Source organism: Vibrio sp. R11-SG3-ISO3-SZ (assembly GCF_059834345.1).
The window spans coordinates 1-43,307 of sequence record NZ_JCBDGX010000140.1 but is presented as its reverse complement, the minus strand read 5'-3'; the positions used below and the strand labels follow the sequence as shown (position 1 = coordinate 43,307).

Sequence of the window (43,307 nt, the reverse complement as noted above, 5' to 3'; positions counted from 1 at the left end):
TTTTGAGGTGAGAGAGCAGAAGGGTACGCGTACCCTCACGGCTTACATTGATGGTGAAAATACCCACCCTAGTGATTGGAGCCATAGCGAACTCGAATCGGTTGTTGTGCTGAAAGGCTCTTCACTTTCCGGACTGTATGAAACCTTCAGTGACTGCATTGCCAAACATCATCCATCGCGTGCAGGTGTTGATGGTGTCGCGCCGCTGGGCTGGTGCTCTTGGTATGCCTATTATGCGCAAGTCAAAGAGCAGCAGATTCGCGACAATGTGCGCTGTATGAAAGAGAACATTAAGCCGCTCGAGTACGTGTTAATTGATGACGGCTATCAAGCGTTTATGGGCGATTGGCTCTCGCCTTCTGCGCAGTTTCCGTCTGGGCTTGCGTCCTTGATTGAGGAGATAAAGCGCAGCGGCAAAAAGCCTGCGATTTGGGTCGCGCCTTTTATTGCCGAGGGCAACTCAACCATTTTTCGCCAGCATCCAGATTGGTTTGTCACCCATGACAATGGCCAGATCATGAAAGCAGAAGACGTCACCTATGCGGGCTGGCGATGTACGCCTTGGTATCTGCTCGATACGACTCACTCGGATGTGCAAGATCATCTCACCCAAGTGTTTAAGACCATGTGTGAAGAGTGGGGGATTGAGCTGTTTAAGCTTGATGCTAACTATTGGGGAGCGTTAAAAGGCCGTCGTTGGCAGTCGGGCATTACGGGGGTGGAAGCCTACCGAATGGGGATGGATGCCATTGCTCAAGGGGCAGGCGATGCGTGGCTACTGGGCTGCAATGCCCCAATGTGGCCGTCGCTAGGCATGGTAGATGCGATGCGCGTATCCGATGATGTCGAGCGAGACCCAAGGCGATTTGAACAAATCGCCAAAGAGACCTTCTACCGCAGTTGGCAGCATCGCAAACTGTGGCAAATCGACCCCGATTGCGCGACGTTGGTCTCGTTGCCCAATCAGGCAGCGGAACGTCAAGCGTATGAATTCCATCGTGATGTGTTATTAGCCAGTGGCGGATTACTGCTCTCTGGCGACCCTCTACCGGATCTCACCACATTCGCGAAAAAGACCCTAGCGAAACTGGTGATGCGACACAACCACAATCAAGACGCCGCCAAGTTTACCGCGTTTAACCTGCATCATGGGTTTTTGAAACTGACTGAGCGTAACGACTTACACTGCTTATTTAACTACCACCAAACCGGCCGAGAAGTCACGCTGACCTCCGATTACCCAGTGTATTGGTTTGATTATTGGAGTGGCGAGAAGCTGACCGCTGAGCCTGAGCAAGTGATTGAAGTGACGCTTGAGGCGGGCTTATCGAGCCGCGCGATCATTACCGCCCCGTCTTGATGCTTTACGCTACATATTCCCCCATCGATTGGGTAGAATGACGTTTTTTGCCAATCTAGGATCTCAATGTCGATAATTTTAGGAATCGATCCGGGCTCAAGAATTACCGGATATGGCGTGATTCGCCAAACAGGTCGACATCTTCACTACCTCGGCAGCGGTTGTATCCGCACGTCAGAATCGGAATTGCCCGGCAGGCTCAAGCAAATTTACGCGGGCGTTTCGGAGATCATCACCCAGTTTCAGCCCGATGTGTTTGCTATTGAACAGGTCTTTATGGCGCGCAATGCCGATTCCGCACTTAAATTAGGTCAAGCCCGGGGCAGCGCTATTGTGGCGGCGGTGAATGCTGAGTTGCCGGTGTACGAATACGCTGCGCGTCTGATTAAACAAGCTGTGGTGGGTAATGGCGGCGCGGATAAAGAGCAAGTGCAGCACATGGTTCAGTCGATGCTCAAACTGCCAGCCAAACCACAGGCGGACGCCGCCGATGCGCTGGGTGTGGCGATTTGTCATGCCAACACCAACAAAACCTTGGTGGCGCTCGCGGGAAAAGCGACCAGCGCACGACGAGGACGCTACCGCTAGTTTTTTACTGGCTATATATCCAGTTCTTTATTATCATCAAACCACTTTTATACAGCGAATAGGACGAACCAGTGATTGGACGATTACGCGGCATTTTAATTGAAAAACAACCCCCAGAGCTGCTGATTGAAGTTAGCGGGATAGGCTATGAAGTTCAAATGCCCATGAGCTGCTTCTATGAATTGCCCAACATTGGTGAAGAAGCGATCATCTACACGCACTTTGTGGTTCGTGAAGATGCGCAGTTGTTGTACGGCTTTAATACCGTCAAAGAGAGAGCGCTGTTTCGTGAAGTGATCAAAGCCAATGGCGTAGGGCCAAAACTGGGTCTCGGCATTTTATCGGGTATGACGGCGAGTCAGTTTGTCGCCTGTGTCGAGCGAGAAGATGTCTCTACCCTGGTCAAGCTGCCTGGAGTAGGCAAAAAAACCGCAGAACGATTGGTGGTTGAGATGAAGGATCGCCTCAAAGGCTGGGGAGCGGGCGACTTGTTCACGCCACATACTGATGCCGCGCCGATGGATTCGGCGACACAATCAAGCCAATCGAACGCGGAAGAAGAGGCGATCAGTGCGCTGCTTGCGCTTGGCTACAAGCCAACCCAGGCGTCTAAAGTGGTATCGCAGGTGAAAACGTCAGAGATGAGCAGCGAAGAATTGATTCGTGAAGCGCTCAAATCTATGGTCTAGCCCATTGAAAGGTAAACAGTCATGATTGAAGCGGATCGCCTGATTGCCCCAGACAATGCTGTCTACAAAGAAGAAGACGTCATTGACCGTGCAATACGCCCGAAAAAGCTCGAAGATTACCAAGGCCAGGATCATGTCCGTGATCAAATGGAAATTTTCATCAAAGCCGCCAATTTGCGCAGCGAAGCACTCGATCACTTGTTGATCTTTGGTCCTCCGGGTCTGGGTAAAACCACGCTGGCGAACATTGTGGCTAACGAGATGGGCGTTAACATTCGTACCACCTCGGGGCCAGTACTTGAAAAAGCGGGCGATCTGGCCGCCTTGTTAACCAATCTCGAAGAAAATGATGTGTTGTTTATTGATGAGATACACCGCTTGAGCCCAATGGTTGAAGAGGTGCTCTATCCTGCAATGGAAGACTATCAGCTTGATATCATGATTGGTGAAGGCCCGGCGGCGCGGTCGATTAAAATTGATTTGCCGCCGTTCACCTTGATTGGCGCTACCACGAGAGCCGGGTCGTTGACGTCGCCACTGCGCGATCGTTTTGGTATTACTCAGCGTTTGGAGTATTACAAAATCGCCGATTTGCAGCACATTGTCCAGCGAAGTGCCGATTGTCTAGGGCTGTCGATGGATGCGGAAGGGGCGCTTGAAGTCGCGCGCCGTGCGCGAGGCACGCCTCGTATCGCCAACCGACTGCTACGCCGCGTACGTGACTACGCTGAAGTAAAAGGCAATGGCCATATTTGCGCTGACACCGCAGACAAAGCGCTCAATATGCTTGATGTTGATGCCAAAGGCTTCGATTACATGGATAGGAAATTACTGCTCGCCATTATGGAGAAATTTGGTGGCGGACCGGTTGGCCTCGACAACATGGCGGCAGCGATAGGTGAAGAGAAAGACACCATCGAAGACGTTCTTGAACCTTACCTCATTCAACAGGGGTATCTGCAACGCACACCAAGAGGTCGTATTGCGACCGATCGAGCTTATCTCCATTTTGGTATCGACAAGTCTTAGCGAGTCAATGCCCAATCGTGAATGAAAACTAAGTTTGCATAACCAGCTCCGATGAGCTGGTTTTCTATTTTTTGGTGATCAATGTCACAAATGTAAATTCTTTGCTACCCCTTTATGGTTAATGAAATAAGGTGTTTTGTTAATCGCTTGTTCTGCATAAAAATGAATTCGACCCGTCTAATTACGCCCCATTAACATCCGCGCTGATTTTCTTTTGATACAGATCAATTTGATGGAAAATTAATCAAAAATGCGGCACTAAAGTTGATACAAATCAAAGCGGACAGTTTCTATAAACCTTTTGAAACGCAGAATTTTTAGCAGTAATATTAGTTCCAGCTATATTAGCTGATGCTTAACAATTAACTAACTGTTACGGTACATTTTTGCAACAGTAAGCCGTTATCTGATAACAACCTTTAAGATTGGGTAACGAATAATCATGCTGCATCAATGGAAGTAAAGTGTCTTCAGCCGGCACAAAAGGAGTAATCAATGTTCGATATTGACGTAGTGGATCTGTCGCGGTTGCAGTTTGCATTAACCGCGATGTATCACTTCCTCTTCGTACCGTTGACTCTCGGAATGGCGTTCTTACTCGCCATCATGGAGTCTCTGTACGTGATGACCGATAAGCAAATCTACAAGGACATGACCAAGTTCTGGGGTAAGCTGTTTGGTATTAACTTCGCCCTAGGTGTAGCAACGGGCCTGACCATGGAATTCCAATTCGGAACCAACTGGTCTTACTATTCTCACTACGTAGGTGACATCTTTGGTGCGCCTTTGGCCATCGAAGCACTGGTTGCCTTTTTCCTCGAATCCACCTTTGTCGGCTTATTCTTCTTTGGCTGGGACAGGCTCTCTAAGCGTCAACACTTAGCCGTCACTTGGCTCGTTGCGCTTGGCTCCAACTTTTCGGCGTTGTGGATCTTGGTGGCCAACGGTTGGATGCAAAACCCAGTTGGCGCAGAGTTCAACTTCGAAACCATGCGTATGGAAATGGTGAGCTTTGCCGAAGTGGTGCTCAACCCAGTGGCACAAGTTAAATTCGTTCACACGGTCGCTTCAGGTTACACGACGGGCGCTATGTTCGTGCTAGGCATCAGCTCTTACTACTTATTGAAAGGTCGTGACATTGCGTTTGCGCGTCGTTCGTTTGCGATTGCGGCTTCTTTCGGTATGGCGGCGATTTTGTCGACTATCGTCCTTGGCGATGAGTCAGGTTACGAATTGGGTGAAGTGCAGAAAGTGAAACTTGCGGCAGTTGAAGCTGAGTGGCACACAGAGCCAGCCCCAGCGGCCTTTACTCTGTTTGGTGTCCCTAACCAAGAGACCATGCACACCGATTACGCGATTAAGATCCCTTACGTTATGGGTATTATCGCGACACGTTCGTTTGATGAGGAAGTGACGGGCCTTCGTGATTTGCGTGATCAGCACGTCGAGCGTATCCGCACTGGTATGCTTGCTTATGAGCTGTTAGAGAAGCTGCGCGCTGGTGACCAATCTGCTGAAAACGTTGCGGCGTTTGACGAAGTGAAGGGCGACCTTGGCTACGGCTTGCTGCTCAAGCGTTACACCGACAACGTTGTCGATGCGTCAGAAGAGCAAATTCAAGCGGCGGCGGATGACTCCATTCCTACTGTTTGGCCTCTATTCTGGTCGTTCCGTATTATGGTGGCGTGTGGTTTCATCATGCTGTTTGTCTTTGGCGCGGCGTTTATCCAGACCTGTCGTCAGAAAATCGAACAGAAAGCGTGGATCCACAAAGCGGCGCTATTTAGTATCCCATTGCCTTGGATTGCGGTTGAAGCGGGGTGGTTTGTCGCCGAGTTTGGTCGTCAGCCTTGGGCTGTGGGTGAAATCCTACCAGTTCACGTTGCTGCATCAGCGTTGACTGCGGGTGAAATCTGGACGTCGCTGTTTGCCATTTTGGCGCTTTACACCGTGTTCTTGATTGCAGAGGTCTACCTGATGGTGAAATTTGCACGCAAGGGACCGAGCAGCCTGAAAACAGGTCGCTACCACTTCGAGCAAGATGCTAACTCTGTTGAAGACAAAGTTAGTCGCCAAGTAGAAGCTTAAGGCAAGGAGAAACACAGATGTTTGAATACGAAATCTTGCGATTGATTTGGTGGGTACTGATTGGTGTTCTACTAATAGGCTTCGCCATTACTGACGGTTTCGATATGGGGGTTGGTGCGCTGGTCCCTGTTATCGGCAAAAATGACAACGAACGTCGTGTCATGATCAACTCTATCGCCCCGCACTGGGACGGTAACCAAGTGTGGTTGATTACCGCGGGTGGCGCGCTGTTTGCCGCTTGGCCACTGGTGTACGCGACCTCGTTCTCCGGTTTCTATCTGGCGATGATCGTGACATTGGCAGCACTCTGGTTGCGTCCGATTGGTCTCGATTACCGCTCTAAGATTGAAGATCCTAAATGGCGTAACACTTGGGATATCTGTATCTCAATCAGCGGTTTTGTCCCACCGATTATCTTTGGTGTGGCGTTTGGTAACTTGCTGCAAGGGGTTCCGTTCCAACTCAATGAGTTCTTGATGCCGACCTATCACGGTTCCTTCTTTGGCTTGTTGAACCCATTTGCTCTGCTGTGTGGCATAGTGAGCTTGTTTATGATCATCATGCAAGGCGCAACCTGGCTACAGATGAAAACCACCGATGACGTGCACGCTCGTGCTCGTGGCGTGGCTCAACTGATGGGTCTACTGACAGCGGCTGCCTTTGTGGGCGCGGGTTTTTGGGTACAAAGCATTGATGGTTATGTGATCACTAGCGTGATTGATGGCAATGCGGCGTCAAACCCACTCAATAAAGAAGTGGTGCGTGAAGCTGGCGCATGGATGAGCAACTTTGAATCCTACCCACTGATGTGGCTAGCACCTGCACTGGGTGTGGCGATGCCTCTGTTGGCGGTAGTGGCGTCTCGATTTGAAAAAGGCGGCTTTGCCTTCTTGGCATCGAGCCTTGGTAATGCGGGCGTCATTTTGACCGCAGGTTTTGCGATGTTCCCATTCGTAATGCCATCGGATTTGATGCCAAGTCACAGCCTAACCATGTGGGATGCGACGTCATCTGAGCTCACACTGAACCTAATGACCGCGGTTGCGGCCGTGATGGTACCTGTGATTTTGGGTTACACATCGTGGACCTACTACAAAATGTTTGGCCGTCTCGATAATAAATACATCGAAGACAACAAAAACTCACTCTACTAAGGAGCAACAATTATGTGGTATTTCGCATGGATTCTGGGTGTACTCTTAGCGTGTGCGTTCGGCATCATTAACGCGCTTTGGTTAGAGCACTCAGAAATGATGGACAAAGACAGTGAGTAATCTCACTGCGCGTGTCACTAAGTGGCATGCGCCAATGGATAAGACCCTATTTCGGGTCTTATCTTTGGTGTTGGGTTTTTACCATGTCGCTATGGTGATGTGGGATCCAGAACGCTACGCTGCATCCATTGGCGGTTTTAATGCCGTGATCTCACCGCTGATGATTTGGGCCATTTGCTCAAGCATGGTGTATGGCATCGGCTTTAAGCCGCAGAAATGGGTTTGGCAGTGCCTGTTTAGCCCCTATTTCTGTTTGAGTGTTTTGGGCTACCTCACCGTAGTGAGATTGCTCTAAACGCGATCCCCTCACCGCCGGCGAACCCGTCCGCTCATTCCATGAGCGAAATAGCACTACTGATTGAAAGGTAGTGCTATTTTTTTGTTTCAATCTTTGAAAAGCGCCGATAAGCCCTTGCGTAAACCCCAATGAGTTGCGTTATAGTAACAAACCGTTTGTGATGGGCTTGCGTCCTTTCTCCGGTGGGACCGATAGGCACAAGGAGCCGAGATGACATTTGAATGGCCAGTGACGGTCTACTACGAAGATACCGATGCCGGTGGCGTGGTATATCACTCCAACTACTTAAAGTACTTTGAACGCGCGCGAACCGAGCTACTTCGCACTATCGGCGTATCGCAACAGCGTTTACTGGAACAAAAGTTGGGTTTTGTAGTCCGACACATGGATATCGACTTTTTACACGGAGCGCGTCTAGACGACCATCTCAAAGTGCTGACGCGCGTCGAAGAAATCAAAAAAGCATCGCTCACATTCTGTCAGGAAATCGTTAATCCTGAAGGAAGGTCATTGTGTAAAACAATGGTTAAGGTAGCATGTATTGATAATGAGAAAATGAGGCCAACGGCGATACCTCAGTCAATAATTACGGAGTTTACACACGGTGACCGCTGATATTTCCATGCTGGATCTGTTCCTGCAAGCAAGCTTGCTGGTAAAAATGGTCATGCTGATTCTTTTGGGCATGTCGATAGCCTCTTGGGCGATGATCATCAAGCGCAGTAAAGTGCTCTCACAAGCCGCGAAAGAAGCGGAGACGTTTGAAGATAAGTTCTGGTCGGGCACCGATCTTTCTGTCCTTTATCAAGCGGCCAATAAGCGCAAAGATGAACTGGCCGGTACGGAAGAGATTTTCTACTCGGGCTTCACAGAGTTTGCTCGCCTACGTAAATCCAACGCTGATTCGCCAGACTACATTATGGAAGGCACGGGACGCTCGATGCGCGTCGCAGTCGCTCGCGAAGTCGATGAGTTAGAAACACATCTGCCGTTTCTTGCGACCGTTGGCTCCATCAGCCCTTATATTGGTTTATTTGGCACGGTTTGGGGCATCATGCACGCCTTCATTGCACTGGGTGAAGTGAAGCAAGCGACGTTAGCTATGGTGGCGCCAGGTATCGCCGAAGCATTGGTAGCGACTGCGATGGGTCTGTTTGCTGCTATTCCTGCGGTAATGGCGTACAACCGCCTGAGCAACAAAGTGGGCAAGCTTGAGCACAATTACGCCACCTTCTCCGAAGAATTCCACAGTATCTTGCATCGTCAAGCGATGGCCGGAAGAGACAAAGCGTCCAAGGAATAAGCGCGATGGCAGGCTATCAACCGAAAAAGCGTAAGATGACCGCAGAGATCAACGTCGTGCCTTACATTGACGTGATGTTGGTACTGCTGATCATCTTTATGGTGACTTCACCGTTTGTCACGCAAGGGGTCGATGTTGAGCTACCTAAGACCTCCACCGCCAAACCCGCCTCAGAAATGGCGGGAGACAGCGACGCGAGCTTCATCATTGTCGAAATCGACCGAGATGGAAACTTGGGGCTAAGTGTCAACGACGAAGACGTGGTGCGCGGCTTATCACTGCAAGACATTATCGTGCGAGTTAAAGCGGAGCTCTCGCTTAAGCCAGACTCACCGGTAGCGGTGGGCGGCGACGCGGCCACCCCTTATGCCGAAGTTGTCTTGGTGCTGGATGAGCTCAGCCGTGCGGGCATTCCTAAAGTCGGCCTCCTGACAGACATCAAAGAGTAAGTGCTCCCAATCTATGAAAGAAAAGAAGTCTCTATTTCGTGAATACAAAAAGCCCATACTGATTTCAGTTGGGCTTCATGCGGCTTTGGTGGTGGCACTGATTTTGGGAACGGATTTCACCATGTCGACGCCAAAACCAACGGGCCAGCTCGTGCAAGCGGTGGTCATAGACCCCAGTGCGGTGCGCGCGCAAGCACAGCAAATTCGCAGCCAGCGTGAAGAGGCCGCGAAAAAAGAGCAAGAGCGTCTCGATAAGCTGCGCCGAGAAAGTGAAAAGCTCGAGCAGAACCGTAAAGCGGAAGAAGAGCGCATTCGCAAGCTAAAAGAGCAGCAAGCGCAAGAAGCCAAAGCGGCGCGCGAAGCAGAAAAACGCCGTGTTGAGAAAGAAAAGCAGCGCGAAGCGGAAGAGCAGCGTGTAGCCAAACTTGAGGCGGAGCGCAAAGCGAAAGAAGAAGCGGTGAAGAAAGCAGAGCAAGAACGCCTAGCCAAAGAGGCGGCGATTGCTAAAGCAGAACAAGAGCGTGTCGCTCGTGAGAAAGCCGCGCAAGAGGCGCAAGAAAAGGCGCGTCGTGAGCGTGAAGCGGCGGAAAAAGCGGAACAAGAACGCATAGCGAAACAAGAAGCAGCGAAGAAGGCTGAGCAAGAGCGGATTGAAAAAGAGCGTGCAGCCAAAGAAGCCGCAGAAAAAGCGCGTCAAGAGCAGGAGCGTTTGCAGCGACTGGAACGTGAGCGCAAAGAGCAAGAGGCGGCGCTTAACGATATCTTCGCTGGCCTAGAGTCAGAGTCACAGAGTAACAGCAGTGCGCGTTCACGCCATGTAGCCAGTGAAGCGGACCGCTACGGAGCGATTTACACCCAGCTGATCCAGCAGAATTTATTGCTTGAGGACAGTTTTCGGGGAAAGTCTTGTTTGGTTAACCTGCGCTTGATACCCACGGGATCGGGCGCGATTGTTGGTAATTTGAGCGTTCGAGAGGGTGACAGCCGTTTGTGCGCCGCGACCAAGAGTGCGGTTGCCAAAGTCGGCACCTTTCCGCTGCCAACCGACCAAGACATAGTGAACAAGTTAAAAGACATCAACTTACGAGTAATTCCTGAGTAATTCAGGATTGAGTAAAAGGAAATGCTTGTGTTAAAGCGATTAGTATTAGGATGGGTGCTCACCACTATGAGCCTGTTTCAAGTAGCCAACGCGGCCTTGGAACTTGTTATTACCGACGGTATTGATTCTGCGCGTCCCATCGCGATTGTGCCTTTCCAATGGGAAGGTGCAGGCAAGTTACCTGAAGATGTGTCTAACGTGATTGCATCTGACTTGCAGCGCAGCGGTAAATTTAGCCCAGTTGCCACCAGTAAAATGCCACAAACGCCGTATAACGAATCTGACGTCAACTTTGATGCTTGGACGAGCATCGGTGTGGATGCTCTCGTCACCGGTAGCATTAGCCAAAATGCGGAAGGCAACTACGTGATCAACTACCAGCTAGTGGATGTGGTACGTGGTCAGTTGACGCAAGGGCAGAGCAAAGCGCTCAGCGACGATGGTCAATTGGTCCTATCAAAAGATCACGTGCTGTTTAACAAGCGTGCCACCGTACCGGGCGATCGCATGCGTGAGTACGCGCACCGCATTGCCGACCTTGTCTACCAAGAGCTAACCGGTGAACGCGGCGCCTTTCTGACCCGTATTGCCTATGTGGTTGTCAATGACAAAGAGACGTTCCCTTATCAGCTTCGCGTCGCCGATTATGATGGCTACAACGAGCGTTTAGTGCTGCGTTCTAAACAACCATTGATGTCACCAGCTTGGTCACCGGACGGTCAGCAGCTTGCCTATGTGAGCTTCCAAAACGGCCAAGCAGAAATCTACATCATGAACATTTACACCGGCAAGCGTGAAAAAGTGACCTCTTATCCGCGTCACAATGGGGCGCCACGATTCTCACCAGACGGCAGTAAGTTGGCGTTGGTGCTGTCAAAAACCGGTAACTTGCATGTGTATACTCTGGACCTAAACAGTCGCAAGTTAACTCAGGTGACGACGGGCCGCTCTAATAATACGGAGCCGTTTTGGCACCCAGATGGTAAATCTCTGATCTTTACCTCGGATCGGGGTGGAAAACCTCAGATTTATCAAGTAGATTTGGCAAACGGGTCATCCAGTCGAATCACTTGGCAAGGAAGTCAAAATTTAGGTGGACAAATCACGCCTGATGGTCGTTTTCTTGTGATGGTTAACCAAAGCAACACCGGTTTTAACCTTGCAAAACAAGACCTAGAAACAGGGGCGGTACAAATCCTAACGAAAACACTGCTCGATGAATCTCCGAGCATAGCGCCAAACGGTGGCATGGTGATTTATAGTTCGATCTATAACAAAGCCAATGTGCTGTCCATGGTCTCCATCGATGGGCGTTTTAAAGCGAGATTACCAGCGACAAACGGACGTGTTCGTGCACCTGCATGGTCACCATTTTTGTAGCAAGTAAATACCTAAAATAAGGAAAATCAACAATGCAACTTAATAAAGTGTTTAAGGGGCTTCTAATTGCGCTTCCTGTCCTTGCAGTTACAGCATGTAGCTCAAGCGACGACGCAGCTAACGCTTCTGGTTCTGAAACTAACCAATCAGTTCAAGGTTCAGCGAACGGTACAGATACCACTATGGTCTCTCCTATCGATCAAAACGCTCAACTTTCTGAGCAAGAACTAAAAGAGCAAGCGCTACGTGAAACGCAAACTATCTACTTTGCTTTCGACAATGCAACTATCGCAGCAGATTACGAAGAGATGCTAGCAGCACACGCGGCATACCTAAGCAAAGATCCTGCGCTTAAAGTGACTATCGAAGGCCACGCGGATGAGCGTGGTACGCCTGAGTATAACATTGCCCTAGGTGAGCGTCGTGCGGAAGCCGTAGCGAAATACCTACAAGCACTTGGTGTTCAAGCTGATCAAATCGCTATCGTAAGCTACGGTGAAGAGAAACCTCTTCTTCTTGGTCAGTCAGAAGATGTTTACGCTAAGAACCGCCGCGCTGTTCTAGTGTACTAATTCGAGGATTGCCTCATGTTCAGTAACTTAAAGCGAGCGTTTACGCTGACGTTACTGGCAAGTGCAGCGAGCTCTGTGCTCGCTGCACCAGCCCCAGTATCTGATCTCGGCAGTAGTGGCAACGGCGCTGCGTCGACATCCGTTGTGCGTAGTAACGAGTCAGACGTAGAGCGTCTTGAACGCTTATTAGAAAACCGCAACCGTGTGCAGCTACAAATGCAGCAGCAACTTGATGGTATGGCGCTAGAAATCAGCGACCTTCGCGGACAAATCGAAAAGAATAATTACGACATGCAGCAAATGCTGCAACGTCAACGTGAGCTGTTTATCGAGCTCGATAAGCTGCGCGCTCAAGCCAGCGCCGCGCCTGCTGTGGTCCCTGCGGATGCAGCAGACAACCAGCCGACCGGCACCTTCAGCTCCGATGCGAGCGAGCAAGAAGCCTATCAAAACGCCGCCGATCTCGTGCTGAAAAAGCGCGATTACACCGGCGCTATCGCTGCATTTAAACAGTTCCAGCAAGACTACCCAGATTCTAGCTTTGCGCCTAATGCCCACTACTGGTTAGGACAGCTCTATTTCGCGAAGAAAGAAGACAAAGAAGCCGTGAACAGCTTTGCCGCTGTGATTGCCTACCCAGAGTCCAATAAGCGTGCAGACGCACTGCTCAAATTGGGTGACATTGCTAAGCGCAACAACAATGAAGCTCAGGCGAATAAGTACTACCAACAGGTGGTAGATGAGTACCCTACCAGCGCATCCGCCAATATGGCAAAGGAACGCATGTAGACTCTGTCTCGTTGCGTGTCTCGTCGCCCTGGGGCAACACATCATCAACAAGAAGGAGCGCATGTCGCTCCTTCTTCATTTTGGGTTCGATAGCCTTTGTCTCTTACGCATAAGCAGCGGTTCTAAGGATGAGGTGGAATCTACAACACACTTGGGGTTACAATATTCGGACTACTGGAAGTTGCGTAGAGCAAGAGCAATGAGCCACATACTCGATAAAATTGAAACCGTTTACCCATTCCCTCCTAAGCCCGTTCCGCTGACGGATGCAGAAAAGCAGGCCCACGTGGCCAATATTAAAGCGCTGCTGAAAGAAAAAGATGCGGTACTGATTGCCCACTACTACACCGATCCTGAAATTCAGGCGTTGGCAGAAGAAACCGGCGGCTTCGTGGGTGATTCGCTTGAGATGGCGAAATTTGGTAACCGTCACCCAGCCAGCACTTTGATCATTGCGGGCGTTCGCTTTATGGGTGAATCTGCAAAAATCCTCACACCTGAAAAGCGCATCTTGATGCCAACCCTAGAGGCGGAGTGTTCTCTTGATTTAGGCTGCCCAGCGGATAAGTTCAGTGAGTTCTGTGATGCACACCCTGATCATACTGTGGTGGTGTACGCCAACACGTCTGCAGCGGTAAAAGCGCGCGCTGATTGGGTGGTGACATCGAGTATTGCACTCGAAATCGTCGAACACTTAGACGCGCAAGATAAGCCGATCATCTGGGGCCCAGATCGTCACTTAGGTTCTTACATTGCCAACAAAACAGGCGCAGAGATGTTGCTTTGGCAAGGGGAGTGCGTAGTTCATGACGAATTCTCCGCAGATGCACTGCGTAAGATGAAAGCCGTCTACCCTGATGCGGCGATTTTGGTCCACCCGGAATCTCCCGCTAGTGTGGTTGAATTGGCCGATGCGGTTGGCTCGACCAGCCAGCTGATCAAAGCCGCTAAGGCTCTGCCGCATAAGCAGATGATCGTCGCGACGGATAAAGGTATCTTCTTCAAAATGCAGCAATTGGTGCCAGAGAAAGAGTTGATTGAAGCCCCAACCGCTGGCGCGGGTGCAACGTGTCGCAGCTGTGCACACTGCCCTTGGATGGCGATGAATGGGCTTAAAGCGATTGAAACCGCCCTGCGTGATGGCGGCAAAGAGCACGAAATCTTTGTGGACGAAGCGCTACGAGTGAAATCACTCATTCCGCTTAACCGCATGCTTGATTTTGCGGAGCAGCTTAACCTGCAAGTGAAAGGCAACGCCTAATCTTTGATGCGTTAAACGCCTATTGAGAGAACCAGCCATTGTGTTAGCGCATTGGCTGGTTTTTTTCGTTCTAGGGATCCGCTAGTATGAAAGCCATAGACGCCAATATCACAACAGTAGAGACTCAGCATGACATTGTGGCTCACCTTTAGAAAGTGGATGATGACGCACTTGTTCAAACTCAGTGCACGCAATGTGCTGATTTTGTTTTTTCTCTACGTGTTGATTGCATGGGTCTTGCTTGATGCCAGTGGTGAGCAAGCGCTCACACAAGATATTTCAACCTATTTTTATTTTTTGATGGTGACCGCCTCGACCGTGGGTTATGGCGATCACTCACCGCAGACTGCCGTAGGAAAATGGGTTGTGATGTTGTTTGTCATCCCTGGCGGGTTAACCTTGTTCGCGGCCTTAATTGGACGACTGGCGGGCAGTGCGGTGGACTATTGGCGAGCTGGTGTATTAGGAAAACGGAGAGTGGGTGTGGAGAATCATATACTACTGTTGGGGTGGAACGGGCAGCGCACGATGCATTTGATTCGGATGCTACAGCATGAGGAAGCGGGCAAGCGCCCGATTGTACTGTGTAGCCGCTCAGACATCGAAAACCCATTGCCTGGTGAAATTGGCTTTGTGCGAGTCACCAGTTATACCGACCAGCAAGAGATGGCGAAAGCGTCTATCACCGATGCGAGCTGTATCGTGGTCGACAATCTAGAAGATGACATCACGCTCTCTGCGGCTCTCTACGCGGCGAACGTGAACCCCAAGGCTCATTTACTCGCGTACTTTAAAGATGAGGCGCTCAGCCAGCTTCTTAGCCAGCATTGCCCGAATGCCGAGTGCATACCCGCAGTAGGCGCAGAAATGCTCGCCAAAGCGGCTGTTGACCCGGGCTCTAGCGCTTTGCATCAAGAGTTGCTTGCTTCGACGCGGGGTATGACGCAGTACTCCACCACGTTACCAACGGGCTTTATTCAGCGCGACATCGCGCCTATTTTTGATTACATGAAGCGAACTCAACAAGCGACATTGATCGCGATTGATGTTGGTGAGGGGATTGAGCTGAACCCGGATTTAGATCGGCAAGTCAAAGCGGGCGATAAGCTGTTCTATATTTCAGATGAACGAATCGAGTCGTTCCGGTGGCAAAAGTTGGATTAAAAAACGCGGCGTGATGCCGCGTTGTTCGTTTCCATTCAGGGATTAATCTTGCTCCGCCAGCATTGAGCCACGCATGGTAAGGCCGCATAGCATGGTTGGCACAGCGTTGAAAATCTCTTCAAACTGCTCTAAACCCTCAATACCTTGATCGGCCAAGGTGGCGATGGAGGTCTCGGGATCGTACAACATGCTGATAGAAAGCAGTACCCCACCCAATAGCGCGTTATCTTCGCTCTCTTCTGGCATGATGGTTTCCCAATCATCGCGCGCGAGTTGCCAGCCTTGCAGTAAGCCTTCGCAGAAATCGCGAGTCGCTTCGTTGACGATCTCTTCTTCATCAATCTGACAGCTCTCTGGCCATTGCCATTCATTGTTTAACAGGGCAGGACGGTAGTCATTCCACATCGCGATCACCGCTTCAATGTAGGACTCAAGCTGCTCACCATCGGAAAACGGAGCGACGTCTTCACCGCCCCATAAGAATGGAAGCCACTCTTCCGGTGCCAGCACGTTGGGTGCCGCGGCCATGGAAGTCACAAAACCGCGAGTTTTGTTTTCGTTAATAAGTCGGCCTTCTAGTTCTGGCAGAGCTAGGATCTCTTGTAGCGTCAAAATGGGTTCCATTGAGTGTTTGAGTTGTGATGGAGCAATGTTAACAGTCTCTTTCTGAGAGAAAAAGGTTGAACCCTAGTGATATCCGCTATAATTTTTTAGAAACAGTAAAAATTCAGACGTTTATGAAAATTCGTTCTTCCCTCAAGCGCAAAAGTAGTTATGCGCTGGCGCTCTATTTGGCGCTGGCGGTGACGCTCATTGGTACCGTGAGCTACTTGGTGGTTGAGCCACCGATACGCGATCAGTTGGAAGCGAATTTGGATCTGCGCACTGAGCTCCTCTCGGCGCAAATCGAAGAACCGATCAATAGCTCGCTGGGCATTTTGCAAAGCATTGTCGCCATCGGCAGCAACAACGAGCCGCAAGATCATCAAGAACGGATTTTGTACAAACTGTTTGAAACGCTGCAGGGCATCACTGTCAGTGGTGGACTGTGGCCGGCCTCGAACCAAGAGGGCGCTCAAGACGCGCGTGAGACACAACTCCAAAGCCTGTTCTTTACCCGAGCCAGTGATGGCCTGATAGACAGAATACGCTCATGGGATAATCCTGCTTTAGGGGGTTATCAGCAAGAACCATGGTTTACAGCGGCGGTGGAAAAGCCCGCCGGTTATGTCGCATGGTCTGAAGTCTATATTGATCCGTTCACCCACATTCAGATGATTACCGCTTCCTCGCCATACTATGTTGACGGGCGATTTGCCGGTGTCGCTACCGTCGATATTTCATTGTCCAGCTTGGTGAAATTTGTTCGCCAACATGCTGAGCAGTACGATCTCGGCGTCATCTTGCGCGATGCCTACGGGGACTTGGTGACCGAGCACAATTTTCAAGTCGTGAGAGGGATGTACATCAGTCGCTTCCAATTTGGTGAGTTTAATTGGAGCGTGGATGTCATCAACGCCAAGCGCCTCGTGACCGAACAAGTCTATGAAGTCGTCTACAAGGTGGAGGCGGGTATTGTCCCCATCATGCTGATCTGTGTACTGATTGGGTACTTTTTGATTAACCGCTACCTCATTTCTCCCATTGTCTATATCGCCAAAAAAGTGGATGATTCTCGTGAAGGTGGGGTGATAGACATTACCTACAACAGCCAAGATGAAATTCGTCACCTTATCGACACGTTTAACCAAAAGACCGTGTATCTTGATGCGGAAAAACGCAAGGCGCAGGCCTCGACCGAAGCGAAAAGCGCGTTTTTAGCCTCGCTGTCTCACGAAATACGCACACCGATGAATGGCGTCTTAGGTACGGCGCAGATTCTACTCAAAACCGATTTAGATGATGAGCAGCGCAAACACATGAAAACCCTCTATGACTCTGGGGATCACATGATGACGCTGCTCAATGAAATCCTCGATTTCTCCAAAATTGAGCAAGGTCGTCTAGAGCTCTCAAATCATCCTTTCCCGCTTGAATCGATCATCGGCAGCGTAAACAGCGTCTATTACACCCTGTGTAATGAAAAAGGACTCAAGTTAACCGTGCACAGTGACGTACCGGATGGGCGTTGGTACTGCGCCGACAAAGCGCGTCTAAGGCAGATCCTATTTAACTTGCTCAATAACGCGGTGAAGTTTACATCTCGCGGCTACGTGGAAGTGCATTTGAGTGAACAAAAGCGTGATGGGAAGAACTACCTCAACGTCGAGGTCAGAGACTCGGGAATCGGCATCGCCAAAGAAGCGCAAGGGAAGATCTTTAATCCTTTTGAGCAAGCAGAGTCTTCAACGACACGACGTTACGGTGGAACAGGGCTTGGCCTCTCTATTGTTAAACAGATTTGTGAACTGATGAACGGCGAAGTAAGCGTAACCAGTGAGGTAGGGATCGGCTCGAGCTTTCACATCAGCATCGAAATGGCCATCAGTGACATTCAACCTGTCGAAATGGCTCAGCGGTGCAAAGTGGACTACAAAGGGCTCAAAGCGCTGATTGTGGAAGATAACCGCACCAACTCCGTGATCATGAGCACGTTTTTGGCCAATAAAGGCTTTACGTGTGATTGTGTCGATAATGGTCAAAAAGCCATTGATGCGATTGGCTCAACCCACTATGACCTAGTGTTGATGGACAACCACATGCCCGTAATGGATGGGATCGAGTCCACCACAGCGATTCGAGCGCTCCCCGATGGCCATGCCAGCACCTTGATTTTTGGCTGTACGGCCGACCTGTTCAAAGAGACACAAGACAAAATGTACGCCGCAGGTGTGGACGCCATTATCTCCAAACCCATCGATGAAACCGAGCTTGACGACACACTGTTCCAGTTTACTCATCGTCTGTATGGTTCAATGAGCGCAGTCATTTCAAACGAAGAAGAGTTAGAGAAAGCACTGGTGAGTTTGTTCGTAGCGATTGAAAATCAACAGTTTGAAGAAGCACTGACCTGCGTTGAAGCGATTCAAGCAAGTGTCGACTCGTCGAAAAGTGCCAACTTACGTCAAGCCATCGACAACCTTCACGGTGACATAGAAGCCAAGCGTACGCCAAGCCAAATCGATTTGGATACTCTCGCCGTTGAAGCGAGTCGGAACATCTAGAATTGGCTGCCACATTCACCTCAATACTACCTGAATGCTCGTTTTGCTCAGAAAACACACAAAGGTCAGAAAGGTAGTGAAAAATGCTGCCTTGCTCACACTATTTGGTGGGTTATTGACCAAGCTTACTTAAATTCGAGATCAAAGACTGCAAATTTACTGTTCTAATAGCGCCATCAACTGGGTGATATTTTTATCTTAGTTGTATGTGTTGTTGTTTGTGTGTTGTATTAGTTTATTGTTTGGTGAGTGAAATGAGGCCTAGAGCGCCGTTTTGTATTCGTCATGCCGCTGCAGATACCTTTGCAATGGTCGTGTTTTGCTTTATTTCCGGAATGATCATTGAGATCTTTATCTCTGGTATGACATTCGAGCAGTCTCTTGCATCAAGAACGCTGTCTATTCCCGTCAACATCGCTATCGCATGGCCTTATGGCGTGTTTCGTGACTTTGTGTTGCGTCAAGGGCGACGACTATCGCCATCAGGTGCAATGAAAAGCGTCTCAGACTTGCTGGCTTACGTGCTGTTTCAATCCCCAGTCTATGCCGGCATTCTTCTGGCCGTGGGGGCATCCACCGATCAGATCATGACGGCCGTTGCCTCGAACGCTGTCATCTCATGTGGTATGGGTGTGTTGTACGGCTATTTTCTCGACCTATGCCGCAAGTGGTTCCGCGTTCCGGGTTACTACCAACGCGCGTAATTGCATGAACCTTAACCACTTAACCCAATAAGTAGCCAAACAAACCCAATGACTTGGCTTTTTTTGGGAATGGGTCTTGACCTAAGGTAATAGAATCATTAAATTAGCGCCTCGTTGGTGAGCAACACCAACCACAATTTGATTCGGTGAGTTGTCCGAGTGGCTGAAGGAGCACGCCTGGAAAGTGTGTATACGGCAACGTATCGAGAGTTCGAATCTCTCACTCACCGCCACATTCTTAAAGGTCTGATTTATCAGGCCTTTTTTCGTGTTAGGGCTGTGTGCTATCAACCTAAAGGTACAAAATAGCAGACAATGACAGCTACATTACCAAATTATACATCCCGACAATGCACCTATCTTGTTCGCAGCAGAGCAGGCATCTACTCGTTTCGCTGGAATATTCTCGCCAATGGTAAGCACCACCAGCCTAAACTTTCACGGAAAATGAGAGACTTTTTGACGGCTGTTCGGTTTGCCTCCGACCTGGCAAGTCGACTCCTTCAGCTTCCAAATCCTACCATTGATGAAATAAAATCCATCTACAGTGACTTTTCAGGGAAGCAGAAGAAACAGAACTTGTTATTATCTTCCATTGATATAGTGGACTTTCTTAAAGATTTGAGTGCAAAAAGTCAGACAGAATATCGCAACTGTTGGAATGGTTTTGTCCATTGCCTTTCATTTTCAAAGACTCTAGACAGCGTTAGACAGGCTCACATTGAAAAGTGGAAAGAGACCCAGCCAGACGTGTAGCGTAACTACTATGAGGAAAAAGTTACGCTTTCTCTCTAGTTGTTCTTACTTGTGAAAAGCCGGGCCCAAGCGTCTGTATAGATTCAATTTCTTCAACCTCATGCCTGTTCATAAGCTGTAACCCAAACACCTTAGGAGGGAGGAGTGCGTCGTTCGAACAGTCTACTCTTAGCTCGTTGAGCACATAGCCAGCTAAGGCTGCGTTAGTCTCGATGTTTCGGATCGGTTTTCCTTCCATCTCTAGCTCCCATGCTAGGTTCTTGATGTTTCCATGCCGGGTATGAGGAGCAACACTTAGGGTGACAATAGTTTGCCACTCTTTGTCTTTTTCTGGGGGAATATACTCAGAGGTATGAGCTGGTTCTGCAGAGACAAATCGACTGACTCGAAATGAGCGCCCACCACCTTTGCTGTCATTCGCTTCAGAGTCCCACCCTCTGACATGCCATGCACCTAAGCCGAAAAAAACAGAGTGTGGAGAATAGATGCGAGGTTTCTTGCCCTTTGAGGAGTTGTATTCAACTGCTAAGGGTTGTTTAGCTACAATCGCCCTGGTTATGTGGGACAGAATTTCGTCTGATATGTTTTCAATTATTCTGGCAGAGTTCTGCACTCCATATGTAGCGGTTTCGAGCAGAGTTTCTTCTATACCCCAAGCAAATAACCTCAAGGCCGCAAAAGCATCATGTTTGAACTTGGGTTGAAAATTAGGCGTTCGGACATAGCAGCGTCTCCCCACGTCAAATTGAATATTATCTTCAAACTTTTCCCGGTACTGATTGAATGCACGGCTAGAGGTAGCAATAGAGATTTCTCCATGCTTCATTAAGTCAGCACGATTTACCTTGCCATAGAACATCAGATAGAAGTCTATTAGTCGGAGTCGTTTTTCTTGAACTGTATCCATATCATTTTGCACCTGAGTATCAAAATTTACTGTACTAATTTACTCTAACGATGCAAATGATTCTAGTGTAGGATCGAATTATGTAGAGAATTGCTTGAAAGTTCAGTAATGGTAATTGTCGTGAAATATAACTGATTCAATTGCTTAGAGGTGATTATGAGTGCGTTGCTTAAAACCTATTTAGAGATAGCCGGACCAGAGGCTTGTATGTTTGATGAAGGCTTCCTGGCTTTAGTTGATGCACAAACCGGGCTAGGAAAAACCTATCAAGCAACGGAATTGCAACTGCAACACCTCGTTATCGATTCAGGAAAAACACTAATTTATGCGACGAACTTGCGCGTTAATGTTAAAGAGGCATACGAAGATCTGCTGAATCGAATACAAAGCAATAGCTCTATTTCCGAGCTGCAAAAAAAGCAGCTCAAAGAGAATGTAATTCTGATACCAGCACAAGATACCTGTATCACCGAGTTATCTGATAGTGATTGGGCGTTAATCTATGAAGCTTTGGAAGTGCGTGAACGTCGGGAGATAAAAACAGCTTTAGATAGGATCAACCTGTTGGAGCAAGCTAAGGCGGGTACAAACTCAAATACGTTTGATGAAGAACTACGTAGCCGTTATGGCGCCATTTTCTCTCTGGTAAGAGAGTATCTGAGAAAGAAAGGGAATTGGAGCTATGAGCTAGAAACAGTACTAGACAAAATATTCCCGGCCAGAAGAATACGAAAAGGTACAACGCAAGTGCTGTTTATGACTACGTCTAAGCTACTTTATCCCTGGCATGGCATCCACAGTACTTACCGAGTCAGTGACTTCCTGGACAGCTCTTTGCTCATCTTGGACGAGTTTGATCGACAGCAGGGTGAGTTTTTGACGCATCTCATCAATACTGTATCTGATTATGACATTATCGCCTTGACACGAAAATTTTATGCAAGCTTTGATAGCTTTAAAGTCCGTGGGGCTCCTGAATTTATGGGCGTAGATAAAAGCTTTGATAAATTCCGTGCTGCTTTAAAGGACTTCAAAAGCAAATGGAAGGTTCAATATAGACCGTATATCTCCAACGCTACGATTCTAGAAGGTAGTGAAAACCAAAGCAGAATATTTACCCTACTGTCTGACAGGATGTCCATTCATGCCATCAACTTCAAGCATGAAGATCTTAGGTCTAAAACTAACCATTTAGAAGGTAGCCATGAAATTGGTCCCGGAGGTGATGAGAGTGCGATTCAGTTTGTAAACAATGGTGCTCAACTTGTGCGAACATTCTGCAATGGAATGCTGGGCGCTATTCTCAAGCTAAAAAACAACCTGGAAGGTCTCGGGGATTTAACCACCTATACAACGGAAAACCTGGTAGAAAAGATCCTCAATAACCTTGGGCTTGCGGAGCTCACGAAAAGTATCATGTCACTAATTTCTGCAAGGTTAAGCTTCAAGGTAGAAAGTGAATATAAATCTTATAGTTTTCACGACAGTGGGTATGAGATAGCTAATATCTCTAGGTACAGTGAGACCGATGATACCGTAGTTGCATCAACCTTCGATTTAGCTTTGACATCATCAGGCTTGTTGGCTCACTGGGTTTTAGCTGGAGCAAAGGTTCTGGGTATCAGTGCAACTGCGACCAGTGCGACTGCGATTCATAATTTCGATCTAAAGTATCTACGAGATGTACTATCAACGCGATTCATTGTGCTTAATGACGAGCAGAAAAAGGCGATACAGGCAGAGTATTACGCAAAGCGTCGTTATAAGGAAAATGGTGTTCAGATAGCGGTACAGAGCATCTCAGAACGAGTTGCTTGGGGCGGTGTTGAGAAGCTTTACCAAGAGTTCAAAGGTAGTGCTCTGATGCCTCAGATTCTGGAAATGCAACTATGCGAGATGTTGGGCATTGATAAACCGGAAAGCCTGCCATTTGGGCTAAAAAGGGTAAATAAGTTACTTGAATCCATCCGACTGTTCTCAGTACACCGAGATAACCGATATCACTTCTGCATGCTTAACAAAAGTTATAAAACGAAAGAGTTTTTTGAATTTATGGCATTTGTCGGAGATAAGTTCGGTGTCAGCATTTTCGAAAACATCAATGCGGCATCGTTCAGAACCGATGAATTTCAGTCTGTGCTTGAACAACTCGAAACTACATCTAATAAGGTGGTTGTCATCACCAACTATCAGGCCACAGGGGCAGGGCTCTCACCTTCGTACGCTATAGCACAAACGCATAACTTGATATACATCGGCTCTGAGGGCAGTAAGCCTATACAGAACAAAACTGATATAGACTCTATCTACCTTGAGCAACCTAAGAGCTTAATTGGTAGTCACATCTACGACTCTATGCTCAGAAATGAGCGAGATCTGGCGATTAAAAAGAACATCCATGATGCGCTAATGTTGCATGAACAGGGCATTGTCGTGGCTAATGATGTAAAAGGCCAACTGAAATGGTTTATCTCCTCAAAGGTCAATGGCAGAGCTGTCGGTAAAATGATTGCGACTTATAAAGGCAGTGAAGACTATCGCTACGCAGTGTACCGTTTTGTTGAGCAAGCATTAGGGCGTATGTGTCGTACTGAGTGGAAGCAGGAAGAGATCTCCATAATGTTTGATGCTCAGGATGACTTTGTTGAAGCTCTGGCAATGGATAGCCGCGACCTCTCGTACTTGTCTATTGAGTATCGAGAGCTGATTGTAGAAGTGAAAAAGCAGCTGCGAGTTGCTGTAGAAGAAAAGCTGCGTTCAGCTTATCACCCGAAAGCTGCAAGAAATTACGCACATATACAGCGATTGATCACCAGTGTCTATGAGCACCAGAACCCTAGTGCAATAGGCCAATATGAAAGGCTGCGGCAGTGGATGATGAGGAAACCAGCGATGGATAGTGCACCTGATGGTGAGGAGATGCGCTATTACATTGAGCTAGATGCAAGCCTGGGCAAGTATCACTATCAGGTTGAGTTCTCGCACGAGAAAGGTATTACGGAAATGTTCATCGACCTGTAGTGGTACGGTGAATTTGGCCACCTGATTAGAGGTGTTAAGATACACCTCATAGCATGACAGGTGAAACTATGACCAAGCGTACCAGACGCACTTTCAGTGCGGAGTTCAAACTCGAAGCAGCGCAACTTGTTCTCGACCAAAACTACACCGTTGTTGAAGCCGCCAAAGCCATGGGGGTGGGTAAATCGACAATGGATAAGTGGGTAAGGCAGCTCAAGCAAGAAAGAAAGGGAGTGGCTCCTCAAGCCTCACCTATGACACCAGAGCAAATTGAGATACGAGAGCTGAAGAAGAAACTTGCTCGCCTTGAAGAGCACAATGAAATATTAAAAAAGGCTACAGCTCTCTTGATGTCGGACTCACTGAACAACTCTCGATAATCGAGAAACTCAGGCAGAGCTTTAGCGTTACCACCTTATGTCATGTGTTCAGTGTCCACCGCAGCAGTTACAAATACTGGCGTTGTCGCCCTAAACATGTTTCTCCAGAGTTGGTGAAACTCAAGAGTCTTATTAAAGAAGTTCATACGGCAAGCAACGGCTCTGCGGGTGCGAGAAGCATTGCCGACATGGTGACGGCTCAAGGTGTAAAACTGACACGTTATCGAGCTTCTAAGATGATGAAATTATTAGGGCTGGTAAGCTGCCAAACACCGAAGCACCGATATCGAAAGGCATCACAAGAACACGTAGAGATCCCAAACCATCTGTCTCGACAATTTGCTGTTACCGCTCCCAACCAAGTCTGGGTCGGTGATGTGACGTATGTCTGGACGGGACAGCGCTGGATGTATGTTGCTGTTGTCATCGACCTGTTCGCGAGAAAGCCAATTGGTTGGGCGATGTCAGTATCGCCTGATAGTACGTTGACAGGTAAGGCACTCTCTATGGCGTTTGAATCTCGAGATAAGCCCAAAGGCGTGATGTTCCACAGCGACCAAGGAAGTCATTACACCAGTCGTTCTTATCGGCAAATGTTGTGGCGTTATCAAATCAAGCAAAGCTTATCCAGGCGAGGTAATTGTTGGGACAATAGCCCGATGGAGCGGTTCTTCAGAAGTCTAAAGATAGAATGGATACCAGTGTCGGGTTATCGGAGTTTTAGCGAAGCAAGACAGCATATAACTCGTTACATCACGGGCTACTACAGCCAACTCAGGCCACATCAATATAATGGTGGCCTAACACCCAATGAGTCAGAGCGACTGTATTGGGAAAACTCTAAAACCGTGGCCAGTTTTAGTTGACCACTACACCCTAAACATGTTTCTCCAGAGTTGGTGAAACTCAAGAGTCTTATTAAAGAAGTTCATACGGCAAGCAACGGCTCTGCGGGTGCGAGAAGCATTGCCGACATGGTGACGGCTCAAGGTGTAAAACTGACACGTTATCGAGCTTCTAAGATGATGAAATTATTAGGGCTGGTAAGCTGCCAAACACCGAAGCACCGATATCGAAAGGCATCACAAGAACACGTAGAGATCCCAAACCATCTGTCTCGACAATTTGCTGTTACCGCTCCCAACCAAGTCTGGGTCGGTGATGTGACGTATGTCTGGACGGGACAGCGCTGGATGTATGTTGCTGTTGTCATCGACCTGTTCGCGAGAAAGCCAATTGGTTGGGCGATGTCAGTATCGCCTGATAGTACGTTGACAGGTAAGGCACTCTCTATGGCGTTTGAATCTCGAGATAAGCCCAAAGGCGTGATGTTCCACAGCGACCAAGGAAGTCATTACACCAGTCGTTCTTATCGGCAAATGTTGTGGCGTTATCAAATCAAGCAAAGCTTATCCAGGCGAGGTAATTGTTGGGACAATAGCCCGATGGAGCGGTTCTTCAGAAGTCTAAAGATAGAATGGATACCAGTGTCGGGTTATCGGAGTTTTAGCGAAGCAAGACAGCATATAACTCGTTACATCACGGGCTACTACAGCCAACTCAGGCCACATCAATATAATGGTGGCCTAACACCCAATGAGTCAGAGCGACTGTATTGGGAAAACTCTAAAACCGTGGCCAGTTTTAGTTGACCACTACAACCCGGTAGATGCATCTGGTACAAGAGAGGTCTCGGAAGTTTCGGCGCGCCTGCCATTGTTGCTGAACAATCCAGCAGTAGCGAAGCATTTTGAAGATGAAGGCTTTGCCTGTTCATTTGTCCAGGGGAAATATGTGCTCGCACCAGCGATGTTTGATCTTTATATGGGAGCGATTGGTGAAGAAGCTATAAAAGCGATTCTCGCTCGTCATGAGTACCAGCTTCAGCCTATGCCTGAGGGTTGTGCGGAATGGTTTGATGGATACCTGGAAGTTGGTGAAAGAATACTGGTGGTGGATGCTAAGCACTGGGATCTAAGCATTGGATGTTTGGTGCACGACAATACTCTGGAAAAATGTCAAAGCAAGCTATCAAAGCTAAGAAAAAACATCCCCGATGCGTTTGGCGATAAACGTATACAGGCGCTGTATATCAACACAATATACGAAGGTGATGGAAGTGTAGTGTCTAGAAGGTTCTCTGTCGATGAAGGGGAGGGCCTGGAGCATGCGAGTTGTTCCGACGCTGATGTAATTGAGGTCCCGGGCATTATTGATAAGAGTACGGGTTCGAGCAATGTACCACCAATGGCACGCTTGCTCGGAATCTTGGAGTCATATAAGGAGACAGAGTGATGAGCCGCAGTTTTACTACCATGATTGACCTAACATTCGATTTCAAAGGTCTTGACAGGAACTATTTGCTGTACAAGGTCTCCTTAGCTAAAACGTCAGAGAAGCAAAACTATTCCGCGCAACTTAGTTTGGTCGATAAAGAAGCTGCTCCTAAAGCACTTATACGTCACTCATACCACCACTGGATACTTGTAGATAAGAAAAATAAGGTTAACTCAACTTCGCCGGACATTTCCTTTGAACAGGTCAGGTTTGAAGACTGCGACGCATTATTGTTGGGACGACTGTTAATTAGAGCCTTGGGTAAGGCTGCATCTGGTGAGTTCTTTTCTGGTTTAGGTGAAACGTATTTGTTCGTTGAACCGGATAAGTTTTATGAACATACCGTATATAAATGTTTGAAATTTGACCTGAGAGAAAGCGTGCGATTTGGCTCTTTGTTTGTAGATATAGACGGGGTGACCTTTTCCCCACTTGAAACAGTTTACAAGCAAAAGCATAAAATAGAGAAAGCACCGAAGTTCGAGTTTGATAACGCTACCGGCATTCTGCGCAGAAATCCAAAGGGTAACCTGATGATTTATAGTCCGGGTAAAAAGAAGTTCACAACTAATGCTATCGACATCACCGGTCAAAAAGCTATCTCACTACAAAAAACGAAAACGGGTGCGATTTATCAATTTGTCGAACTGATGAATCGGTGTTTTGCTGATGTTCTTCGAATAGAGCTCAAGCCTATAGAAGCGGACTGGCGTGAACATTACAAAAAGAAAGATATAGAGAAGATATATCAGAAAATTTATCAGGCAATTGATACAGCTGGTGGAATCCAAGTCATCAATGCTTCAATGAGCAGCAAGGGATATCAAAGGCTTCAAGCAGAGACGTGGCCGGTTATGGTTGAGTTTGTTGAGGCGCAAAATTATGACAAAGCAAAGCCTACATTGGTTGTGCTGGATTCGGCTAAAGAATACGAAGAAGTTGGCCAGGATGATCCTAAGCAGAGCTTCTATTCTGCTGGAACAGTCGTGCAGAGTGTTTACAACTCGACGATCATCTCGCAGCGTGCAAACAAGAATCAAACGGAGCTTCAGCCTTTAATTGATACCTGGGTGAAGGAACTGGCTATTAAACGAGAGTGTGTGCTGGGCCATTTCATGATTCAGGATTTTGTAGAGAACTTTTGGTTTGTTGAGCTCAAGGAAGAGAAGTACCAAGATCCTGTGTACCACATTCTTAAGTGTGAAGGTGGCGAGTTTAAGTACGAAACGCATGACGAGTTTTATTTTGATGAGCTTGGGATTCAGTTACCAGAAAAAAAACGGTGGTTTGAAAAGCTACAGTATGTGATTGATATGTCCAGTGATGAACCTCAGGTGTGCACCATAGTGCACGAAGATATAGCGGTTATTCCTGATGCTGAAAACTTATTCAACGTACTTCGTCACCTGGAAAAGAGTGACCATCAGGGTATGAGTAGAGTGTTCATCGAGGGGTATCTATCTTCTCTTGGCGACTCTGCTGACTCGATTGTAGACAAGCTCAGATTGATGCTGGAAAGGAGCCCTCAAAAGCGGGATTTCTACAAAGAAGATTTAAAGTTGGCCAAGGTCGGCTATCGCTCAAACGCTGAACAAGCACTGATCAATGATTACTTTGAACAAACAGGGATCATGTTCAATTACTCGTTAAAGGGGGAACATAACGAGTACCTGGAAGCCCTCACCGGCCATTTTTATGATGCTGAGCATTCAGCGTACTTTGTGGGTAGCGAGAAAGGTGGTTTTAAGTTTAGCCGTGGTCAGTTCAACCACGTACGCCATCTGGAAGGCCCAGAGTACCTGAAGAGGCGTTGTCTGGAGCTAACCAAGAGCTACTACATTCGCAATAAGCTTGCTACGGTGCGGCCATTTCCATTTAAGTATTTGTCTCAGTGTATAGAGAATTCGACGGAAGCGAGATAATGGTGATCTTTAGTTTTAATATAATTGTCTTTAAAGTCAGGTACATGTTGACATTCTAAGTGTGATTGTATCGAAAGTATGTGTAAGTGGTAGTGTATACTTGATGTGGCTGATACTAAGTGGAAACGAATTGACGAACAGCAAGCCACAGCAAAGCAAAAGTACGGTAGTAGTCAATCTGACATGTATCAAATGCTTGCTTATGGCCAAAATTATTTAGGCGGGGTAAGCGTGGTATATCTGATCTACCCAGCATACGATCACTCTAAAGAGTCTCTACCGCCATTTCGATTTGATGAAAACCTCGCGGTTAAGGTTATCCCTTATGAACTCGTGGATGACGAATGTGAGCTATCGGGTGTTAAGGGTTCTACTGAATGGCGACAATGATTGGAGATGGTACGCCGGATTAAAAGTTTGCTGGATTAATGTGACATAAATCACCAAACCTAACCCATTTCTAAGACTTTATCGCCATATGCAATTGAGCTGTATATCATGATTTCAGAATGATGATCGGCGCCTATTATGTTCCAGACCACCTCTTTTTATGATGCGCACGCAGATGTGCTAGCGAAGCAATACAACTCAGTGTCGTTTGAGTCTGTCCACCAGTCTTGGCGGGCTTATTGGCCGAGTGCGGGCGCGTCTGTGCTTGATGTGGGGGCCGGTTCTGGGCGAGATGCAAAGTGGTGTAGTGCACAAGGGTGTGAGGTGATCGCTGTAGAGCCGAGTGACTTGCTGCGAGATATTGGCAAACACAGCACGGGCCCGAATGTCACTTGGCTGAAAGATTCACTCCCAGGGCTAGGGAACACGCTCACCCTAGGCATGCGTTTTGACCTGATCTTAGTTAGTGCAGTATGGATGCATATACCGAGTAGTAAACGGGAGCGCGCGTTTAGGAAACTCTCATATCTTCTTGCTCCCAATGGCAAGCTTGTGATCAGTTTACGTCATGGTGAGTTCGATGATGGGCGCCACAGCTTTCCCGTTTCGGTGGACGAAATTAAGCGCTACGCAAACGAACGTGCGCTACAAATGGAGTTGGTCACTGATAGCGATGATTCTCTTCAACGCAGCGGTGTGCATTGGCAAACCGTTGTGCTGTCCCTACCCGATGATCGTTCTGGAAGTCTCAACACCGTTCGCCGTATTGTGATCAATGACAGTAAATCGGCCACCTACAAATTGGCTTTGTTGCGCACACTTTTACGCATTGCTGATGCTCATCCCGGCGCAGTGATGGAGAGAGCCGATGGCAAGATAACGCTACCAGCCGGCTTAGTCGCGCTCTACTGGGTCAGGCAGTTTAAGCGACTCATTGATGTCGATATCCAAGGCATGGGGATTCAACAAAACTCCAATAGTAGTAAAGGTCTGGGTTTTGTAAAAGAAGATGGGTGGCACCAACTCAACCATCTAGCGGCGGATGATTTTGCCATTGGTGCGCTCTTTATGGGTGATGACGCCAAAGCCATCCAAAAGCTCTTCTCTCACACACTGGCGACCATCAAATCAGGTCCCGTAACCTTTATTTATCAAGGCAGTAAAGACAATCGCTTGTTTGAGTTATGCTCACCGTCCTCTCGTCGCAAGCGTCAAGACTCAGTGGTATTGGATGGCGCGTTTTTCGCAAGTTACGGTGAGTTTGTGCTTGATGAAAGTTTGTGGGAGTGTTTTCGCTTGTATCACTCATGGATTGAGCCTTTAGTCGTCAATCAATGGGTCAAAGAGATGCAGCGATTCGAGTTAAATCGCCAGCGTGATATAGCGCTACATACCTACCATAATTGTTTGGTCTGGATTGATGCTGCGCATGACACGCGTGATGTACGACAAAGAGTTGAGGAGCTCAAAGGTCAAGGGACGGAGATTGTCAGTGTGTGGAGCGGTAAGCCGCTCGCAGATGCGTATCACGTTGATCATTGCTTGCCTTTTGCGTACTGGCCAAACAATGATAAGTGGAACTTATTGCCGACGACATCAGCGGAAAACCTGAAAAAGAGTGACCGACTGCCAACAGTTAAACGCCTGTATGACTCGAGAGTGCGAATCCTAGATTGGTGGAATGTTGCGTGGGGAAATGATGCACATCGCCAGCGCCGTTTTTTCACTGAAGCCGCATTATCGCTGCCCAATTTACCCGCCGCGTGTACCGACTTTGAGGCGGTATTTGAAGCGATGGGGCTTCAAGTGAGAGGGGTCAAAAGCCGCTTACTTGTCTCTGAGTGGTAACCACCATGACTTACACCGGAATTGATGGCTGCAAAGCAGGCTGGTTGGCTTGGGTAGTGACAGAAAATGCACGGCCTAAAATCGTGATTGAAGAAAGTTTGGACGCGCTGGCGGCGCAGATTGGGGGCACTGGAGTGTGGCTGGTGGATATGCCAATCGGTTTTAGCACCCCAGATCAGCCAGATAGGTTATGTGATAAGGCCGCGAGGGCGTTGCTCAAAGGGCGCCGTGCGTCGGTGTTTTCCGTGCCTTGTCGTGAGGCGGTCTACAGTGAGAGTTACGAGCGCGCCAGCGAGCAAAATGTGGCGCGGTTGGGCAAAAAGTTCTCGAAACAAACCTGGGGCATTGTCCCTAAAATGCGTGAATTGGATGCCTTTGTCCGATCTCGGCACAGTGCGTCACTGTCTGTACGTGAAGCGCATCCTGAGCTGGCCTTTGCGGGGCTATCTGGTCAACCGATGGCGTGGAATAAAAAGTGTATTGAGGGGCATCAAGAGCGGTTAGCGCTGCTAAATCACATAGCCCCAGATTGGATGGCGGTGCTCAATTCAGCGCTGGCGAGCGTACCGCGTAAAGTGGCGGAGAAAGATGACATTCTCGATGCGTTTGTTCTGATGTGTATTGCGATGCGACCAGAAGAGTGGGTGAGCGTACCAAACCCTGCCAGCGATTTAGAATCTGGCTTGCCGCGTGAGATTGTCTATCTACCGAGCGCCGATGTGAGCTGAGTACCCGTTTCACATCGGCGTCATCCGTTTAACGCCAGTTTACTGCGCTTTTTGAGTGTTGGATGGCTTGTTTGGACGGTTACCTGAACGGTTTGGCTTTCTTGCACCGTTGCCGCTTTTTCCCGCGGGTTTACCACCACGGTTTTCACCGTTCGCCGATTTTGGGCCGAAGTGACGCTTGTTTTTGCTGGCCGGTTTGTGGCCACGTGCGTTGTCTGCTGAGCGTTGTCCGTCGGTGTGTTCCGTTTTCGGTTTCTTCGGCTTTTTTGGTTTCTTTGGCTTAATCGGGCGTGTGTCGAGTTTCGATTCTGGCAGCACGTTGACTGGCGCATAGCCTTCTAAGGCAAGGCGTGGCAACAGCTGTTGAATCAATCGCTCGATGGCAAATAGCTCGCTCGCTTCTGCCGCTTCCACCAAAGAGATCGCACGGCCCACTTCGCCAGCTCGACCTGTACGGCCAATTCGGTGAACATAATCTTCGGCCACATGCGGCAGTTCAAAGTTAACCACTTGAGGCAGCTGTGGGATGTCGATGCCGCGCGCCGCAATGTCGGTGGCCACTAGGACGCGAACGTCGCCAGATTTAAAATCCGCTAGTGCTTTGGTGCGCGCACTTTGACTTTTATTACCGTGAATTGGCGCTGCGGTGATCCCTTGGTCATTGAGGTAATACGCTAAGCGGTTAGCACCGTGTTTGGTGCGGCAGAACACCAGAACTTGTTTCCAGTCGCCATCTTGAATCAGTTTGACCAACATCGGCGCTTTCTTGCGCTTGTCGGCCGGGTAGATGCACTGCTCGATGGTGGTTGCGGTCGAGTTAGCAGGCGCGACAGACACTTCAACAGGGTTGTTCACTAAGCCTTTTGCTAAGTCACGAATCTCCGCTGAGAACGTCGCTGAGAAGAGCAGGTTCTGGCGTTTTTCTGGTAGCAGCGCCAAAATCTTGCGGATATCGCGAATAAAGCCCATATCCAGCATGCGGTCTGCTTCATCGAGAACCAGTACTTCCAGTTGATCAAATTTCACCGTATTCTGTTGGTAAAGATCGAGCAAGCGACCCGGCGTGGCGACCAATACGTCCAACCCTTTGCGCAGCTTCATCATCTGCGGGTTGATCTTGACGCCGCCAAATACCACACCCGAAGTCAGGCGTTGGTAACGGCTGTACTTGAAGACGTTTTCTTGCACTTGCGCCGCCAACTCACGAGTCGGTGTAAGGACGAGCGCACGAATGTGATTGCCTTTGACGCGCGTGCCGTTATCGAGGCGCTCTAGAATTGGCAGTGTAAAGCCTGCGGTTTTACCTGTGCCTGTCTGCGCTGCGGCCATGACATCTTGACCAGCAAGCACCGCTGGAATGGCTTGTTGCTGGATTGGTGATGGCTCACGGTAGCCTTGTTCATCAATGGCTTTAAGCAGCGGAGCAGAAAGACCTAAATCGGTAAAACCCATACGTTGTTCTCTGTTGTGATGTAACCACGCCCCAGCGTGTATGCGGGGGGCGAAAAAGTGGGCCATTCTGCGCCCTTTGTCGCTGAACATCAATAAAATTATTGAGACAAAGGGTACAAAGGCCTGGCATCAAGGAGGGCAGTGTAAGACGGCGGATGCGGCCGTGGCTGATTTGAGCGTGACTTATTTTAGCGTGATCGCGTCTTTGTTTTGTTGCGTGAGTAAGTGCATGACAAGCGCCAAGAGCAAGCCGGTACCCGCGCCAAAGAGGTGCGCATCAATGGCGACAGGTGCTTCAATCAGAGCGCTGGTGGATTCTGGCGCGCCCATGCTTTGCTCCCAAGCAATTTTTGCCAGCAAGCCAAGCACTAGCAGCCCGCTACTTTTTCGCCTTGGTAAATGGGTCTTGCTTGGTAAGTATTCACGTAAGGCGAAGTAGCCAAACAGTCCATGTAAAACGCCAGAGAGGCCAACATAGCCTTGCATCGTCGTCGTCAAGTTAAGTAAACCGACGCCAAGGCTACAGAGAAACAGGGCTAAAATAAGATCAAAGGGGCGAGGGCGGAATAGATAGCAAATCACCCATAGACCCGCGAGGTTCATCACAAGGTGGGCAAGGTTGGTATGGGTAAAGTTTCCTGTTACGATCCGCCACCACTGACCTTGTTGGATATCGATCTGGTGCCAAGCGCTCCAAGTCGCGGCGGGTTCAGTTTGTAACACGGCACACACAAGGCTAATGAGCCCCAATAGGATAATTAAGCGGAAATGACGTTTCGGTACTGTACTCAATGTGGGAAATCACTCAAAGCGTGTCTATGCCAATGGATAGTGCCGCTATCCTCTCATGTGGAACTCATCATACTCCAACATAAAGCGGAAACCCACCGACCAATGGGCACCGCGCGCATCTTGACGCTCTCGCTCTCCAACAGTCGCTGTTACGTCGGGGAAGATTTCAGTGAGCATGAGGCGCTCAACGCCTTGCTTAGCGAGCCCAACGTCGAGCATTGGGTGCTGTTTCCCGGTGAAGGTGCGCAGAGCTATGAGCAAGTGAGAACGCGCCTCCAGCAAGCTGAGCCTAAGGTGCGTCTGCGCGTGATTCTATTGGATGGCACATGGAAGAAAGCCTATAAAATGTGGCAACTCTCAACCAACTTACACGCTTTGCCTAAAGTGGCGCTCCCCACAGATCTGGTGGGCAACTATCGCATTCGTAAATCGCCCAGTGCCAACAGTTTATCGACGGTGGAGGCAGGCTATCACATCTTGCGTCTGCTTGAGCCTCGGCAGGATTTTACCCCACTTATTACCGCGTTTGAGAAGATGATCGATTTCCAGATTGCGCAAATGCCGCCAGGCGTGTTCGAGAAAAACTACCAAGGCTAAAGGTTGCCCCGCAGCAAAGGTTGGCAAAGTCTTCTATCTCGGTATATGCTTAACGCAATCGTTTTCACCGTAAAGCCATCATTGGCGCTGCGGTGCTTCGTATAATCCCACTGATACGGTGTGGGAGTCTCTACCTGGAGCCGTAAATTCCAGATTACGAAGAGATAAGTGCAAGTCGCTTTTCTCTTTGTATGTCTGAAATTCGTCAAGGGAAAAGCGTTTGTTGTGAAAGTGTCATTAAGAGGCGACAAACGTGAATCATACTGCTTTTATTCAAAACCTACCTAAAGTTGAACTCCACCTGCACATTGAAGGCACCTTAGAGCCCGAGATGATGTTTGAGCTGGCCAAGCGCAATCAGATAGATCTGCCCTTTGCGACGCCTGAGGCGGTCAAGCAAGCGTACCAGTTTACCAATCTTCAATCGTTTTTAGACATCTACTACCAAGGCGCCAATGTGCTGATTGAAGAGCAAGATTTCTACGATTTGACGTGGGCTTACTTGCTGCGCTGTGAGCAAGATAATGTGCTGCACACTGAGATCTTTTTTGACCCGCAAACGCACACCGCGAGGGGTATTGCCTTCTCTACCGTGATCAACGGCATCACGCGCGCTTTGGATGATGGCCAGCAAAAGCTCGGCATCACTAGCCAAGTGATCATGTGCTTTCTTCGTCATTTGGATGAAGAGAGCGCGATGGACACGCTTGAAGAAGCGATGCCGTTTAAAGAGAAGATCGTTGGCGTAGGACTCGATTCCTCAGAACTTGGCCACCCGCCAGAAAAGTTTGAACGCTTGTTTGCCAAGGCGCGTGAGGCGGGCTTTTTGACCGTGGCACACGCGGGCGAAGAGGGGCCTGTGGCTAACATCACCAACAGTTTAGATAAGCTGCATGTGGCGCGAATCGATCATGGAGTGCGTTGCAGTGACGATCCAAGCTTAGTCGCTTCGCTTGCACAATGGCGCGTGCCGTTGACGGTCTGCCCGCTATCAAACATCAAGTTAAAGGTCTTTGATGAGATGGCGCAGCACAACATTGTGGACCTATTGCGCCAAGGGCTTTGTGTAACGATCAACTCTGACGATCCCAGTTACTTTGGCGGTTACATGAGCGATAACTTTCTTGCGGTTGCCGCCAGCCACGCACTAAGCCGCGATGAACTGGCCATGTTCACTCGCAATGCGATTGAAGCTAGTTTCATTTCACAGCAAGAAAAAGCGCGCCTGAATGCCCAGCTTAGTGCCTATATGGAAGCTGGGCAGCCATAGCGTAGCTAATCGCGTTAATGTGACGAAAACAGCTGTTGGTGCAGGCGCTGAGCGTGGCCATCGGTCATTGAGGAGATGTAGTCGGCTATCACGCGATAGCCGTCTTTGCTCTGTGTCCACTGTTGGCGAACTTCGATCGGCAGCAATCGCTCTGGATCGGCGCTCAGCGCTTCAAAGACATCCATAATGATCTGCTGGCCTTTATATTCGACCACCTGAACGTGGGGCACTTGAATCACATAGTCGCTGACAAAACGTTTGAGAATATCCAGTGCTAGCGCCATTTGTGGCTCTAAATAGGCATTGAAAGCCAATAAGTCACAATCGAATGGCGCATCCACCGGCTTGATAGAGACGCTGGTCAGCAGGGCGTTGACCATACCGCCAATGGCATCTTTGCGCTGAAAGTGCGTGCCGGCAAACAGCATTTCAGTGATGGAGTCGATGTGCTGCTCAAACCAACTCTCACCGCATTCCGACAACTGGCTCGCCGCGCCCTCGATCCATTGATGACGGGTGACCAGACCAAGCACTATGGCGTCTTCCAGATCGTGTACGCCGTAGGCAATATCATCGGCCAGTTCCATAATGGAGCAGTCGAGCGACTTAAAGCGCGTTTTGTGGTGCCCTTGCCCGCTTGGTGCTTCACGCATCTCGCTAAAGCGCGTTTTGTCCGCTTGAGAGAGCGGCTGCAGCATCCAATCAAAGGTGACTTGGTCACAATCGTAATACCCTTTCGCAGGCGACCACTCTTTGGCTTTTAATCGCCGTTGATGAGAGACCGGCGGTGGCGTGTCGGCGGAGCAAGTTTGGCTAAGCGGCGCTGGGTATTTCATCAACCCAAGCAGAGTGCGCCGCGCGAGGTTCATACCAAAATGCTCGGTGTAGGGTTCGAGCTGGGTAACAATACGAAAAGTTTGCGCGTTGCCTTCAAAGCCGCCGTGGTCGCGCATCATATAGTTTAGGGCGACCTCGCCGCCGTGCCCATAAGGCGGGTGGCCAATATCGTGCGCCAAACATAACGAATCAATTAAGCTATCGCTAGGCAGTAGGTCACGAAACTCGGGCTGCTTCTTTTTGATTTGCGCGACAATACCTGTGCCGAGCTGAGCGGCTTCAAGCGAATGAGTGAGACGGGTGCGGTGAAAATCATCAAAGCTGGTGCCATGCACTTGGGTCTTGGCCTGCAAACGACGAAACGCCGCAGAGTGGAGGATTCTTGCTCGATCGCGCTGGTATGGGCTGCGATGATCGTCACGGCGAATTTTATGTTCATCGTCGTGGCGCATCAGCCACGCCGGGTCCAAGTTGAAATCCATCAGCACATCACCTTTCGAACGTTACGTGTTTAAACCTCGAGTATGCCTAGCTTACGATGGATTGCCAATCTGCTTTATCAAATCCTCAATAGACAGAGGTTTAGCATAGAAATACCCCTGACCTAAATTGCAGTCGTACTCGATCAACTGCTGGCTTTGCTCTTGCGTTTCTATCCCTTCGGCGACGACTTTCATCTTATGCGCTTTGCCGATGGCGATGATCGCTTTGACCAGCGCATCACTCTGTTTGTTGACCAGCATTTTATCGACGAAGCTGCGGTCAATCTTGATCTCGTTAATCGGTAGATTGCAGAGGTAACTCAGAGACGAGAACCCAGTACCAAAGTCATCCAACGAGACTGCAAAACCGCTCTCTCTGACTTGATTAAGGATTGGGGTGACCATTTCTAAGTCATCAATCAGGACGTTCTCGGTAATTTCAACCGTGATGCGGCTGCGGTCGATCTGCTGTTCATCAATAATACGAGTGAGCTGTTCGAGGAAGTTTTTCGCCATCAATTGGCTCGGCGAAATGTTAATGGAAAGACCCAGCGCATCCTGCCCATTGGGGAAGTGCGCAATGATGTGCTGACACGCATGGCGAATGACAAACTCGCCAATTTGATGTATAAGACCGATCTCTTCTGCTTTACGTATCAGCTCAATCGGTGACACATGCCCAAGCTCAGGGTTATGCCAACGCAGAAGCGCCTCTACCGATTCAAACTGGCCAGATTGCAGGTTGATCTGCGGTTGGAACACCATATAGAGCTCATTATTCCTGATGGCATTTCTCAGCTCTTTTTCTAAAGTCAGCTCGTACTGGACACGCTTGTTAATTGACTCATCAAAGAACAATACGCGCCCTTTTCGGCGGGCTTTTGAGGTATAGAGCGCTGTGTCGGCGCGAGTGATAAGCTCTTCCGGATTTAAGCCATCTTGCGGATAGATAGCGACACCGATACTACAACTGGTGGAGATCACTTTGCCATCCACCACCATTTCTTGTTTAAAAATATCGCGGATTTGATGGGCGATCTCTTCGGCATCGAGCACTGAGCCCAGTTGTGGGAAGCAGAACACAAATTCATCGCCGCCAAAGCGTGCCACCAGTGAGTGATCATTGAGCATTTCGGTAAACTGATGGCCGACATAGGTCAGCAGTTTATCACCCACAGAATGACCAAAGGCGTCGTTGACCTTTTTAAAGTCATCAATGTCGACAAACATGATCGCCGTGTGCGGTGTTTCTTGATTGGCATTGCGAATCGCCTCTTGAATAAACTCAATCAAGAAGGTGCGGTTGGGCAACTCGGTTAAACTGTCGTGCAGGGCTTGATGTTGCAGCTCACTTTTGGCCTCTTGCAACTGGGTAAAGTCACGAGAAATCTGCTTTTGCATGATGCGATAACGTAGCCCAACACGTTTACCGACCACCCAAGAGAGCAAACCTAAAATGCCACAGACCAGAATGCTCGCCAGCAAGACCTGATTGAGCTCTCGCTGATTGCTCTGTGTGATCTGTTGCTCGCGATCTATGAGAAATTTTTCGACGGGCTTGAGGTAAACGCCTGTCCCGACGATCCAATCCCAGTCTGGCAAGTAGGTGACATAGCTGAGCTTGTAGGAATCTTCGCTACCGAGCGGCGTTTGGCTTGAGTGGTAACGGACAAAGCCACTGCCTTGGTGGGCGGTATCGACAATGGCTTGAATGTACTGAAAGCCGGTTTTATCGGTAGCGTCTAAGCGTTCAACACCGAGCAGCGCTTTGTTGGGGTGAGAGAGCATCGCCCCTTTGCTGTCCATGATGAAAATGTAGTCGTTGTTGCCGTAGCGATAATCTGAGATGCGTTCAATCAAACGTTGTTTGATATCTTGCTCGACATCCACCACGTACTCACCGGTACCAATAAACCAATCGTAGGGCTCAAACAGCGCCACATAGCCAATTTTGTCGAACTTTTGATCCAAAGCGTTGGGCTTGTTCCAGTGCCAGCGGTGGTAGACACGCTGTTGATTGCTGACCATTCGGGAGAGGTCTCGAGTGAGGTACGAACCATTGACATCTTGAAGATCCCACATGTCCGTTCCTTCTAACTGGGGAAGAATCGGATGCATGACATTGGTACCATCGAGCTGATAGACAAAGAAATACCCGCGCCCTTGATTGAATCGAATGGGCCTGAGCGCTTCGGTGATCGCCTTTTTGATGGTCTCTTCGGGTTGGCCTTCATACTGGCGATATAAGTTTTGTGCAATGGCGAGGGCTTCTTCAACGCGCTGTTTAATGTCTCGGCGAAGCAGATCTTCGGTGCGTTTTTTCTCAAACTCAATCTGATCGACAATATTGGTCACGCGATTTTGGATGCTTTTGCGCTGTGTGGTGTAGAAGTTGTCGCGCAGGGAGTTGACGTCTTTTTCGAGCGCAAAGCGATTTTCGTTGACGATTAAGGCCACAATGACAATCGCAAATGTGACCATTAAGGTAAGCGGCACATACTGAATGAACATCAGCAGTTTTTTATCATTAGAGATACCGTCCTGCACTACACACCTCGCCTTAGGGCTTTTTGATTAAGTGTAGACAGAAAGTACTAGCTTGCCAGTTAGCTTATCTCATCGAGAGAGAGCTCAAAACTCGGCGCGAAGGTGTTGAGGAAGTACTCCATTTCGGGGGTATGGCGCTCTTTTAGCGTCACATCAAGGCGCTTTTTGGCCAAGGCGTATTCATGGTTGCCCGCACTGAGTTCTTCCAAACATTTGAGATAGGCACAGATGGTGTCGGCTTGCTTAACGATGGCAGCATCGTCACTGTGCGCTTGATGAGAAACTAAGTAAGGCGCGAAGTCTTCTTGGAACTCTTCCGGCAGCATGGAGAGCAACTTCTTCTCGGCCGCCGCTTCGATTTTTTTGTACTCTTTGGCGATCTCAGGATTGTAGTACTTCACCGGAGTGGGTAAATCGCCCGTCAGTACTTCACTGGTGTCGTGATACATGCCGAGCAGCGCGACACGTTCTGCGTTGACTTGGCCGCCAAACTTCTTGTTTTTGATAAGCGCCAGCGCGTGGGCGACAAAGGCGACTTGCAAACTGTGCTCGGAGATGTTTTCAGTCGACACAGAGCGCATGAGGGGCCAGCGCTGAATGAGTTTCATACGGGCCAAATGGGCAAAAAAGTGGCTTTCTTGGGGCTGATTGGATGACATTTCTCTACCTCCTAGAAATGAAAAAAGGACACGAGGTCGTGTCCTTAGCATAAGAAAATTCGGCGGCGATTACTATTGCCGAATCGCTGATTACACCATGTCGCCGAGACGCGTTACTGGCTGTACCCGGAGAGGAATTTCTCAAAGCGGCCAATGGCCAGTTCCAAGTCTTCAACATGGGGCAATGTCACGATGCGGAAGTGATCCGGTTTGGGCCAGTTGAAGCCAGTGCCTTGTACCAGTAGCACCTTCTCTTGGATCAGAAAATCCAACACCATTTTTTGGTCATCTTTGATCTTGTACATCTTGGTATCAATTTTAGGGAACAGGTACATCGCCCCCTTAGGTTTGACACAAGAGACGCCAGGGATTTGGTTGATCAGCTCCCAAGCGCGGTCGCGCTGCTCCAGCAATCGACCACCCGGTAAGATCAACTCATTGATACTTTGATAGCCACCGAGCGCGGTTTGAATTGCATGCTGCATAGGCACGTTGGCACACAAACGCATCGACGCCAGCATGTCCAGGCCGTTGATGTAGCCCTGCGCCAGGTGTTTTGGCCCGGTCATAAACATCCAGCCGCCACGGAAACCACACACACGGTAGGCTTTAGAGAGACCATTGAAGGTCATCACCAGCACATCTTCAGTCAAGGTCGCAACTGAGGTGTGCGTCGCACCATCGTAGAGCACTTTGTCGTAAATCTCATCGGCGAAAATGATCAACTTGTGTTGGCGCGCAATTTCAATCACTTCCAATAGGAAATCACGGCTGTAGACCGCGCCGGTTGGGTTGTTTGGGTTGATCAAAACAATCCCGCGGGTTTTGGGCGTGATTTTCTTCTTGATGTCATCCAGATCGGGGTACCAATCGGCTTGCTCATCACACAGATAGTGCACCGCTTTACCACCTGACAGTGCGACTGACGCTGTCCATAGTGGGTAGTCCGGTGCTGGCACTAGCATCTCTTCGCCGTTGTTGAGTAGCGCTTGCATCGCCATCACGATCAGTTCCGACACGCCGTTACCGATGTAGACGTCTTCCACATCAAGCGAGCGAATACCTTTACGTTGGTAATGTTGCACGACCGCTTTACGGGCCGAGTAAATGCCTTTGGAATCGCAATAACCTTGTGATGTTGGGAGGTTACGAATCACATCGACCAAGATTTCGTCAGGCGCGTCGAAGCCAAATGGGGCGGGGTTGCCGATATTGAGCTTTAGTATTTTGTGTCCTTCTTCCTCCATGCGCTTAGCATGTTTCAGTACAGGACCCCTAATGTCATAGCAGACATTGTCGAGTTTTGACGACATCCCGATATTTTGCATTGGCAGCAACCTAAAAATAATTGAATTTCTTTATTAAAGTAACTCAATTCAACGTTATTTAGAATAAAAATCTGAATGATTGCGGCTATTTAGTGAGCTTGTAGCACGCGTATTATCACAGGAATTCGCAAAACATTGCTTGCATCCTTGATTTGAGTAGGGTCAATAAATAGAGTAGCGGTATAAAATTGAATAATGATCTCTTTGCATACGAGGCTGATTTGTCCCATTTCCATCAAGCAGTCACTGAACTGATAGAACGCGTCAAGCAAGCAGAAGATGGCACCGCCCGTCTGGTTCAAGCTCTTGAAGACAAACCAGAATGTTCAATGATCGATTGGCTGGATGCTCAGCCGCTTTTCCCTAAATTTTACTGGCAATCCCGCGATACTCGTGAAGAGGTGGTGGCGCTCGGTCAGTTGCATACTTTCGTTGACCCGGCTCCCGCTTACGCAATTTTATCGGCAGATCAGCGCGTATGGGGAGGGCGAGCGTTTGATGGTGACGATGAAAAAAATCGCCGTTGCATGCCGTCGTTTTTCTTCTTACCTCAAGTGGAGTTGATTCGTCTTGATGATCAATGGTCTTTGGCGGTCAACCTCAGCCCAGACAAATCGCGCACCTTGATGGCGCTAAACAAATTGCGTTGCGAGGTGGCCAAGCTTAAGCCTTTAAGTGCCAACGTTCAGAGCATGACCCATAGCCCAGAGCAGCCGCAGTGGCATGATTTGGTCGACAAAGTGTTGCACGGTATCGATAACGATCAGTTTAAAAAAGTGGTGCTCGCAAGGCGCACCGATGTGGCGCTAGACCACGCGATCAGCGCTGCGCAACTGCTTAAATCCAGCCACGAGCAAAATCACCATAGCTTCCATTTTATGTTGGCGCTAGACAGCAAACACAGCTTCGTAGGGTCAACGCCAGAGCGGCTCTATGCCCGCCAAGATAATGAGCTGCACACCGAAGCCTTAGCTGGCACGATTGGTCGTGGGCAAAGTGCGACGCAAGATATGGCGCTCGCCAATTGGCTAGCCAATGACAGCAAGAATCTCAACGAAAACCAGTACGTGGTGGATGACATAGTGCAAAGCCTCGCGCCGTTTTCTTCCCATGTTGAGGTGGAGCAAGAGGCGCGTTTGGTTCGGCTAAGAAAAGTGCAGCACCTTAAGCGCACCATTCACGCCACGCTGCACTCGGGGATTAACGGTGTGCAGTTGCTTGGCGCTTTGCAGCCAACGGCGGCGGTCGCCGGTTTGCCGCGTCAGGCGTCGATCGATTTTATTCGCCAAAACGAGCCGTTTGCGCGCGGTTGGTACGCAGGTTCTATGGGCTTTATTAGCCATCAACGCGCCGAGTTTTGCGTGGCGATCCGCAGCGCTTTGGTCTTGGGGGAGACAGTACAGCTCTTTGCCGGGGCAGGGATTGTGCCCGGCTCTGTGGCTGAGCATGAGTGGCAGGAGCTGGACAAAAAAATGTCGACGCTACTGTCACTGTTTGGCCATCAATCACCGCCTTTTTGTCAACGCTCATCATTAGGAGTGGCTTCGTAAATGCCCCCACAAACCCATACACAAGCGGTGACAAATCGTCTTTGGTCGCGTGTTTTACTGGAAGAATTATCTCGATTTGGCGTGCGTCACGTCTGTGTCGCGCCTGGCTCGCGTTCAACGCCGTTGACCCTAGAAGCCCATGCCAATGCGCATTTTACCCTGCACACCCATTTTGATGAGCGAGGTTTAGGCTTTCTCGCTTTAGGGCTGGCCAAAGCCAGTCAACAACCGGTCGCTATTGTCGTCACCTCTGGGACGGCGGTGGCCAATCTTGTGCCTGCGGTTGCTGA

At 49.0% G+C, this 43,307-nt stretch carries 38 protein-coding genes, 1 tRNA gene, 1 pseudogene and 1 riboswitch; of the genes and pseudogenes, 32 read left to right on the top strand and 8 right to left on the bottom strand.

The annotated features are described in order from the left end of the window. The 17 genes from AC6R1O_RS16405 to AC6R1O_RS16325 form a co-directional block, all read left to right on the top strand. Positions 1–1,360 (top strand): glycoside hydrolase family 36 protein (locus tag AC6R1O_RS16405; protein WP_500657418.1); only part of this gene is annotated, 1,360 nt, incomplete at its 5' end. A gap of 66 nt (positions 1,361–1,426) precedes the next feature. Then, a complete protein-coding gene (gene ruvC, locus AC6R1O_RS16400; protein ID WP_487902666.1) occupies positions 1,427–1,948 on the top strand; it encodes a crossover junction endodeoxyribonuclease RuvC in 522 nt (173 codons plus the stop codon). Between the two features lie 71 nt (positions 1,949–2,019). Further along, the gene (gene ruvA, locus AC6R1O_RS16395) at positions 2,020–2,637 is read left to right on the top strand and encodes a Holliday junction branch migration protein RuvA (protein ID WP_500631932.1); all 618 of its coding nucleotides are present in this window, start codon (positions 2,020–2,022) and stop codon (positions 2,635–2,637) included. 21 nt (positions 2,638–2,658) lie between these two features. Further along, positions 2,659–3,666 carry a Holliday junction branch migration DNA helicase RuvB gene (ruvB, locus tag AC6R1O_RS16390; protein ID WP_334550969.1) on the top strand — a complete coding sequence of 336 codons (1,008 nt, stop codon included), beginning with the start codon at positions 2,659–2,661 and terminating at the stop codon, positions 3,664–3,666. A gap of 495 nt (positions 3,667–4,161) precedes the next feature. Continuing rightward, the gene (cydA, locus tag AC6R1O_RS16385; RefSeq protein WP_500631933.1) at positions 4,162–5,754 is read left to right on the top strand and encodes a cytochrome ubiquinol oxidase subunit I; all 1,593 of its coding nucleotides are present in this window, start codon (positions 4,162–4,164) and stop codon (positions 5,752–5,754) included. A gap of 17 nt (positions 5,755–5,771) precedes the next feature. Beyond that, positions 5,772–6,908, top strand: a complete 1,137-nt coding sequence (cydB, locus tag AC6R1O_RS16380) for a cytochrome d ubiquinol oxidase subunit II (RefSeq protein ID WP_500631934.1) — start codon at positions 5,772–5,774, stop codon at positions 6,906–6,908. Positions 6,909–6,920: 12 nt separating this feature from the next. Beyond that, the gene (gene cydX, locus AC6R1O_RS16375; protein WP_000270284.1) at positions 6,921–7,028 is read left to right on the top strand and encodes a cytochrome bd-I oxidase subunit CydX; all 108 of its coding nucleotides are present in this window, start codon (positions 6,921–6,923) and stop codon (positions 7,026–7,028) included. Further along, the gene (gene ybgE, locus AC6R1O_RS16370; RefSeq protein WP_500631935.1) at positions 7,021–7,323 is read left to right on the top strand and encodes a cyd operon protein YbgE; all 303 of its coding nucleotides are present in this window, start codon (positions 7,021–7,023) and stop codon (positions 7,321–7,323) included. Before cydX ends, ybgE begins: the two co-directional genes overlap by 8 nt. Positions 7,324–7,536: 213 nt before the next feature. Next, positions 7,537–7,941: a tol-pal system-associated acyl-CoA thioesterase gene (gene ybgC / locus AC6R1O_RS16365; RefSeq protein ID WP_334550962.1), complete on the top strand. Its 405-nt coding sequence runs from the start codon at positions 7,537–7,539 to the stop codon at positions 7,939–7,941. Further along, positions 7,931–8,629 (top strand): protein TolQ, encoded by a 699-nt coding sequence (gene tolQ / locus AC6R1O_RS16360; RefSeq protein ID WP_500631936.1) that lies wholly within the window; start codon positions 7,931–7,933, stop codon positions 8,627–8,629. The genes ybgC and tolQ overlap by 11 nt, the downstream gene beginning before the upstream one ends. Positions 8,630–8,634: 5 nt before the next feature. After that, complete coding sequence (locus tag AC6R1O_RS16355; RefSeq protein ID WP_487902661.1) at positions 8,635–9,078, top strand: ExbD/TolR family protein; 444 nt, start codon at positions 8,635–8,637, stop codon at positions 9,076–9,078. Between the two features lie 13 nt (positions 9,079–9,091). Continuing rightward, the gene (gene tolA, locus AC6R1O_RS16350) at positions 9,092–10,180 is read left to right on the top strand and encodes a cell envelope integrity protein TolA (protein ID WP_500634134.1); all 1,089 of its coding nucleotides are present in this window, start codon (positions 9,092–9,094) and stop codon (positions 10,178–10,180) included. Positions 10,181–10,207: 27 nt separating this feature from the next. Beyond that, positions 10,208–11,560: a Tol-Pal system beta propeller repeat protein TolB gene (gene tolB / locus AC6R1O_RS16345; RefSeq protein WP_500625849.1), complete on the top strand. Its 1,353-nt coding sequence runs from the start codon at positions 10,208–10,210 to the stop codon at positions 11,558–11,560. A gap of 32 nt (positions 11,561–11,592) precedes the next feature. Further along, positions 11,593–12,132, top strand: coding sequence for a peptidoglycan-associated lipoprotein Pal (gene pal / locus AC6R1O_RS16340; protein ID WP_334550954.1), 540 nt, complete (start codon positions 11,593–11,595; stop codon positions 12,130–12,132). 15 nt (positions 12,133–12,147) lie between these two features. Continuing rightward, the gene (gene ybgF / locus AC6R1O_RS16335) at positions 12,148–12,921 is read left to right on the top strand and encodes a tol-pal system protein YbgF (RefSeq protein WP_500634133.1); all 774 of its coding nucleotides are present in this window, start codon (positions 12,148–12,150) and stop codon (positions 12,919–12,921) included. A 199-nt stretch (positions 12,922–13,120) separates the two neighbouring features. Then, the gene (gene nadA, locus AC6R1O_RS16330; protein WP_500634132.1) at positions 13,121–14,182 is read left to right on the top strand and encodes a quinolinate synthase NadA; all 1,062 of its coding nucleotides are present in this window, start codon (positions 13,121–13,123) and stop codon (positions 14,180–14,182) included. A gap of 129 nt (positions 14,183–14,311) precedes the next feature. After that, positions 14,312–15,346: an ion channel gene (locus AC6R1O_RS16325; RefSeq protein WP_500657417.1), complete on the top strand. Its 1,035-nt coding sequence runs from the start codon at positions 14,312–14,314 to the stop codon at positions 15,344–15,346. A gap of 42 nt (positions 15,347–15,388) precedes the next feature. Here AC6R1O_RS16325 and AC6R1O_RS16320 read toward each other — a convergent pair whose 3' ends face one another. Further along, the gene (locus AC6R1O_RS16320; protein ID WP_500631941.1) at positions 15,389–15,958 is read right to left on the bottom strand and encodes a UPF0149 family protein; all 570 of its coding nucleotides are present in this window, start codon (positions 15,956–15,958) and stop codon (positions 15,389–15,391) included. Positions 15,959–16,083: 125 nt separating this feature from the next. Between AC6R1O_RS16320 and AC6R1O_RS16315 the strand changes: the two genes are divergently transcribed. From AC6R1O_RS16315 to AC6R1O_RS16305, 3 genes are all read left to right on the top strand, one after another. Beyond that, positions 16,084–18,510 (top strand): hybrid sensor histidine kinase/response regulator, encoded by a 2,427-nt coding sequence (locus tag AC6R1O_RS16315; protein ID WP_500634130.1) that lies wholly within the window; start codon positions 16,084–16,086, stop codon positions 18,508–18,510. 254 nt (positions 18,511–18,764) lie between these two features. Beyond that, on the top strand, positions 18,765–19,214 hold the full coding sequence (locus tag AC6R1O_RS16310; protein ID WP_487902653.1) for an L-alanine exporter AlaE: 450 nt from the start codon (positions 18,765–18,767) through the stop codon (positions 19,212–19,214). Positions 19,215–19,359: 145 nt separating this feature from the next. Next, positions 19,360–19,447 (top strand) — tRNA-Ser (locus tag AC6R1O_RS16305). Between the two features lie 545 nt (positions 19,448–19,992). On the opposite strand, the gene AC6R1O_RS16300 is transcribed toward AC6R1O_RS16305, so the two are convergent. Next, on the bottom strand, positions 19,993–20,877 hold the full coding sequence (locus AC6R1O_RS16300; RefSeq protein WP_500634109.1) for a BrxR family helix-turn-helix transcriptional regulator: 885 nt from the start codon (positions 20,875–20,877) through the stop codon (positions 19,993–19,995). Between the two features lie 156 nt (positions 20,878–21,033). On the opposite strand from AC6R1O_RS16300, the gene AC6R1O_RS16295 reads away from it, so the two are divergent. The 8 genes and pseudogenes from AC6R1O_RS16295 to AC6R1O_RS16260 all read left to right on the top strand — a co-directional run bounded on the left by AC6R1O_RS16295 (position 21,034) and on the right by AC6R1O_RS16260 (position 31,503). Next, positions 21,034–23,898 (top strand): hypothetical protein, encoded by a 2,865-nt coding sequence (locus tag AC6R1O_RS16295; protein ID WP_500657416.1) that lies wholly within the window; start codon positions 21,034–21,036, stop codon positions 23,896–23,898. A gap of 68 nt (positions 23,899–23,966) precedes the next feature. Further along, positions 23,967–25,144, top strand: a protein-coding gene (locus AC6R1O_RS16290; protein ID WP_500657373.1) for an IS3 family transposase whose coding sequence is annotated in 2 segments (ribosomal slippage) — positions 23,967–24,234 and positions 24,234–25,144 — 1,179 coding nt in all. Because the reading frame shifts where the segments join, the coding sequence is not laid out codon by codon here. A 39-nt stretch (positions 25,145–25,183) separates the two neighbouring features. Then, a pseudogene (locus tag AC6R1O_RS16285) lies at positions 25,184–25,930 on the top strand (IS3 family transposase); the annotation flags it as partial. Further along, positions 25,875–26,573 carry a hypothetical protein gene (locus tag AC6R1O_RS16280; RefSeq protein ID WP_500657415.1) on the top strand — a complete coding sequence of 233 codons (699 nt, stop codon included), beginning with the start codon at positions 25,875–25,877 and terminating at the stop codon, positions 26,571–26,573. The pseudogene AC6R1O_RS16285 and the gene AC6R1O_RS16280, both read left to right, overlap by 56 nt. Then, positions 26,573–28,537 (top strand): hypothetical protein, encoded by a 1,965-nt coding sequence (locus AC6R1O_RS16275; protein WP_500634107.1) that lies wholly within the window; start codon positions 26,573–26,575, stop codon positions 28,535–28,537. The genes AC6R1O_RS16280 and AC6R1O_RS16275 overlap by 1 nt, the downstream gene beginning before the upstream one ends. A gap of 105 nt (positions 28,538–28,642) precedes the next feature. Continuing rightward, positions 28,643–28,927: a 5-methylcytosine restriction system specificity protein McrC gene (locus AC6R1O_RS16270; protein ID WP_500634106.1), complete on the top strand. Its 285-nt coding sequence runs from the start codon at positions 28,643–28,645 to the stop codon at positions 28,925–28,927. 138 nt (positions 28,928–29,065) lie between these two features. Continuing rightward, on the top strand, positions 29,066–30,775 hold the full coding sequence (locus AC6R1O_RS16265) for a class I SAM-dependent methyltransferase (protein WP_500657414.1): 1,710 nt from the start codon (positions 29,066–29,068) through the stop codon (positions 30,773–30,775). A 5-nt stretch (positions 30,776–30,780) separates the two neighbouring features. Beyond that, positions 30,781–31,503 carry a DUF429 domain-containing protein gene (locus tag AC6R1O_RS16260; RefSeq protein ID WP_500657413.1) on the top strand — a complete coding sequence of 241 codons (723 nt, stop codon included), beginning with the start codon at positions 30,781–30,783 and terminating at the stop codon, positions 31,501–31,503. Between the two features lie 39 nt (positions 31,504–31,542). On the opposite strand, the gene AC6R1O_RS16255 is transcribed toward AC6R1O_RS16260, so the two are convergent. Next, positions 31,543–32,955, bottom strand: a complete 1,413-nt coding sequence (locus AC6R1O_RS16255) for a DEAD/DEAH box helicase (protein WP_500657412.1) — start codon at positions 32,953–32,955, stop codon at positions 31,543–31,545. 183 nt (positions 32,956–33,138) lie between these two features. Beyond that, positions 33,139–33,747, bottom strand: a complete 609-nt coding sequence (gene rrtA / locus AC6R1O_RS16250; RefSeq protein WP_500657411.1) for a rhombosortase — start codon at positions 33,745–33,747, stop codon at positions 33,139–33,141. On the opposite strand from rrtA, the gene AC6R1O_RS16245 reads away from it, so the two are divergent. Both AC6R1O_RS16245 and AC6R1O_RS16240 read left to right on the top strand, forming a co-directional pair. Then, positions 33,724–34,344: a tRNA-uridine aminocarboxypropyltransferase gene (locus tag AC6R1O_RS16245; protein ID WP_500634101.1), complete on the top strand. Its 621-nt coding sequence runs from the start codon at positions 33,724–33,726 to the stop codon at positions 34,342–34,344. The genes rrtA and AC6R1O_RS16245 overlap by 24 nt on opposite strands. A gap of 77 nt (positions 34,345–34,421) precedes the next feature. After that, a riboswitch (purine riboswitch) is annotated at positions 34,422–34,521 on the top strand. Between the two features lie 76 nt (positions 34,522–34,597). Beyond that, a complete protein-coding gene (locus tag AC6R1O_RS16240; protein ID WP_500657410.1) occupies positions 34,598–35,614 on the top strand; it encodes an adenosine deaminase in 1,017 nt (338 codons plus the stop codon). 14 nt (positions 35,615–35,628) lie between these two features. On the opposite strand, the gene AC6R1O_RS16235 is transcribed toward AC6R1O_RS16240, so the two are convergent. The 4 genes from AC6R1O_RS16235 to AC6R1O_RS16220 all read right to left on the bottom strand — a co-directional run bounded on the left by AC6R1O_RS16235 (position 35,629) and on the right by AC6R1O_RS16220 (position 41,467). After that, positions 35,629–36,933, bottom strand: a complete 1,305-nt coding sequence (locus AC6R1O_RS16235) for an anti-phage deoxyguanosine triphosphatase (protein ID WP_500657409.1) — start codon at positions 36,931–36,933, stop codon at positions 35,629–35,631. Between the two features lie 51 nt (positions 36,934–36,984). Continuing rightward, positions 36,985–39,480 carry a bifunctional diguanylate cyclase/phosphodiesterase gene (locus AC6R1O_RS16230; protein ID WP_500657408.1) on the bottom strand — a complete coding sequence of 832 codons (2,496 nt, stop codon included), beginning with the start codon at positions 39,478–39,480 and terminating at the stop codon, positions 36,985–36,987. A 59-nt stretch (positions 39,481–39,539) separates the two neighbouring features. After that, complete coding sequence (yfbR, locus tag AC6R1O_RS16225) at positions 39,540–40,139, bottom strand: 5'-deoxynucleotidase (RefSeq protein WP_334550923.1); 600 nt, start codon at positions 40,137–40,139, stop codon at positions 39,540–39,542. 113 nt (positions 40,140–40,252) lie between these two features. After that, positions 40,253–41,467 (bottom strand): pyridoxal phosphate-dependent aminotransferase, encoded by a 1,215-nt coding sequence (locus tag AC6R1O_RS16220; protein WP_500631687.1) that lies wholly within the window; start codon positions 41,465–41,467, stop codon positions 40,253–40,255. 221 nt (positions 41,468–41,688) lie between these two features. Here AC6R1O_RS16220 and AC6R1O_RS16215 point away from each other — a divergent pair, with 221 nt between their 5' ends. Then, positions 41,689–43,017: an isochorismate synthase gene (locus AC6R1O_RS16215; protein WP_500657407.1), complete on the top strand. Its 1,329-nt coding sequence runs from the start codon at positions 41,689–41,691 to the stop codon at positions 43,015–43,017. Next, positions 43,018–43,307 (top strand): thiamine pyrophosphate-binding protein (locus AC6R1O_RS16210; protein WP_500657406.1); only part of this gene is annotated, 290 nt, incomplete at its 3' end.

Coding starts and splice junctions, on each gene's coding strand:
- ruvC (WP_487902666.1), top strand. CDS start 1,427: ATGTCGATAATTTTAGGAATCGATCCGGGCTCAAGAATTACCGGATAT.
- ruvB (WP_334550969.1), top strand. CDS start 2,659: ATGATTGAAGCGGATCGCCTGATTGCCCCAGACAATGCTGTCTACAAA.
- cydA (WP_500631933.1), top strand. CDS start 4,162: ATGTTCGATATTGACGTAGTGGATCTGTCGCGGTTGCAGTTTGCATTA.
- cydB (WP_500631934.1), top strand. CDS start 5,772: ATGTTTGAATACGAAATCTTGCGATTGATTTGGTGGGTACTGATTGGT.
- cydX (WP_000270284.1), top strand. CDS start 6,921: ATGTGGTATTTCGCATGGATTCTGGGTGTACTCTTAGCGTGTGCGTTC.
- ybgC (WP_334550962.1), top strand. CDS start 7,537: ATGACATTTGAATGGCCAGTGACGGTCTACTACGAAGATACCGATGCC.
- AC6R1O_RS16355 (WP_487902661.1), top strand. CDS start 8,635: ATGGCAGGCTATCAACCGAAAAAGCGTAAGATGACCGCAGAGATCAAC.
- tolA (WP_500634134.1), top strand. CDS start 9,092: ATGAAAGAAAAGAAGTCTCTATTTCGTGAATACAAAAAGCCCATACTG.
- pal (WP_334550954.1), top strand. CDS start 11,593: ATGCAACTTAATAAAGTGTTTAAGGGGCTTCTAATTGCGCTTCCTGTC.
- ybgF (WP_500634133.1), top strand. CDS start 12,148: ATGTTCAGTAACTTAAAGCGAGCGTTTACGCTGACGTTACTGGCAAGT.
- nadA (WP_500634132.1), top strand. CDS start 13,121: ATGAGCCACATACTCGATAAAATTGAAACCGTTTACCCATTCCCTCCT.
- AC6R1O_RS16325 (WP_500657417.1), top strand. CDS start 14,312: ATGACATTGTGGCTCACCTTTAGAAAGTGGATGATGACGCACTTGTTC.
- AC6R1O_RS16315 (WP_500634130.1), top strand. CDS start 16,084: ATGAAAATTCGTTCTTCCCTCAAGCGCAAAAGTAGTTATGCGCTGGCG.
- AC6R1O_RS16310 (WP_487902653.1), top strand. CDS start 18,765: ATGAGGCCTAGAGCGCCGTTTTGTATTCGTCATGCCGCTGCAGATACC.
- AC6R1O_RS16300 (WP_500634109.1), bottom strand. CDS start 20,877: ATGGATACAGTTCAAGAAAAACGACTCCGACTAATAGACTTCTATCTG.
- AC6R1O_RS16295 (WP_500657416.1), top strand. CDS start 21,034: ATGAGTGCGTTGCTTAAAACCTATTTAGAGATAGCCGGACCAGAGGCT.
- AC6R1O_RS16280 (WP_500657415.1), top strand. CDS start 25,875: ATGAGTCAGAGCGACTGTATTGGGAAAACTCTAAAACCGTGGCCAGTT.
- AC6R1O_RS16275 (WP_500634107.1), top strand. CDS start 26,573: ATGAGCCGCAGTTTTACTACCATGATTGACCTAACATTCGATTTCAAA.
- AC6R1O_RS16265 (WP_500657414.1), top strand. CDS start 29,066: ATGTTCCAGACCACCTCTTTTTATGATGCGCACGCAGATGTGCTAGCG.
- AC6R1O_RS16260 (WP_500657413.1), top strand. CDS start 30,781: ATGACTTACACCGGAATTGATGGCTGCAAAGCAGGCTGGTTGGCTTGG.
- AC6R1O_RS16255 (WP_500657412.1), bottom strand. CDS start 32,955: ATGGGTTTTACCGATTTAGGTCTTTCTGCTCCGCTGCTTAAAGCCATT.
- AC6R1O_RS16245 (WP_500634101.1), top strand. CDS start 33,724: ATGACGTTTCGGTACTGTACTCAATGTGGGAAATCACTCAAAGCGTGT.
- AC6R1O_RS16235 (WP_500657409.1), bottom strand. CDS start 36,933: ATGGATTTCAACTTGGACCCGGCGTGGCTGATGCGCCACGACGATGAA.
- yfbR (WP_334550923.1), bottom strand. CDS start 40,139: ATGTCATCCAATCAGCCCCAAGAAAGCCACTTTTTTGCCCATTTGGCC.
- AC6R1O_RS16220 (WP_500631687.1), bottom strand. CDS start 41,467: ATGCAAAATATCGGGATGTCGTCAAAACTCGACAATGTCTGCTATGAC.